Annotated in this window: 58 protein-coding genes, 1 tRNA gene and 1 pseudogene (2 of these 60 running past the window's edge); 43 read left to right on the top strand and 17 right to left on the bottom strand. The window is 72.3% G+C overall.

All coding sequences use genetic code 11. From position 1 onward, the window contains the following. Positions 1-68, top strand: partial view of an ABC transporter ATP-binding protein gene (locus tag AC3EU2_RS04895; RefSeq protein WP_488178598.1) — the 3' portion only. It extends 829 nt beyond the left edge of the window; the window shows 68 of its 897 coding nt (coding positions 830-897); its start codon lies off the left edge, out of view; its stop codon occupies positions 66-68. Continuing rightward, positions 65-886 carry an ABC transporter permease gene (locus AC3EU2_RS04890; protein ID WP_488178597.1) on the top strand — a complete coding sequence of 274 codons (822 nt, stop codon included), beginning with the start codon at positions 65-67 and terminating at the stop codon, positions 884-886. Before AC3EU2_RS04895 ends, AC3EU2_RS04890 begins: the two co-directional genes overlap by 4 nt. Positions 887-976: 90 nt before the next feature. On the opposite strand, the gene AC3EU2_RS04885 is transcribed toward AC3EU2_RS04890, so the two are convergent. The 3 genes from AC3EU2_RS04885 to topA form a co-directional block, all read right to left on the bottom strand. Beyond that, a complete protein-coding gene (locus AC3EU2_RS04885; RefSeq protein ID WP_488178596.1) occupies positions 977-2,554 on the bottom strand; it encodes an AMP-binding protein in 1,578 nt (525 codons plus the stop codon). 3 nt (positions 2,555-2,557) lie between these two features. Beyond that, entirely contained in the window at positions 2,558-3,010 is a 453-nt protein-coding gene (locus tag AC3EU2_RS04880; protein ID WP_488178595.1) for an SCP2 sterol-binding domain-containing protein, read from the bottom strand. Between the two features lie 164 nt (positions 3,011-3,174). Further along, complete coding sequence (gene topA / locus AC3EU2_RS04875; RefSeq protein ID WP_488178594.1) at positions 3,175-5,997, bottom strand: type I DNA topoisomerase; 2,823 nt, start codon at positions 5,995-5,997, stop codon at positions 3,175-3,177. 159 nt (positions 5,998-6,156) lie between these two features. Here topA and AC3EU2_RS04870 point away from each other — a divergent pair, with 159 nt between their 5' ends. From AC3EU2_RS04870 to AC3EU2_RS04850, 5 genes are all read left to right on the top strand, one after another. Beyond that, positions 6,157-6,966, top strand: coding sequence for a MerR family transcriptional regulator (locus AC3EU2_RS04870; RefSeq protein ID WP_488178593.1), 810 nt, complete (start codon positions 6,157-6,159; stop codon positions 6,964-6,966). A gap of 36 nt (positions 6,967-7,002) precedes the next feature. Continuing rightward, positions 7,003-7,632: a dTMP kinase gene (gene tmk / locus AC3EU2_RS04865; protein ID WP_488178592.1), complete on the top strand. Its 630-nt coding sequence runs from the start codon at positions 7,003-7,005 to the stop codon at positions 7,630-7,632. Then, positions 7,629-8,768, top strand: a complete 1,140-nt coding sequence (locus AC3EU2_RS04860; RefSeq protein WP_488178591.1) for a DNA polymerase III subunit delta' — start codon at positions 7,629-7,631, stop codon at positions 8,766-8,768. The genes tmk and AC3EU2_RS04860 overlap by 4 nt, the downstream gene beginning before the upstream one ends. A gap of 47 nt (positions 8,769-8,815) precedes the next feature. After that, on the top strand, positions 8,816-10,360 hold the full coding sequence (locus AC3EU2_RS04855; RefSeq protein WP_488178590.1) for an alpha/beta hydrolase: 1,545 nt from the start codon (positions 8,816-8,818) through the stop codon (positions 10,358-10,360). Positions 10,361-10,454: 94 nt separating this feature from the next. Then, positions 10,455-10,531 (top strand) — tRNA-Thr (locus AC3EU2_RS04850). A 178-nt stretch (positions 10,532-10,709) separates the two neighbouring features. On the opposite strand, the pseudogene AC3EU2_RS04845 reads toward AC3EU2_RS04850, so the two are convergent. Further along, positions 10,710-10,955: pseudogene (locus tag AC3EU2_RS04845) on the bottom strand (tyrosine-type recombinase/integrase); the annotation flags it as partial. Between the two features lie 359 nt (positions 10,956-11,314). Between AC3EU2_RS04845 and AC3EU2_RS04840 the strand changes: the two are divergent. Next, on the top strand, positions 11,315-11,539 hold the full coding sequence (locus tag AC3EU2_RS04840; RefSeq protein WP_488178589.1) for a hypothetical protein: 225 nt from the start codon (positions 11,315-11,317) through the stop codon (positions 11,537-11,539). Between the two features lie 226 nt (positions 11,540-11,765). Here the strand turns inward: AC3EU2_RS04840 and AC3EU2_RS04835 are convergent, their stop codons facing one another. The 5 genes from AC3EU2_RS04835 to AC3EU2_RS04815 all read right to left on the bottom strand — a co-directional run bounded on the left by AC3EU2_RS04835 (position 11,766) and on the right by AC3EU2_RS04815 (position 15,697). Beyond that, the gene (locus AC3EU2_RS04835; RefSeq protein ID WP_488178588.1) at positions 11,766-12,428 is read right to left on the bottom strand and encodes a lysophospholipid acyltransferase family protein; all 663 of its coding nucleotides are present in this window, start codon (positions 12,426-12,428) and stop codon (positions 11,766-11,768) included. Then, a complete protein-coding gene (locus tag AC3EU2_RS04830) occupies positions 12,425-12,841 on the bottom strand; it encodes a thioesterase family protein (RefSeq protein ID WP_488178587.1) in 417 nt (138 codons plus the stop codon). The genes AC3EU2_RS04835 and AC3EU2_RS04830 overlap by 4 nt, the downstream gene beginning before the upstream one ends. Further along, a complete protein-coding gene (locus tag AC3EU2_RS04825) occupies positions 12,838-14,037 on the bottom strand; it encodes a glycoside hydrolase family 15 protein (RefSeq protein ID WP_488178586.1) in 1,200 nt (399 codons plus the stop codon). Before AC3EU2_RS04825 ends, AC3EU2_RS04830 begins: the two co-directional genes overlap by 4 nt. Before the next feature lie 123 nt (positions 14,038-14,160). After that, a complete protein-coding gene (locus tag AC3EU2_RS04820) occupies positions 14,161-15,015 on the bottom strand; it encodes an aldo/keto reductase (RefSeq protein WP_488178585.1) in 855 nt (284 codons plus the stop codon). A 40-nt stretch (positions 15,016-15,055) separates the two neighbouring features. Then, entirely contained in the window at positions 15,056-15,697 is a 642-nt protein-coding gene (locus tag AC3EU2_RS04815; protein ID WP_488178584.1) for an inorganic diphosphatase, read from the bottom strand. 88 nt (positions 15,698-15,785) lie between these two features. On the opposite strand from AC3EU2_RS04815, the gene AC3EU2_RS04810 reads away from it, so the two are divergent. The 10 genes from AC3EU2_RS04810 to AC3EU2_RS04765 all read left to right on the top strand — a co-directional run bounded on the left by AC3EU2_RS04810 (position 15,786) and on the right by AC3EU2_RS04765 (position 26,186). Continuing rightward, on the top strand, positions 15,786-17,234 hold the full coding sequence (locus tag AC3EU2_RS04810) for a D-alanyl-D-alanine carboxypeptidase/D-alanyl-D-alanine-endopeptidase (RefSeq protein WP_488178583.1): 1,449 nt from the start codon (positions 15,786-15,788) through the stop codon (positions 17,232-17,234). A 10-nt stretch (positions 17,235-17,244) separates the two neighbouring features. Continuing rightward, positions 17,245-18,297 (top strand): zinc-dependent metalloprotease, encoded by a 1,053-nt coding sequence (locus tag AC3EU2_RS04805; RefSeq protein WP_488178582.1) that lies wholly within the window; start codon positions 17,245-17,247, stop codon positions 18,295-18,297. A 6-nt stretch (positions 18,298-18,303) separates the two neighbouring features. Then, positions 18,304-19,377, top strand: a complete 1,074-nt coding sequence (gene tilS, locus AC3EU2_RS04800; RefSeq protein ID WP_488178581.1) for a tRNA lysidine(34) synthetase TilS — start codon at positions 18,304-18,306, stop codon at positions 19,375-19,377. Beyond that, entirely contained in the window at positions 19,371-20,336 is a 966-nt protein-coding gene (locus AC3EU2_RS04795) for an ArsR/SmtB family transcription factor (protein ID WP_488178580.1), read from the top strand. Before tilS ends, AC3EU2_RS04795 begins: the two co-directional genes overlap by 7 nt. A 208-nt stretch (positions 20,337-20,544) precedes the next feature. Next, positions 20,545-21,096, top strand: a complete 552-nt coding sequence (hpt, locus tag AC3EU2_RS04790; protein WP_035939538.1) for a hypoxanthine phosphoribosyltransferase — start codon at positions 20,545-20,547, stop codon at positions 21,094-21,096. 160 nt (positions 21,097-21,256) lie between these two features. Continuing rightward, positions 21,257-23,386: an ATP-dependent zinc metalloprotease FtsH gene (gene ftsH, locus AC3EU2_RS04785; RefSeq protein ID WP_488178579.1), complete on the top strand. Its 2,130-nt coding sequence runs from the start codon at positions 21,257-21,259 to the stop codon at positions 23,384-23,386. 4 nt (positions 23,387-23,390) lie between these two features. Continuing rightward, complete coding sequence (gene folE / locus AC3EU2_RS04780; protein ID WP_488178578.1) at positions 23,391-24,011, top strand: GTP cyclohydrolase I FolE; 621 nt, start codon at positions 23,391-23,393, stop codon at positions 24,009-24,011. Then, positions 24,008-24,841 carry a dihydropteroate synthase gene (gene folP, locus AC3EU2_RS04775; protein ID WP_488178577.1) on the top strand — a complete coding sequence of 278 codons (834 nt, stop codon included), beginning with the start codon at positions 24,008-24,010 and terminating at the stop codon, positions 24,839-24,841. The genes folE and folP overlap by 4 nt, the downstream gene beginning before the upstream one ends. Further along, entirely contained in the window at positions 24,838-25,722 is an 885-nt protein-coding gene (gene folK / locus AC3EU2_RS04770; protein WP_488178576.1) for a 2-amino-4-hydroxy-6-hydroxymethyldihydropteridine diphosphokinase, read from the top strand. The genes folP and folK overlap by 4 nt, the downstream gene beginning before the upstream one ends. Beyond that, a complete protein-coding gene (locus tag AC3EU2_RS04765) occupies positions 25,719-26,186 on the top strand; it encodes a DUF3180 domain-containing protein (protein ID WP_488178575.1) in 468 nt (155 codons plus the stop codon). Before folK ends, AC3EU2_RS04765 begins: the two co-directional genes overlap by 4 nt. 76 nt (positions 26,187-26,262) lie before the next feature. Here AC3EU2_RS04765 and AC3EU2_RS04760 read toward each other — a convergent pair whose 3' ends face one another. Together AC3EU2_RS04760 and AC3EU2_RS04755 are read right to left on the bottom strand one after the other, a co-directional pair. Next, positions 26,263-27,432 (bottom strand): NADH-quinone oxidoreductase subunit D, encoded by a 1,170-nt coding sequence (locus tag AC3EU2_RS04760; protein WP_488178574.1) that lies wholly within the window; start codon positions 27,430-27,432, stop codon positions 26,263-26,265. After that, positions 27,425-28,369 carry an SAM-dependent methyltransferase gene (locus tag AC3EU2_RS04755; protein ID WP_488179440.1) on the bottom strand — a complete coding sequence of 315 codons (945 nt, stop codon included), beginning with the start codon at positions 28,367-28,369 and terminating at the stop codon, positions 27,425-27,427. The genes AC3EU2_RS04760 and AC3EU2_RS04755 overlap by 8 nt, the downstream gene beginning before the upstream one ends. Before the next feature lie 118 nt (positions 28,370-28,487). Between AC3EU2_RS04755 and AC3EU2_RS04750 the strand changes: the two genes are divergently transcribed. The 7 genes from AC3EU2_RS04750 (at position 28,488) to nadC (ending at position 35,732) form a co-directional block, all read left to right on the top strand. Next, a complete protein-coding gene (locus AC3EU2_RS04750) occupies positions 28,488-29,432 on the top strand; it encodes a hypothetical protein (protein WP_488178573.1) in 945 nt (314 codons plus the stop codon). A gap of 75 nt (positions 29,433-29,507) precedes the next feature. Then, entirely contained in the window at positions 29,508-30,716 is a 1,209-nt protein-coding gene (locus AC3EU2_RS04745; RefSeq protein WP_488178572.1) for a DDE-type integrase/transposase/recombinase, read from the top strand. 81 nt (positions 30,717-30,797) lie between these two features. Then, positions 30,798-31,685, top strand: coding sequence for a Rossmann-like and DUF2520 domain-containing protein (locus tag AC3EU2_RS04740; RefSeq protein ID WP_488178571.1), 888 nt, complete (start codon positions 30,798-30,800; stop codon positions 31,683-31,685). Positions 31,686-31,702: 17 nt separating this feature from the next. After that, positions 31,703-32,644, top strand: coding sequence for a pantoate--beta-alanine ligase (gene panC / locus AC3EU2_RS04735; RefSeq protein WP_488179439.1), 942 nt, complete (start codon positions 31,703-31,705; stop codon positions 32,642-32,644). Between the two features lie 15 nt (positions 32,645-32,659). Further along, positions 32,660-33,085, top strand: a complete 426-nt coding sequence (gene panD, locus AC3EU2_RS04730; RefSeq protein WP_488178570.1) for an aspartate 1-decarboxylase — start codon at positions 32,660-32,662, stop codon at positions 33,083-33,085. Between the two features lie 32 nt (positions 33,086-33,117). Then, positions 33,118-34,845, top strand: a complete 1,728-nt coding sequence (locus AC3EU2_RS04725; protein WP_488179438.1) for an L-aspartate oxidase — start codon at positions 33,118-33,120, stop codon at positions 34,843-34,845. Next, positions 34,842-35,732 carry a carboxylating nicotinate-nucleotide diphosphorylase gene (gene nadC, locus AC3EU2_RS04720; RefSeq protein WP_488178569.1) on the top strand — a complete coding sequence of 297 codons (891 nt, stop codon included), beginning with the start codon at positions 34,842-34,844 and terminating at the stop codon, positions 35,730-35,732. Before AC3EU2_RS04725 ends, nadC begins: the two co-directional genes overlap by 4 nt. 90 nt (positions 35,733-35,822) lie before the next feature. Here the strand turns inward: nadC and AC3EU2_RS04715 are convergent, their stop codons facing one another. Then, positions 35,823-36,638 (bottom strand): DUF3109 family protein, encoded by an 816-nt coding sequence (locus AC3EU2_RS04715; RefSeq protein ID WP_488178568.1) that lies wholly within the window; start codon positions 36,636-36,638, stop codon positions 35,823-35,825. Between the two features lie 40 nt (positions 36,639-36,678). Between AC3EU2_RS04715 and AC3EU2_RS04710 the strand changes: the two genes are divergently transcribed. The 8 genes from AC3EU2_RS04710 (at position 36,679) to AC3EU2_RS04675 (ending at position 43,106) form a co-directional block, all read left to right on the top strand. Further along, a complete protein-coding gene (locus AC3EU2_RS04710) occupies positions 36,679-37,605 on the top strand; it encodes a Ppx/GppA family phosphatase (RefSeq protein WP_488179437.1) in 927 nt (308 codons plus the stop codon). Beyond that, positions 37,605-38,432, top strand: coding sequence for a sugar phosphate isomerase/epimerase family protein (locus tag AC3EU2_RS04705; protein WP_488178567.1), 828 nt, complete (start codon positions 37,605-37,607; stop codon positions 38,430-38,432). Before AC3EU2_RS04710 ends, AC3EU2_RS04705 begins: the two co-directional genes overlap by 1 nt. Before the next feature lie 158 nt (positions 38,433-38,590). After that, positions 38,591-39,346, top strand: coding sequence for an ABC transporter ATP-binding protein (locus AC3EU2_RS04700; protein WP_488178566.1), 756 nt, complete (start codon positions 38,591-38,593; stop codon positions 39,344-39,346). Beyond that, a complete protein-coding gene (locus tag AC3EU2_RS04695) occupies positions 39,343-40,077 on the top strand; it encodes an ABC transporter permease (protein ID WP_488178565.1) in 735 nt (244 codons plus the stop codon). The genes AC3EU2_RS04700 and AC3EU2_RS04695 overlap by 4 nt, the downstream gene beginning before the upstream one ends. A 63-nt stretch (positions 40,078-40,140) precedes the next feature. Beyond that, on the top strand, positions 40,141-41,091 hold the full coding sequence (locus tag AC3EU2_RS04690; protein ID WP_488178564.1) for a proline dehydrogenase family protein: 951 nt from the start codon (positions 40,141-40,143) through the stop codon (positions 41,089-41,091). 149 nt (positions 41,092-41,240) lie between these two features. Beyond that, positions 41,241-42,041 (top strand): pyrroline-5-carboxylate reductase, encoded by an 801-nt coding sequence (proC, locus tag AC3EU2_RS04685; protein WP_488178563.1) that lies wholly within the window; start codon positions 41,241-41,243, stop codon positions 42,039-42,041. Next, positions 42,034-42,582, top strand: a complete 549-nt coding sequence (locus AC3EU2_RS04680; protein WP_488178562.1) for a GNAT family N-acetyltransferase — start codon at positions 42,034-42,036, stop codon at positions 42,580-42,582. Before proC ends, AC3EU2_RS04680 begins: the two co-directional genes overlap by 8 nt. Continuing rightward, positions 42,579-43,106 carry an N-acetyltransferase family protein gene (locus AC3EU2_RS04675; RefSeq protein ID WP_488178561.1) on the top strand — a complete coding sequence of 176 codons (528 nt, stop codon included), beginning with the start codon at positions 42,579-42,581 and terminating at the stop codon, positions 43,104-43,106. Before AC3EU2_RS04680 ends, AC3EU2_RS04675 begins: the two co-directional genes overlap by 4 nt. 36 nt (positions 43,107-43,142) lie before the next feature. On the opposite strand, the gene AC3EU2_RS04670 is transcribed toward AC3EU2_RS04675, so the two are convergent. The 5 genes from AC3EU2_RS04670 to AC3EU2_RS04650 are packed head-to-tail and all read right to left on the bottom strand — an operon-like array spanning position 43,143 to position 47,286. Beyond that, a complete protein-coding gene (locus AC3EU2_RS04670) occupies positions 43,143-43,535 on the bottom strand; it encodes a universal stress protein (protein ID WP_488178560.1) in 393 nt (130 codons plus the stop codon). Then, a complete protein-coding gene (locus AC3EU2_RS04665) occupies positions 43,532-45,034 on the bottom strand; it encodes a tripartite tricarboxylate transporter permease (protein ID WP_488178559.1) in 1,503 nt (500 codons plus the stop codon). Before AC3EU2_RS04665 ends, AC3EU2_RS04670 begins: the two co-directional genes overlap by 4 nt. Positions 45,035-45,043: 9 nt before the next feature. Further along, positions 45,044-45,598, bottom strand: coding sequence for a tripartite tricarboxylate transporter TctB family protein (locus AC3EU2_RS04660; protein ID WP_488178558.1), 555 nt, complete (start codon positions 45,596-45,598; stop codon positions 45,044-45,046). Further along, positions 45,595-46,578 carry a Bug family tripartite tricarboxylate transporter substrate binding protein gene (locus AC3EU2_RS04655; protein ID WP_488178557.1) on the bottom strand — a complete coding sequence of 328 codons (984 nt, stop codon included), beginning with the start codon at positions 46,576-46,578 and terminating at the stop codon, positions 45,595-45,597. The genes AC3EU2_RS04660 and AC3EU2_RS04655 overlap by 4 nt, the downstream gene beginning before the upstream one ends. A gap of 42 nt (positions 46,579-46,620) precedes the next feature. Continuing rightward, on the bottom strand, positions 46,621-47,286 hold the full coding sequence (locus AC3EU2_RS04650; RefSeq protein WP_488178556.1) for a potassium channel family protein: 666 nt from the start codon (positions 47,284-47,286) through the stop codon (positions 46,621-46,623). A gap of 74 nt (positions 47,287-47,360) precedes the next feature. Between AC3EU2_RS04650 and AC3EU2_RS04645 the strand changes: the two genes are divergently transcribed. The 10 genes from AC3EU2_RS04645 to AC3EU2_RS04600 all read left to right on the top strand — a co-directional run. Continuing rightward, positions 47,361-48,551 carry an acetoin utilization protein AcuC gene (locus tag AC3EU2_RS04645; RefSeq protein WP_488178555.1) on the top strand — a complete coding sequence of 397 codons (1,191 nt, stop codon included), beginning with the start codon at positions 47,361-47,363 and terminating at the stop codon, positions 48,549-48,551. A 167-nt stretch (positions 48,552-48,718) separates the two neighbouring features. Continuing rightward, entirely contained in the window at positions 48,719-48,916 is a 198-nt protein-coding gene (locus AC3EU2_RS04640) for a helix-turn-helix domain-containing protein (RefSeq protein WP_035939493.1), read from the top strand. A 187-nt stretch (positions 48,917-49,103) separates the two neighbouring features. After that, positions 49,104-49,202, top strand: a complete 99-nt coding sequence (locus tag AC3EU2_RS04635; RefSeq protein WP_003792170.1) for a 30S ribosomal protein bS22 — start codon at positions 49,104-49,106, stop codon at positions 49,200-49,202. Positions 49,203-49,488: 286 nt separating this feature from the next. Further along, on the top strand, positions 49,489-50,535 hold the full coding sequence (locus AC3EU2_RS04630) for an NAD-dependent epimerase/dehydratase family protein (protein WP_488178554.1): 1,047 nt from the start codon (positions 49,489-49,491) through the stop codon (positions 50,533-50,535). Further along, positions 50,535-52,184, top strand: coding sequence for a lysophospholipid acyltransferase family protein (locus tag AC3EU2_RS04625; RefSeq protein ID WP_488178553.1), 1,650 nt, complete (start codon positions 50,535-50,537; stop codon positions 52,182-52,184). The genes AC3EU2_RS04630 and AC3EU2_RS04625 overlap by 1 nt, the downstream gene beginning before the upstream one ends. Before the next feature lie 12 nt (positions 52,185-52,196). Continuing rightward, positions 52,197-52,493 carry a glutaredoxin family protein gene (locus tag AC3EU2_RS04620; RefSeq protein ID WP_488178552.1) on the top strand — a complete coding sequence of 99 codons (297 nt, stop codon included), beginning with the start codon at positions 52,197-52,199 and terminating at the stop codon, positions 52,491-52,493. 281 nt (positions 52,494-52,774) lie between these two features. Continuing rightward, positions 52,775-53,467, top strand: a complete 693-nt coding sequence (locus tag AC3EU2_RS04615) for a redox-sensing transcriptional repressor Rex (protein WP_488178551.1) — start codon at positions 52,775-52,777, stop codon at positions 53,465-53,467. Further along, positions 53,464-54,789 carry a glutamyl-tRNA reductase gene (locus tag AC3EU2_RS04610; RefSeq protein ID WP_488178550.1) on the top strand — a complete coding sequence of 442 codons (1,326 nt, stop codon included), beginning with the start codon at positions 53,464-53,466 and terminating at the stop codon, positions 54,787-54,789. The genes AC3EU2_RS04615 and AC3EU2_RS04610 overlap by 4 nt, the downstream gene beginning before the upstream one ends. Continuing rightward, complete coding sequence (gene hemC / locus AC3EU2_RS04605) at positions 54,786-55,736, top strand: hydroxymethylbilane synthase (RefSeq protein ID WP_488178549.1); 951 nt, start codon at positions 54,786-54,788, stop codon at positions 55,734-55,736. Before AC3EU2_RS04610 ends, hemC begins: the two co-directional genes overlap by 4 nt. Then, positions 55,733-55,966, top strand: the beginning of a protein-coding gene (locus AC3EU2_RS04600; protein ID WP_488178548.1) for a bifunctional uroporphyrinogen-III C-methyltransferase/uroporphyrinogen-III synthase. 1,392 nt of this gene lie beyond the right edge of the window; 234 of the gene's 1,626 nt are visible here — the first part of the coding sequence; the start codon lies at positions 55,733-55,735; its stop codon lies off the right edge, out of view. Before hemC ends, AC3EU2_RS04600 begins: the two co-directional genes overlap by 4 nt.

Raw genomic sequence — 55,966 nt, 5'->3', positions numbered from 1 at the left:
CCGAAGGGCTCGAGGAGATGTTCCTGAGCCTCACCGCCTCCACCTCACGCGAAGGGACCGCCGCATGACCGCCACCGAGACCCACACCCCCGCCCACGCGAAGCGACCGGTCGGGCTGCCCGCCCCGGCGCCGGCAGCGGACGGGCGCCCCGGCGTGCCGCTGGCCCGGCTCGTCACCGTCGAGCTGCGCAAGATGGTCGACACCAAGGCCGGGCTCTGGCTGCTCATCATCATGTCGGCGGTCTCGGCGATCGTCGTCACCGTCTTCCTCGTCTGGGGTCCGGCGGTGGAGGCGACGTTCGGGACGCTGCTCGCGCTCGCGTCGTTCCCCCTCCTCGTCCTGCTGCCGATCCTCGGCATCATGGCGGCGACGTCCGAGTGGAGCCAGCGCACCGGGCTCGTGACGTTCACCCTCGAGCCGCGCCGCGGACGGGTCATCACCGCCAAGGTCATCGCCTCCCTCCTCCTCGGGCTCGTGGTCACGGCGTCCGGCTTCGCCGCCGCCGCTCTCGCGAACGTCATCGGGGCCTCGACGAGCGATGCCAGCGGGGCGTGGGACGTCACCTGGCAGAGCGCCCTGGGGGTGACCCTGGCGTTCGCGATCTTCGTGCTCCAAGGCCTCGCGTTCGGCTTCCTCTTCCTCAACACCCCGATCGCCATCGTCGCCTCGCTCGTGCTCCCGACCGTCTGGAGCATCGCGAGCAGCCTCGTGTCGTCGATCGAGACCGCGAGCCGGTGGCTCGACCTCAACCAGGTCACCGAGCCGCTGCTCAACGGCACCATGACCGGTGAGAACTGGGGGCAGCTCGGGACGTCGTTCGGGGTGTGGGTGCTGCTGCCGCTGGCCGTCGGCTCCTGGCGGGTCCTTCACCGCGAGGTGAAGTAGCCCGCCCCTCTACCGACTCATTGCGCATTCCGGTCGCACCGCAGGGCCTTCGGCCCGCGGGGAGCGACCGGAATGCGCAATGAGTCGGGGTCACACGAGGCGGTCGCGCAGCTCCCGGGCGAGGACCTTGCCGGTCTCGTTGCGGGGGAGGGCGTCGACGAAGTGCACCTCACGGGGGACGCAGTGGCGTGCCCGGTTCGCACGCACGTGGTCCCTGACCTCGTCGGCGGTGAGCCGGGCTCCGTCGTGCAGGGCGACGAAGGCCGCCAGTCGCTGGCCGAACTCCGGGTCGGGGACCCCGACGACGGACACCTCGCGCACGTCGGGGTGCTCGACGAGCAGCGACTCCACCTCGACCGGGTAGACGTTCTCGCCGCCGCTGACGATCATGTCGTCGTCGCGCCCGTCGACGAAGTAGAGGCCGTCCCGCTCGTGGCCCATGTCGCCGGTCGAGACCAGGCCGTCGACGAACTCCTTGTTCGCCCCTGACGTGTAGCCCTCGAAGACGAGGGCGTTGCCGCAGAAGATCCGCCCAGTCTCTCCCGATGCGACCTCGTGCCCCTCGCCGTCGAGGATCCGGACCACCGTGCCCAGCGGAGGGGTTCCGGCGGTGTCGGGTTCGCGCGCGAGGTCCTCGGGGGTCGCGATGCAGACCCACGAGGCCTCGGTCGAGCCGTAGAGGTTGTAGAGCACGTCGCCGTACTCGTCCATGAACCTCGTGGTGAAACCGTGGGGGTGGGCGCTGCCCGACGTCGCGACGACCCGCAGGTTCGCGCGCCGGCCCCGACCGCCCGGGTCGGCGGGCAGCTCCATCATCCGCTGGAGCATGACGGGGACGGCGAACATCGCGTGGCAGTCCACCTTCTCCAGCGTGTCCTTGGCGTCCTGCGGGTCGAAGCGTCGTCGCAGGACGATCGTGCCGCGCAGGGCGAAGCCGAGCTGCATCGCGCCGTACCCCCACGTGTGGAAGATCGGGGCGCTGACGAGGATCCGGTCGTGCACCCGCAGGGGGATGCGCTCGATGATCGACACGAGCGGGCCGAAGCCGCTCGGCACGCGACGGGGGGCGCCCTTCGGGACGCCGGTCGTCCCCGAGGTGAGGATGATCGTGCGACCACCCAGGGCGGGTGGGGCGACCCCGTTCGTCGGGGGCGCCGCGGCGAGCGCCGACTCCCAAGCGGCGTGGCCGATGACGGTGACGTCCTCGGACAGTCCGCCGACGACGGCCGCGAACTCGTCGTCGTGGACGAGCCCGACGACCGACTGCTGCTCGACGACGAGTGCGAGCTGGGTGGCGGACAGGCCGGTGTTCAGCAGGACGAGGTCGACGCCGGCGGCGGCGGCGCCGCACATGACCTCGACCGCGCCCACGTGGTTGCGGGCCAGCAGGCCGACCCGCTGGCCAGGCCGGAACCCCCGGTCGCCCAGCAGCGCGGCGACCTGCTCGGAGCGAGCGAGCAGCTCGGCGTAGGTGACCGGGCCGCGGCCCTCGTCGAGGACCGCGACCCGCTGGGGGTCCCGGCTCGCCGCCTGACGGAGCTCACCGGAGAGGCCGAAACCCCACCGGTGCAGGGCCAGCAGCTGGCCGACCTGCCGGTGCGGGAGGCCGGGCCCGAGCAGACCGCGCCGGACCAGCACCGCCCAGACGGTGAGCGGGTTCAACGCCACGGGTCAGCGCTTGGGCGTGTCGAACCAGTTCGGGAACGACATCGCCGCGCTGAGGTCGCCCCGGGCCTTGACCTTGCCCATCATCACCATCATCGTCGGGTTGCCGGAGCCGGTGATGAGCTTCACGAACTCGGCCGGACCGAGCATGATCGAGGTCGTCGGCTCCTCGGTCGGGTCCTTCTCGATGTGGCAGGCGCCGTCCCCGACGACGACGGCGTAGGTGTCGCTCCCGCCGTCCGGTGCGCCCGTGACGCGCCAGTTCACCCGGGCGGCAGCACCCTTGGCCTTGTCGGCGTTGAAGAACGTCGGGAACCCCGAGAAGATCTTGTCGAGGAGGGCCTGGCGGTGCTCGCCCCCCATCAGCGCGTTGCTCTCCTTATCGGAGAGCTTCTTGAGGGTCAGGTGGAAGTCGGCCGGGCTCATCGCCGTCAGCGTCGCGGGGTCGATGTCGGTCATCGTGAGGTTCTCCTCGGTGAGGGGCGGTGGGATCAGAATCGACCCTACTCGCGAGTAGAGGGAGGTGACCCCGTGGCACGGGCGGCGAGGGCGCTGATCGACGCCTCGGGGGTGCCACAGGCGCAGGTCGCGCGTCTGGCACCCTCGAGGGTCGGACCGGGTGCTCAGGCCTTCTTCGCGGCGGCCTTCTTGGCGACGGCCTTCTTCGCGGGCGCCTTCTTCGTCGTCTTCTTGACGGCACGCTTGCGGGTCGTCGGGCCCTTGGCGCGCTTCTCGGCGAGGAGCTCGAAGGCCCGGGCCTCGCTCAGCGTCTCGAGGTCGTCGTCGCGGCGCAGGGTCGCGTTGGTCTCGCCGTCGGTGACGTACTCGCCGAAGCGACCGTCCTTGACGACCACCGGCTTGCCCGACACCGGGTCCGGACCGAACTCCTTGAGCGGCGGCTTCGCGGCGGCCCGCCCACGCTGCTTGGGCTGGGCGTAGATCGCCTCGGCCTGCTCCAGCGTGATCTCGAACAGCTGCTGCTCGGACTCGAGCGAGCGCGAGTCGGTGCCCTTCTTGAGGTAGGGGCCGTAGCGCCCGTTCTGCGCGGTGATCTCGACCGTCTTCGCACTCTCGGTGCCGTCCTCACTCGTGACGGTCTGGGTGACGACACCGACGACGCGGGGGAGCGAGAGCAGCTTGAGGGCGGTGTCGAGCTCGATGGTCGCGATGTCCATGTCGGCGAACAGCGACGCCGTCCGCGGCTTGACCTTGGCCTTGCCCTTGAGGGCGGCGACCTCGTCGGGAAGCACCTCGGTGACGTACGGGCCGTAGCGACCCGCCTTGGCGACGATGTCCCGACCGTTCTCCGGGTCCCGGCCGAGGACGCGACCGTCGTCGGCGGCGGCGTCGAGCAGCTCGCGGGCCTTCGCCGGCGTCATCTCGTCCGGGGCGATGTCGTCGTTGATCGTGGCGCGGCGCGGCGTGGTTTCGCCGTCGCCAGCTGAGCCGGACTCGGAAGCCGAGCTCGCGGCATACGCCTCGGAGACCTCGCCGGTCACGGGGTCGACGCCGGCCGGGGCCACCTCCTCGACGTAGGGGCCGTAGCGACCGACGCGCACGACGATGCCGTCGCCGATCTCGATCGTGGAGATGGCGCGGGCGTCGATGTCGCCGAGGTCCGCGACGAGGTCACGCAGACCCTCGTGCGAGCGGGCCTCGTCGCCGAAGTAGAAGCGCTTGAGCCAGGCGGCACGCTGCTCGTCGCCGGCGGCGATCTGGTCGAGGTCCTCCTCCATCGACGCGGTGAAGTCGTAGTCGACCAGGCGGGTGAAGTGCTCCTCCATGAGCCGCGTGACGGCGAAGGCGAGCCACGACGGGACGAGCGCGTTGCCGCGGTTCGAGACGTAGCCGCGGTCCTGGATCGTGCCGATCGTCGAGGCGTAGGTCGATGGGCGGCCGATGCCCTTCTCCTCCATCGCCTTGACGAGCGTGGCCTCGGTGTAGCGCGCGGGCGGCGAGGTGTCGTGCCCGTCGGCCTCGGCGCGGAGCGTCTCGAGGGCGGTGCCCTCACCCAGGCGGGGCAGGCGGCGCTCCTCGTCGGAGCTTGCGTCGCGCTGCTCGTCCCGGCCCTCCTCGTATGCCGCGAGGAAGCCTCGGAAGGTGATGACCGTCCCGCTCGCGCTGAACTCCACGCGCTCGGCCGGGGCCCCGCTGTCGAGGGTCGCGCCGAGACGGACGGTCGCGGTCGAGCCCTTGGCGTCGGCCATCTGCGAGGCGATGGTGCGCTTCCAGATCAGCTCGTAGAGGGCGAACTCGTCGCCGCGCAGCTCGCCGGCGACCTGTGCCGGGGTGCGGAAGCGGTCGCCGGCGGGGCGGATCGCCTCGTGCGCCTCCTGGGCGTTTTTGACCTTCTTGGCGTAGTTGCGCGGGGCGTCGGGGACGTAGTCGCCGCCGTAGAGGTCGCGGGCCTGCTGGCGCGCGGCGGTGAGCGCGGACTGGGACAGCGCGGTGCTGTCGGTACGCATGTAGGTGATGTAGCCGTTCTCGTACAGGCGCTGCGCGACGCGCATGGCGTTCTTGCTCGAGAGGCGGAGCTTGCGCGAGGCCTCCTGCTGCAGGGTGCTCGTCGTGAACGGCGCGCTCGGGCGGCGGGTGTACGGCTTCTCGCTGACCGAGACGACGCTGACGTCGGCGGCCATGACGGCCTGCGCGATGCCCGTCGCCGCGGCCTCGTCGAGGTGGGCGACCTCACCCTTGAGCCGGCCGTCGTCACCGAAGTCGCGACCGGTCGCGACGCGGCGCCCGTCGACGGAGGAGAGGCGCGCGGTGAAGGCGGACGAGGCGGCGTCGGGCGTGAACTCGCCCTCGACGTCCCAGTAGTTGGCGGAGCGGAAGGCCATCCGCTCGCGCTCGCGCTCGACGACGATGCGGGTCGCGACGGACTGCACGCGCCCGGCGGACAGGCCGGCCTTGACCTTGCGCCACAGGACCGGCGACACCTCGTAGCCGTACAGGCGGTCGAGGATGCGGCGGGTCTCCTGGGCGTCGACGAGGGCCGTGTCGAGGTCGCGCGTGTTGGCGGCGGCGCGCTGGATCGCCTCCTTGGTGATCTCGTGGAAGACCATCCGCTTCACGGGGACCTTGGGCTTGAGGGTCTCGAGCAGGTGCCAGGCGATGGCCTCGCCCTCGCGGTCCTCATCGGTGGCGAGGTAGAGCTCGTCGGCGCCCTTGAGCAGCCGCTTGAGCTCGGCGACCTTCTTCTTCTTGTCGGCGTCGACGACGTAGTAGGGCTCGAAGTCGTTGTCGACATCGACCCCGAAGCGGCCGAACGGGCCCTTCTTGATCTCGGCGGGCATCTCCGAGGGGGTGGGGATGTCGCGGATGTGGCCGACGGACGCCTCGACGTCCCAGTCGGGTCCGAGGTAGCCGGCGATGGTCTTCGCCTTCGCGGGCGACTCGACGATGACGAGCTTGCGGCCCGTCCCTGCTGAGGTGGTGGGGCTCATGGGGCATCGATCCTGTTCTGTCACCTCGTGCAGCGGATTCGTCGCTGCTCCGACGAGGGAACGCCAGTGACGGTACAGGTGGCCCGCCCGCGGGAGGAAACGGCATACGTCGCGGCCCGGGCTTGACCCTCACGCGACGGGAGGCGGCACGGTGGGTCCATGACCGCATCGGGAACGGCGCTCGCGAGGGCGCGGGACACTGTCGACATGGACGAGATGCTCACGGTCGGGCAGGTGTCCCGGACCTACGGCGTCACGGTGCGCACCCTGCACCACTACGACGAGGTCGGCCTGCTCAGCCCGTCGGAGCGCACGCCCGCCGGCTACCGCCTCTACACGCGGAGCGACCTCGAGCGGCTCGCGACGGTCGTCACCTACCGCCGCCTCGGGCTCTCCCTCGACGAGGTCGCCTCGCTGCTGCGCGGCGACGGTTCGGCGGCCGAGCACCTGCACCGCCAGCGGGACGCGGTCATGGAGAAGGTCGACGAGCTGCACCGGCTCGTCGACGCCATCGACGCCAGACTGGAGAGAGAGATGAACGTGACACCCGCCACCTCAGAGGAGCTCAAGCAGATCTTCGGGGACGGCTTCGACGACGGGTACCGCGCCGAGGCGGAGGAGCGCTGGGGCGAGACGGACGCGTGGACGCAGTCCGCCGCCCGCACGAAGCGCTACACCCCGGCCGACTGGGAGCGGATCAAGGCGGAGGGCGACGCCGTGAACGCGGCGTTCGTCACGGCGCTGCAGGCCGGGAGGCCGGCGTCCTCACCCGAGGCGATGGATGCCGCCGAGGCCCATCGGGCCCAGATCCAGACGTGGTTCTACGACCTCACCCACGAGTTCCACCGCGGGCTCGCCGACATGTACGTCGCCGACCCGCGGTTCACGGCGACGTACGAGGACCTCGCACCGGGCCTCGCGGCATACGTCAGGGACGCGATCCACGCGAACGCCGACCGTCACGCGTGAGCGGGCGTGTCCTCGGGCTCGCCTAGGCTCGGGCGCGTGACGGACGGACTCTTCATCGCCTTCGAGGGCGGCGACGGCGCGGGCAAGTCGACCCAGGTGCGCCTGCTCGCCGAGGCCCTCGGGGCGCTGGGGCGCGAGGTCGTCGTCACCCGCCAGCCGGGGGGCACGCCGCTCGGGGCCGCCATCCGCGACCTCGTCCTCCACGGCGACCACGTCTCGCCCCGCGCCGAGGCCCTGCTCTTCGCCGCCGACAAGGCGCACCACGTCGACCAGCTCATCCGTCCGGCGATGGACCGGGGCGCGGTCGTCGTCACCGACCGCTACACCGACTCGTCGGTCGCCTACCAGGGGTCCGGACGCGACCTCGGCGCCGTCGAGGTCCACGATCTCCAGATGTGGGCGGTCGGCTCGCTCGTGCCGGACCTCACCGTCGTCGTCGACGTGCCGAGCGAGGAGGGCCGCCGCCGTCGCGGCGAGGTCCACGACCGGCTCGAGTCGGAGGGTGACACCTTCCACGACACGGTCCGCCAGCACTTCCTCGCGATGGCGCAGGGGTCGCCGGAGCGCTACCTCGTCGTCGACGGGACGGCGTCGCCCGAGGCCATCCACGAGGCGGTCCTCGGACGGCTCGTCGCCTCGGGGCTCGTCGAGGTCGGCTCGCCGTGACGGTCTGGCGTGACGTCATCGGCCAGGACGCGGCGGTCGCGACCCTGTCGCGCGCCGTCTCCGACCCCGCGGCGATGACGCACGCCTGGCTGCTCACCGGCCCGCCCGGGTCCGGCCGATCGGTGGCCGCCCGGGCCTTCGCGGCGGCGCTGCAGTGCCCCAGCGGCGGCTGCGGCGAGTGCCGGGAGTGCCGGACCGCGGCCGACGGGACCCACGCCGACGTCGACGTCATCGCAACCGAGGGCCTGTCGATCAAGGTCGACCAGGCCCGCGACCTCGTCGCCCTCGCGGCCCACCGGCCCTCGGTCGGCCGCTTCCGGGTCATCATCATCGAGGACGCCGACCGGCTCACCGAGCGCGCTGCCGACGCCCTGCTCAAGGCGCTCGAGGAGCCGGTGCCGAGGACGGTCTGGATGCTCTGCGCGCCCTCTGTCGAGGACGTCATCATCACCATCCGCTCGCGCTCGCGGCAGGTGCGCCTGCGCACGCCCTCGGTCGAGGCGGTGGCCGACCTGCTCGTACGGCGCGACGGCGTCGACCCGCCGATGGCGATGTATGCCGCCCGCGCGGCCCAGTCGCACGTCGGCCTCGCCCGCCGGCTGGCTCGCGACGAGCACGCCCGGATCCGCCGTCGCGACGTCATCTCGCTCGCCTCCAAGATCCGGACCGTCGGTGACGCCATCGACGCGGCCTCGGACCTGTCGACGATCGCGACCGAGGAGTCGCAGGCGTCCTCGGCCGAGCGCGACGCCGCCGAGAAGGCCCGCCTCATGGAGATCCTCGGCGCCGACCCGTCGGCGCGCACGCAGCCGCCCCACATCCGCTCCCAGGTGTCCTCGCTCGAGAAGGAGCAGAAGGCCCGGGCCACCCGCTTCTCGCGCGACATGGTCGACCGGGCGCTCGTGGACCTGCTCTCGGTCTACCGCGACGCGCTCGTCCTGCAGATGGGCGTCCCGACGGCCCTGGTCAACGAGGACTCGCGCTCCGTGGTCCAGCAGGTGGCCCAGGTGCTGTCGTCGGAGCGGGTCCTCGTCGCCATGGACGCGATCGGCACGGCGCGGGAGCGGATCGCAGCCAACGTCCAGCCGCTGCTCGCCCTCGAGGCGATGGCACTCGACCTGCGGCTGCCCCGCTGACCTCCGCGTTCGTGATCGCGTCGAGGTCGGGAACGTAGGGTCTCCCCATGCGTCGTGCCTCCTTCACCGCTGCCCTCGTCTCGGTCGCCCTGCTGGCCTCGGGCTGCAGCACCGTCGAGGACCTCTTCGCCCCGGAGGCGCCGGCGCCCTCGTGGTCGCCGCAGAAGCCCCCTGCCGGCATGGAGGGCATGGACGCCTTCTACGAGCAGCAGCTGCAGTGGGAGAAGTGCTCGGGCGGCCAGTGCGCAAAGCTCGAGGTGCCGCTCAACTACGCAGCACCCGAAGGCGACACGATCGAGGTCGAGGTCCTGCGGGTTCCGGCACGCCGCCAGTCCCAGCGGCTGGGGGCCCTTGTCGTCAACCCCGGCGGCCCCGGCGGCTCGGGTGTCGACTACGCCAGCGGCGCGGACTTCATCGTGGGCGCCGGGGTGCGGCAGCGCTACGACATCGTCGGCTTCGACCCGCGCGGCGTGGGCCGGTCCGCGCCCATCGACTGTGTGAGCGACGCCGAGCTCGACTCCTTCCTCGGCTTCGACCCGACGCCGGACGACGCGGGTGAGGAGGAGGCGTTCTCGGCCAACGCCGCGTCCTTCGCTCAGAAGTGCGGCGCCACCGCCGGACCGCTGCTCGGGCACGTGTCGACAGTGGACGCGGCCAAGGACATGGACGTGCTGCGTGCGGCGCTCGGTGAGGACACGCTCAACTACCTCGGCAAGTCCTACGGCACCTACCTCGGAGCGACGTACGCCGACCTGTTCCCCCAGCTCGTCGGGCGTTTCGTCCTCGACGGCGTCGTCGCCCCCGACCTCACCTCGCAGGAGGTCAACCTCGGGCAGGCCAAGGGGTTCGAGACCGCGACCCGGGCGTGGGCGCAGTTCTGCGTCGACAAGGGTGGCTGCCCGCTCGGCGGCTCCGTCGACGACGTCATGTCCGGGCTGCGCGACTTCCTCGGCCGGGTGGACGACCGGCCCCTGTCGGGGACCGACGACCGCGCCGTCCCCCGTCTCACCGAGGGCTGGGCGATCCTCGGGATCGCGTCCGCGATGTACGACGAGGGCATGTGGGACGCGCTCGTCGAGGCGATGCGCGACGCGCTCGACGGCAACGGCGGCGAGCTCATGGGCCTGGCCAACAGGTATGCCGACCGCCAGGCCGGGGGTGGCTACGGCGGCAACATCATGGAGGTCATCTACGCGGTGAACTGCCTCGACAAGCCGGAGTCCGACGACGTCGCGACGCGTGCGGCCGCCGCCGAGGCGTCGACGGCGGAGGCGCCGACGTGGGGGCCGTTCCTCGTGTGGTCCTCCCTCCCCTGCGGCTCGTGGCCGGTGGAGACCGAGCGCTCGTCGCAGCCGCCGGCGAAGGTCACCGCCGAGGGCGCCGACCCGATCGTCGTCGTCGGCACCACGCGCGACCCGGCGACGCCCTACGAGTGGTCGGTCCGGCTGCACGACCAGCTCGCCCAGAGCTCCCTCATCACGTACGAGGGCGACGGGCACACGGCGTACATGCGGTCCAACCAGTGCGTGGACGAGCCGATCGACGAGTTCTACCTCGAGGGCACCGTCCCGAAGGACGGCCTGACCTGCTGAGCCGCGGCCGGCGCGGCCGAGCGCCGGTTTCGCGTTGCGGTGGGGTCTTTCGTATACTCGTGCGGCGTGCTCGACCCACCGGTTCGCGCACCACGCCGCTTTAGCTCAGTCGGCCAGAGCGATTCACTCGTAATGAATAGGTCATCGGTTCGATTCCGATAAGCGGCTCCACGCAACACCGCAGGTCAGGCCCTCGGGACATCGCTCCCGGGGGCCTTCTGCATGTCCCGGTCCGGGTCCGGTGCCCCGGTGTGCCTCCCATCCGGTCGGCGGCGTCCCAGAGGTTCTGGTCGATGAGGTGGCTGTAGAGGTCCATGGTCATCGCAGCGGACGCGTGGCCGAGGACGCGCTGGACGACCTTCGGGTCCGCGCCCGACGCGAGCCACAGCGAGGCCGCCGGGTGGCGCAGGTCGTGGACGCGCAAACCCGGGCGACCGACGGCCTCGGTCGCTGTGACCAAGGCGACGGAGCGCTGTTGGTTCCACTCGCTCAGTGGTCCGCCGGCGGGGGTGGTGAAGATGCAGTCGGCGGCGGTCTTGCCGTCGATGCGATGGGTGATGACCGCGGCGCGCTGGGGGAGCGGGACGGTGCGCACCCGGCCGGTCTTCGAGGTGTCCCTCGCCCAGGCAGCGTGCCCCCACCGGTGAGTGGCTCGCCGCGACGCTCGTGCCGGTCGAGCGGCCAGCTTGTCCCCTGGTTGCCGTCTCGGATGCCAGTTGCCGAACGATCCACAGGGGTGGTTCGGTCAGCCTGGTTGGCTTCGTTCCCGTGACGCTGCTCGTCATCGCCCTGCTGATGTCGCGCGCCGCGGTGAGACGCCTGCTCGACGACACGACCGCCCCGGACGGGTGCTCGGGCTGTTCCCCTGCGCCAACCCCGGTCCGGCCCGGTTCTCTGCGTTCCCCCGCGCGGCGTCCGCCTGCTGCTGCATGCTGGACCGATGGGGCAGCCACGATGACCGACACGCCCCGCCGCCTCGTCCTCGGGGTGCTGTGGCTGGCCGCAGGGTACGGCCTGTTCGGGGCCGTCGTCTGCGTCATCGCCGCCCTGATGACCGGTGAACGCATGTGGTGGCGCGTTGGCGCCGGACTGGTGGTCCTGGGCGCGGCCGGCGCTGCGGGCCTGGCCGTGTCGCGGAACCAGGCGCGTGTGACGCACCCGGACGACGGCGGCGACTGACGTCGCCGCCAAGGTGACGCCGCCCGCACCAGGGTGACGACGCGGCACCGGGAGGTCAGACGAGCCGAGGCGGCGAAACGCCCCCATCGTTGGGAGGTGGGGGCGTCCCGATCCGGCCATCTTCGGCAGGCGCGCTCTCCAGTGCTCCGCCGCGTGACCGATGTCATGGCAGGTACCCCGTCGACGGCACGGGAAACCCGGGCGCCTCATCCCCGGCGCTTTGCGGTCAGCGCGCGTGCCACATCCGCTGGGCCTCGGCGATCTGCTCGCGGATGGCCGCCATGATCACGTCGGTGGCCTCGCGAGCGGCGCTCTCGTCGGTGCGACCAGCCCACGCCGCGAGGTCCACCGGCGGACCCACGGACAGGCAGGCGGAGTGGCGATGCCAGATGTGCTCGGTGCCCTGTTGCGGGCCCCACGTGCCGACGGGGACGACGGGCGCCTCGGGGTGGCGCAGCGCCAGCCGGGCCGCACCGGTGCGTGCCGGCCCGGGCATCTGGTCGGGCTCGGTCGTCAGCCGCCCCTCCGGGTAGAGCGCGACGAGCTGGCCCTTGGCGAGCCGCTCCGAGGCGCGGTCGAGGGCCTGTGCGGCGGATGCCGACCCGCGCGCCACCGGGATCTGCCCGGTCGCCCGGGCCAGCGCCCCGACACCCGGCCACGCGAAGACCTCCTGCATCGCGAGGAAGTGCGGGAAGCGACGGTGCCCGATGACGACTCGCGCCACCGCCAAGGGGTCGGTCATCGTGAGGTGGTTCGCGACGACGATGACCGGTCCGGTCGACGGGACCGACCCCGCGGTCCGGAACCGCACCCGGTGCGCCACCGTGGCCACGACCCACACCAGCGCGAACCCGGCGGCGTTCCGCACGTGCTGCCGTGGGGTGGTCACGCGAGCCTGTCGAGGAAACGGTCGACGTCGACGACGACCCGGGTGATCTCCCCGGTCGCCACGACCTTGCCGTCCGTGTGCCGGCCGCTCACCCGGAAGCGCTGGAGCCGCCCGTCCGCGTACGACGGGTCCGACGTCACGACGACCTCGGCCCCGACCGGGGAGGCGGCGACGTGCTGGAGCTCGACGCGGGTGCCGACGCTCGTGCGACCCTCGCGCAGGAGGGGCTCGACCGAGAGGCAGGTCGCCCGCTCACACCAGGCGAGCAGCCGGGGCGTGGCGAGCACGGGCAGGCTGCCCGAGCCGAGCGCCTGCGCCGTGTCGTCCACGGTCACGGTGAAGCTCAGCTCGACCGGGACCGACCCCGCAGCGCCCGCACCGTCCGAAGCGCCTGCGGCACCCGGGGTGCTCACGCGTCCTCCAGCTCGTCGAGGGTGAGCAGCACCAGGGCCGCGGTCCAGAGCAGGGGAGCGGGGCCGGCGGGTTGCCCGGACCGGTTGACCTTCTCCGGCAGCGACCCCCACGGCGTGCGGTGCGCGTCCAGCCACTCCAGCCAGTGCTCGGCGGTCTCGTCACGGTCCACCGCCGCGGCCGAGTACGCCACGAGAGCCGTCTCGGGCGTCCACGACGTCCCGTCCTGCTTCCACTCGACACCGGGGGCGAGCCCACCGGAGGGCCTCATGGCCTCGCGCTGGTAGGCCAACCACGGCTTCGTCGTCCTGGGGTCGTCGGGCCCGAACGGCGGCATCATCATCGCGATCGCCGCGTCGAGACCGCCGCGGTCGCCGAAGCGCTCCAGCTCCGGACCCATCCTGGCGAAGACCTTGTCGGTGAGCCGCCGGGCCGCCTGCCCCGCCGCCCAGCGCTCGGCGGACGGACCGCGGTCGGCGGTCGCCCGCAGGCCCGCGACCATCGGGGCCACCGTCCCCAGGGAGGTGTCCGACACCCACAGCTCCCAGTAGTCCGGGGAGGGCGGCGGCAGCCGCCAGCCGCTCCACGTGAGCCGCAGCAGGTTCGTCAGGCACCGCGACCTCAGCTCGTCCGCGGACGCCGGCAGCGCCGCGGAGGACAGCGAGCCCAGGGCCCACAGGACCCACCCGCAACCGTCGGACTGTGGGCCGCGGGGGTCGACGACGACGCGGTTCCCGTCGAGGAGGTAGCGCGCGTCGAAACCCTCCTTGGCGTCGAAGGGCAGCCCGGCGATGAAGTCGACGATGGCCCTGGCCTCGCCCGAGTGCCCGGTGCGGTCGAGGGCGAGGGCGATGAACGCCCCGTCGCGGGGCCAGAAGTAGTCCCAGGAGCCGGCCGCACCCGCCGCGGGCGCCCGACCGGCGCTGATGCCGCTCATCGCCTGGTGGAGGTCCATGAGGGCCCATCGGCTCATCGACTCCCACTCCGTGCCGGCACCCGGCACGCTCCCGAGCGCCACCCACTCTCGGGCCGCCCGCACGAGCGACGCACCCCGAGGGTCGCCGTCACTCAGGCGGTACTGCGGCGGGGTCGCGAGCTGCGGCTCGGCCCAGATCCGCTCGCCCGAGGGCCGTGAGCCGCAGGCGACGAGCAGGGTGCAGCACAGCGCCGTCACGAGCACCCGCACCGCACGGCGCACGTCACCACCTCCTCGGCCTGCGGTGAACCTACGCTGCCGGGCGGGCGGTGTCCCGGGAACCGTCGGCGGACGGCATACGAACGGCGTATGCCGTCCGAGCCGGCTCCCGAACCGGCGTGCGGGCTACATCTCCTCGTGCGTGTCCGGGTCGCCGTCGAAGAGCCGGCCGTCGGGGCGGCCGAGCGCGGTGATGGCCGCCATCTCGTCGTCGGTGAGCGCGAATCCGAAGAGGTCGAGGTTCGCCCTCTGACGCGAGGCGGTGCCGGACTTGGGCAGCGGGATCGCCCCGAGCTGCAGCTGCCACCGGAGGATGACCTGAGCCGTTTCGACACGGTGGGCCGAGGCCGCGGCCGCCACCGGGTCGGCGTCGAAGGGGGCCTGGCGCTTGCCCAGCGGGCTCCACGACTCCGTCCGGATGCCGAGGCGCTCGTGCTCGGCGCGCAGCTCCTCCTGCGGGAAGAGCGGGTGCAGCTCGACCTGGTTGACGGCCGGGACGACCCCCGTGTCGTCGATGATCCGGGCGAGGTGGGCGGGGGTGAAGTTCGAGACGCCGACGCTGCGCACGAGCCCGCGCTCGCGGCAGTCGACGAGCGCCCGCCACGCCTCCGTGAAGCGGCCGACCGACGGGTTCGGCCAGTGGATGAGCCCGACGTCCAGTCGCTCGAGCCCCAGCGCCCGCAGGCTCGACTCCACCGACAGGACGGCCTTCTCGTAGGCGTGGTCGCGCCCGGGGATCTTGCTCTGGACGACGAGCTCGTTGCGGGTGACGCCCTCGGTGGCGGCGCGGCGGATGGCCTCGCCGACCTCGGCCTCGTTCTCGTAGTTGACCGCGGTGTCGAGCAGCCGGTAGCCGTTGGTGATCGCCGACGTGATCGCCGCGACACCCTCGTCCCCCCTCAGCGGGTAGGTGCCGAAGCCAATCGCGGGGATCGTCGTGCCGTCGTTGAGCTCGTGCGTCTGGGCGATGTCGGAAGCCATGCTGCCCAACCTACGACGCCCGGACGGCCGAGCGGCAGGGTCAGGAGTCGGGGTTGTCGCTGAGCGGCTTGTCCTTCGTGGCGAGCTCCTCCTTGGCCTTCGCGGCCGCGTGGGCGTGCTCCTCGGCGGTGCGGGCCGCGGACGCCGCGCGGGCGTCGGACTCCTGGGCGGCCGGCATACGCCAGCGGGCCGTCGTCATGCCCGCCTCGCGGGCGCGCTCGATGGCCTCGACGACGCAGCGCTCGGCGTCCTCGCGGCCGGCCCAGTGGGCGCCCTCGACGGACTTGCCGGGCTCGAGGTCCTTGTAGGTCTCGAAGAAGTGCTGGATCTCGAGGCGGTCGAACTCGCTGATGTGCTCGAGCTCGGTGATGTGCGCCTTGCGCGGGTCGCCGGCCGGGATGCAGAGGATCTTGTCGTCGCCGCCGGCCTCGTCGCGCATGTGGAACATGCCGATCGGCCGGGCGCGCACGAGACAGCCTGGCCAGGTCGGCTCGTCGAGCAGGACGAGCGCGTCGAGCGGGTCGCTGTCCTCACCGAGGGTGTCCTCGACGTAGCCGTAGTCCGACGGGTACGCCATCGACGTGAACAGCATGCGGTCGAGGCGGATCCGGCCGGTCTCGTGGTCCACCTCGTACTTGTTGCGGTGTCCCTTGGGGATCTCGATGGTGACGTCGAACTCCACGGTGGTGGCCTCTTTCGGATCGGGGTGAATGACCTACGCTCGGGGCCAGTGTCCCGCATGCAGCGGCGGGCGCGCGGAAAGGGGTCGGATGCGCCGGGCGGTCGTGGCAGGGGTCGCCTGCCTCCTCGTCGGCGGGGTCGGCTACGCCGCGGCGGACGTCGTGGACCTCGCGCCCGGGATCCTCACCTACGACGGCGCCCCCGTGGATCCCCCGACGCCGACCGGGTCGCCCTCCGCCTCGCCCAGGTGGGCCCCGCTCCCCAGCGCCGCGCCCGCGTCCGCGACCCCCGGCGCCTCGCCCTCGTCGTCATCGTCCGCGCCGACCACCGCCGGTCTCACCGCGGCCCTCGCGCGCCTCGCCGCCGACCCGTGGCTGGGTCCCAGCGTCGGCATCAGCGTCCGCGACGGGCTGACCGGCGAGGAGCTGTATGCCGTCGACCCGGCCACCGCGCGCGCTCCCGCCTCGACGCTCAAGGTCCTCAGCGCCTTCGCCGTCACCGAGCACCTCGATTTCGACGCGCGGATGACGACGCGGGTCGTCACCGGCGACGACCCGGGTCAGGTCGTCCTCGTCGCCGGCGGAGACACCCTCCTCGGCGACGGCGCGTCCGACGAGGCGCTCGTCGCCGGCCGGGCCGGCATCGCCACGCTCGCCGACGAGGTCGCGGCGTCCCTCACGCAGCGCAAGGTCGGCGCGGTCACCCTCCGGGTGGACGCGACCTACGCCGCCGGACCCCGCTACCCGCCCACGTGGAAGAAGGAGGACGTCGCGGCCGGCTTCACCCAGTCCGTCTCGATGCTCGACCTCGTCTCGCAGCGCGCCGGGGGAGGGCGGGCCGCTCCCGCCGTCCCGGAGGTGGGTGTGGCCAAGGCGCTCGCGACGGCACTGACCGCCCGCGGGCACGCGACCACCGTCCTGCCGCTCCCCCGCCAGGGCGCCCCCGCACCCGCCGGCGCCACCGAGCTCGGGGCGGTCGAGTCCGCGACCTACGGCCAGCACCTCGGGGTCGCCCTCGAACGCAGTGACAACGCCCTCACCGAGAACCTCGTCCGTCAGGCCATGGTCGCCGAGGGGCAGCCGGCCGCGGACCCGAGCGGCCCGGCCCGGTTCGTCGTCGCCACTCTGGCCGAGGCGGGCGTGCCGACGGCCGGCCTGCGCCTCCTCGACACCAGCGGGCTCTCGCCGGGCCAGACGGTCACCGTCACCGCCCTCGCCGACGTGCTCACCCTCGCGACGACGAACGCCGAGCCGGAGCTGAGGCGGGCCCTGGCCTCCCTCCCCGTTGCCGGGCTGAGCGGAGGCCTCGCCGACCGCTACCGGTCGAAGGAGACCAGGGCCGTGGCCGGCATACCGCGGGCGAAGACCGGGACCCTGAGGGGCATCTCCGGCCTGGCCGGCACCACGGTCGACGCGGACGGGCGCCTGCTCGCCTTCGTCATCCTGGCCGATCGTGTGCCACCCTCGGCAGGAACGCTGGGCGCACGTGCGGCGTTGGATCGCTTCGTGACCGCGCTGACCCTGTGCGGATGCCCCTGAGGAGGAGCGCGTGAGCAACAGCTACGTCGACTGGGAGTTCGCCAAGGCCACGGGTCGGACCCTCGCTCCCGCGGGCCCGGCCGTGTCGGCCGAGGAGGCCGCCGCCGAGGTCGGTGCCATCCGCGAGACCGCCCGTCGCGCCCACGGCCCCGTGGCCGAGACCTCCCGGCTCCAGACCCCGGACGACGCCCCCGAGGCGCTCGTCGTGGACCGCCCGACCTGGATCGCGATGAACGCTGACTCGATGGGCGCGATGCTCGGCCCCGCGTTCGAGCAGATCATGACGCGGCACGGCACCGCGTCCCCGCCGAGCGGCTTCGCCAGCGCGATCGGCGGCAAGGTCACCGGTGCCGAGGCCGGTGCGCTGCTCGCGTTCATGGCGAGCAAGGTGCTCGGGCAGTACGACCTCGCCCCCGGGGGGACCCCGGCGCTGCTGCTCGTCGCGCCCAACCTCGTGCAGGTCCAGCGCGAGCTCGACGTCGACGCCGAGGACTTCCGCGCGTGGGTCTGCATGCACGAGGAGACGCACCGCGTGCAGTTCACCGCCGTGCCGTGGCTGCGCGACCACATGGTCGCTGAGGCCCGCACGCTCGCGACCGAGATGGCGCCGGACCAGGACCGCCTGCAGGAGCTCACGAAGTCGTTGCGCGAGAAGCTCCCCGAGCTCCTCAGCAGCGGCTCCGGCGGCATCACCGACCTCGTCATGACCGCCGAGCAGCGGGCCAAGCTCGCCGACCTCACCGCGGTGATGTCGCTGCTCGAGGGCCACGCCGACGTCGTCATGGACGACGTGGGGCCGGCCCACATCCCGACGGTCGCCGAGATCCGCGCGAAGTTCACCGAGCGCCGCAAGGGCGTCGGCGCCTTCGACAAGCTCCTCCGCCGTCTCCTCGGGCTCGAGGCCAAGATGCGCCAGTACCGCGACGGCGCGGTCTTCGTCCGCGGCGTCCAGGACAAGGTCGGCGTCGAGGGCTTCAACGCCATCTGGACCTCGCCCGAGACCCTCCCGCGCCCCCTCGAGATCACCGACCCGGCCGCCTGGGTCGCCCGCGTCCACGGCTGATCGGACATGTCCGGTCCGCACCCCGCGACCGCGAGGATCCGGCAGGCCGTCCGCTCGGCCCTCACCGACCTCGCCCCCCCACGTCCCGTCCTCAACTCGCCAATTCCCCCGTTGGGGACCGGCGTGTCCGTGCCTCACGGGGGAATGGGCGAGATCGGTCCGCTCGTGCTCGTCGCGTGCAGCGGGGGAGGGGACTCGATGGCGCTCGCGGAGGCGGTGTCGCACGAGCAGCGACACGCCCCGTGGGGGGCGGGTGCGGTCGTCGTGGACCACGGCCTCCAACCCGGGTCCGGCGAGGTCGCCGACCGGGTCGCGGGCTGGCTCGCGGACCTCGGCCTCGACCCGGTGGAGGTGGTCCCGGTGTCGGTGTCACCGGACGGCTCGGGGCTCGAGGCGGCCGCACGTGACGCCCGGTACGGCGCCCTCGCGGAGGCGGCCGAGCGGCTCGGGGCAGCGGCGGTGCTTCTCGGCCACACCCTCGACGACCAGGCCGAGCAGGTGCTCCTCGGCCTCGTCCGCGGGTCCGGTGCGCGCTCGCTGGCGGGTATGCCGTCCGCCCGTGACCTGCTGCGCCGGCCGCTGCTCCGGCTGACCCGGGCGGAGTGCCGCGAGTCGTGCACGGCCGAGGGGGTGCCGTGGTGGGACGACCCGATGAACGAGGACACCGACGTCGCCCGGGTGCGGGCGCGCCGGGCCGTCGCCGACCTCGAGTCCGACCTGGGGCCGGGAGTCGTCGCCGCCCTCGGGCGCACGGCCGACCAGCTCCGGGAGGACGCCGACCACCTCGACGCGCTCGCCGACGAGGCGGTGCGGTCGCTGGGGGCCGGCCCCTGGGGCGTGGAGGACCTTGCCGTCCTGCCACGCGCGGTGCGCACCCGGGCCTGGCGCAGGCTCCTCGTGGCGGCGGGTGCGCCGGCCGGGCAGGTGGGCACCCGGCACACCGAGGCCTGTGACGCCCTGCTGACGAGCTGGCACGGCCAGGGCCCCGTGCACGCGCCCGGGAACGTCCGTGTGCTCCGTCGCGACGGACAGGTCGAGGTGTCGCCGACCACGGACCCGGGTGGGCGCCCACGATGGTGAGCTACCGGATCACCGAGCGCGACCTCACCGGTGCGACGTTCGGCATCTCCGTCCTCAGCGAGACGACCCTGTCGCTGCGCGCCCTCTGGCGGCCCGACGTCTACCCGCACATGGCGCCGTGGCGGCGGGCCATCGAGCCCCGCCTCGCCCGGGTGGACCTCGAGATGCTCCTCGCCCTCGTGGCACCCGACTACTCCACCCCCGAGTTCCTCAACCCCCGGCCGGTGGCCGCCTCGACCGACTTCGATGACGAGCTGAGGACGGTGGCCGGCACCCCCGCGCGCGTCGTCGACCGGGACCTCGACGACCTGTACCCCGCAGGCCGGCCCGCCGCGCTCGTCGGACCGACGGCCCGGGTCCTCGAGCGCGTCGTCGGAGCCCTGGACGGGTACTGGCGGACGTGCGTGCGGCCGTGGTGGTCCCCGATGCACGCCAACCTCGTCGGCGACATCACCGTGCGGGCCGTGACCGGGGCCCGGGTCGGGTTGCGACCCATGCTCGAGGGCCTGAGTCCCGCACTGACCTTCGGCGTCGACGAGATCCGCGCGTGGAACCCCAGCGGACCCCACTTCGAGGCGGACGCCCGGGACCGGGGCCTGGTCTTCGTGCCGACGCACTTCACCCCGCACGCGTCCTACCCCTTCAACGCCGACGCCCCGCCCTACCTCCCCTACCCGGCGCGCGGCCGGGGCCGCCTCCCGCTGCCGGAGCCGGCCCGGAAGAGGGCCGCTCAGCTGCTCGGTCCGACCCGGGCCGCCCTGCTGGCCGAGCTCGGTGAGCCGATGTCGAGCACGATGCTGGCGTCGCGTCGCCGGATCAGCGTCTCCGCGGCCGGCCAGCAGCTCCGGTGGCTGCGCGACGTGGGGCTCGTGACGACGATCCGCGACGGCCGCTCCGTGCTCTACCTCCGGACGTCGGCGGCGGAGGCGCTCGTCGGCGACCTCGACTCGCCGACCTGAGCGCCCCTCTTCGCCCAGGTCGGCGTGAGGAGACGCCCGGCAGCGCAAGGATTGGTGCTGCCGCGGCCGAGGGCCAATGATGAAGTCCCGGACTTCATCGTCGCGGGCGCTGGACGTCACCCGACTCCCGGGTGTCCACCGCCTCGGCCCGTCCGGTTGACTGGACCCCAACGACGGACCGTCGCCGACACGACAGGGAGAGTGCACCGTGGACGCTGCCCACATGGGGGCCGACCTCGAGCGGGTCCTCATCACCGAGGACGAGATCCATGCCAAGCTCGCCGAGCTCGCCGAGGAGATCGCGGCCGAGTACGCCGGCAAGGACGTGCTGCTCGTCGGTGTCCTCAAGGGTGCGGTCATGGTCATGGCCGACCTCATGCGCGCCCTGCCGATGACGGTGCCCGTCGACTGGATGGCCGTCTCGTCCTACGGCTCGGGGACGAAGTCCTCCGGCGTGGTCCGCATCCTCAAGGACCTCGACGCCGACATCTCCGGCAAGCACGTCCTCATCGTCGAGGACATCGTCGACTCGGGCCTGACCCTCTCGTGGATCAGGGCCAACCTCGAGTCGCGCAACCCCGCGTCGGTCGAGATCGTCACGCTGCTCCGCAAGCCGGAGGCCGCCAAGGTCGAGGTCGACGTCAGGTGGGTCGGCTTCGACATCCCCAACGAGTTCGTCGTGGGCTACGGGCTGGACTACGCGGAGCAGTACCGCGGGCTGCGCCAGGTCGGCACGCTGGCCCCGCACGTCTACAGCTGAGCGGAACACGCGGCATACGCCAGTCGTTGTCCGGTCGGACGCGCCCCGTGCCGCCGCCCTGGTGGCGGGTAGCGTGTACCCCTAGACCTGTGGCGCGCGAGCGTGCACGGATGGGCTCGTTGATCAGGAGGACGTGGGGCCACCGGCCCCATTCACATCTATGAATTCCAGTGCCACCAAGCGCGTGTTCAAGGCCCCGATCTTCTGGGTCCTTGCGGTCATCGCCATCACGGTCGTGATGTTCTCCCTCGGGGGTGATGGTGGCTACGCGACGATCGACACCGCCCGGGCCGAGAAGCTCATCGCCGACAAGAAGGTCGACAAGGCCGAGCTGACGAGCGACAACATCCTGCGGCTCGACCTCAAGTCCGACTCCCCGTTCAGCGACGCCGAGGCCAACATCTCGGGCGCCGACAAGGTGCAGGCCGAGTTCGTCGAGGCTCGCGCCGAGTCGCTCGTCGAGCTCGTCAAGGCCAACCCGCCGACCGACGGCTACAACGACAAGCGGGAGACCCAGAACCCGTTCTGGACCCTCTTCATCAGCATCTTCCCGATCCTCCTGCTCGTCGGGCTCTTCTGGTTCATGATGAGCCAGGCCCAGGGCGGTGGCTCGCGGGTCATGCAGTTCGGCAAGTCCAAGGCCAAGCTGCACAGCAAGGACACCCCCAAGGTCACCTTCGACGACGTCGCCGGCGCCGACGAGGCCGTGCAGGAGCTCCACGAGATCAAGGAGTTCCTCGCCGACCCGGCCAAGTTCCTCGCCGTCGGCGCCAAGATCCCCAAGGGCGTCCTCCTCTACGGCCCCCCCGGGACCGGCAAGACCCTGCTCGCGCGCGCCGTGGCCGGTGAGGCCGGGGTGCCGTTCTACTCGATCTCCGGGTCGGACTTCGTCGAGATGTTCGTCGGTGTCGGTGCCTCTCGTGTCCGCGACCTCTTCGAGCAGGCCAAGGCCAACGCCCCCGCCATCGTCTTCGTCGACGAGATCGACGCCGTCGGTCGCCACCGCGGCGCCGGCATGGGCGGCGGTCACGACGAGCGCGAGCAGACGCTCAACCAGCTCCTCGTCGAGATGGACGGCTTCGACGTCAAGACCAACGTCATCCTCATCGCGGCGACCAACCGCCCCGACATCCTCGACCCGGCCCTGCTGCGTCCCGGCCGCTTCGACCGGCAGATCGCCGTCGAGGCCCCCGACATGCTCGGCCGCCACCGCATCCTCGAGGTCCACTCGCAGGGCAAGCCCATGGCTGCTGGCGTCGACCTCCTCGCCGTCGCCCGGCGCACCCCGGGCTTCACCGGCGCCGACCTCGCCAACGTCCTCAACGAGGCCGCCCTGCTGACGGCCCGTTCCGACCAGAAGCTCATCGACGACTCCACCCTCGACGAGGCGATCGACCGTGTCATCGCCGGCCCGCAGAAGAAGACGCGGATCATGTCGGCCAAGGAGCGCAAGATCACCGCGTACCACGAGGGTGGCCACGCGCTCGTCGCCTCGGCGATGAACCACACCGACCCCGTCACCAAGGTGACGATCCTGCCCCGCGGCCGGGCGCTCGGCTACACGATGGTCATGCCGCTCGACGACAAGTACTCGACGAGCCGCAACGAGATCCTCGACCAGCTCGCCTTCGCCCTCGGTGGCCGCGTCGCGGAGGAGATCATCTTCCACGACCCCACCACCGGTGCCGCCAACGACATCGAGAAGGCCACCGCGATGGCCCGCAAGATGGTCACCGAGTACGGCATGAGCGACCGAGTGGGTGCGATCAAGCTCGGCCAGAGCCAGGGTGAGGTCTTCCTCGGGCGGGACCTCGGCCACCAGCGCGACTACTCCGAGAAGGTCGCCGGCATCGTCGACGAGGAGGTGCGAGGCCTCATCGAGGGTGCGCACGACGAGGCGTGGCACGTCATCAACGACAACCGCCACATCCTCGACCGGCTCGTCCTCGACCTGCTCGAGAAGGAGACGCTCAACGCGCAGGAGCTCGCCGTCATCTTCGGCGACATCGTCAAGCGCCCGCTGCGCCCGACGTGGCTGTCGAGCGAGAACCGCGGCATCTCCCACCAGCCGCCCGTGCTGACGCCGGCCGAGAAGGCCGCGCTCAACGGCCACGACCCGTCGGGCGCCCCCGCCGGGGCCCACGTCAACGAGGGCGACCCGTCGACGACGGCGGCCATCGAGAGGGCGGCCAGCGAGGGGGCGCACCCCGCGGCCGAGGCGGCCGAGAACCCGCCGACCAGGGTGATCGAGGTTCCCGAGGGCCAGCGTGTCGATCCCGACGCCCACTGACGGCGTGTCGGGTGACCCCGACCTGAGCGCCGAGATCGACAGCGTCGCCCCCCGGCAGGTCGACCACGAGCGCGCCCGGGCGGCGGTGCGCGAGTTCCTCCTCGCGATCGGCGAGGACCCCGACCGCGCGGGCCTGCTCGACACCCCGGACCGGGTCGCCCGGGCCGCCACCCAGCTGTTCGGCGGTCTGTCCCAGGACCCGGTGGAGGTGCTGTCGGCGCGCTTCTCGATCGACCACGAAGAGCTCATCATCGTGCGCGACATCGAGATCTACTCGACCTGCGAGCACCATCTCCTGCCGTTCCACGGTGTGGCGCACGTTGGTTACATCCCCGCCCCGGACGGCACCGTCACCGGTCTGTCCAAGCTGGCCAGGCTCGTCGACGTGTTCGCCCGGCGCCCCCAGGTGCAGGAGCGGATCACCACCCAGGTCGCCGACGCGCTCGTCGACCACCTCGGCGTGCAGGGCGTCATCGTCGTCATCGAGGCCGAGCACCTCTGCATGTCCATGCGCGGAGTGCACAAGCCCGGGTCGCGGACCATCACCTCAGCCGTGCGCGGCCAGCTGCGCGACCCCGCCACCCGGGCAGAGGCGATGTCGCTCCTGCTCGGCGGCAAGCGGTGATCTCGCTCGAGGTCGGCCCGCGGCCGCTCGTCATGGGCGTCGTCAATGTCACCCCCGACTCGTTCAGCGACGGCGGCGAGTGGTTCGAGCCCGGGGCGGCGATCACCCACGGGCGCGAGCTCCTCGCCGCCGGCGCCGACGTCCTCGACATCGGCGGGGAGTCGACGCGGCCCGGCGCCGAGCGCCCCTCGGTCGAGGAGGAGCTGCGCCGTGTCCTGCCCGTCGTGCGCGAGCTCGCCGCCGACGGCGCCGTCGTCTCGATCGACACGATGCGTGCGGCCGTCGCGGCCGCGGCGATCGAGGCCGGCGCGTCGATCGTCAACGACGTCAGTGGTGGCCTCGCCGACGACGAGATGGCGGGGCTCGTGGCTGCGGCCGGCACCCCCTTCGTCGTCATGCACTGGCGCGGGCACAGCGCCGACATGCAGTCGCGCGCGGTCTACGACGACGTCGTCGCGGACGTCTGCGCCGACCTCGCGGCCCGCGTCGAGGTGCTGCAGGGCCAGGGGATCCGCCGGCAGAACCTCATCGTCGACCCCGGCTTCGGCTTCGCCAAGACCGCCGAGCACAACTGGACGCTGCTGCGGCGGCTCGACGAGGTCGTCGCACTCGGCCTCCCCGTCCTCGTCGGCACGTCCCGCAAGACCTTCCTCGGCCGCCTCGGTGTGCCCGAGGGCTCCGAGTCGCGTCCACCCTCCGAGCGCGACCTCTCGACCGCGGTGACGTCGTTCCACGCGGCGAGTCACGGCGCGTGGGCCGTGCGCGTCCACGACGTCGCGTCGAGTGTCGGGGCGCTCGACGTGGCCGACGCCCTGCGGGAGGCCCGATGAGCGACCGGATCACCCTCAAGGGCGTCTCCGCCACCGGCTTGCACGGCGTCCTGGAGTTCGAGAAGCGCGACGGCCAGACGTTCGTCGTCGACGTCGAGATGGAGGTCGACCTCACCCAGGCCGGCACGAGCGACGACCTCGCCGACACCGTCAACTACGCCGAGGTCGCCACCGACGTCGTCGCGCTCGTCGAGGGGGAGTCGCTCGACCTCATCGAGGCGCTCGCCGACCGCATCGCCGCCAAGGTGCTCACCCGGCCCCTGGTCGAGTCCGTCGTCGTCACCGTCCACAAGCCCCAGGCGCCCGTGGGCCACCCCTTCACCGACGTCGCCGTCACGGTGAAGCGGCTGCGCGAGACGCCGGTCGTCATCGCCATCGGATCCAACATGGGCGAACCCCTCGAGACCATCCAGAACGCGGTGGGTGCGCTCTGGCTGGCCCTCGACCTCAAGGCGGCCTCACGCGTCTACGAGACCGCCCCCGTCGGCGGTCCGGCGCAGTCGCCCTACCTCAACGCCGTGGTCGTCGGCACGACGCAGATGTCACCGCAGCGGCTGCTGCGCACGATGCAGGACATCGAGCTCGAGCACGGCCGGGTCCGCAAGGAGCGGTGGGGCCCGCGCACGCTCGACCTCGACCTCATCCAGTACGGCGACCCGGTCTTCGACACCGACGTCCGACTCTCGACCGAGGCGCTGACCCTGCCCCACCCACGAGCGCACGAGCGGGCCTTCGTCCTCGCGCCCTGGGTCGACGCCGACGCCGAGGCCACACTGCGCGTCGACGGCCAGCCGCGCCGGGTCTCCGAGCTGCTGGCCGAGGTCGGACGCGAGGGTGTGGCGCTCGGGCCGGACGTGGACCTCCTGGAGGACGGGTGGTGACACGCCGGGGCGTCAGTCCCGTGGTCGCGCTGCTCGTGGCGCTCGTGGTCGGAGGGGCATCGTGGCTGCTCTGGCAGCTCACCACCGGACAGGGCGAGCTCGTCCCGCGCCCGTCCTGGCTCGCGGCCCTGCTGCTCGTGGCCATGGCGGCCTTCGTCGTGGGCTTCGCGTGGCCCGTGCGGGCCTACCTCGACGGCCGCTCCACCCGTCGTCTCGACCCGCTGCGCGCGGCGCGTGTCGTCGTGCTCGCGCAGGCGGCGACCCTCACCGGCGCTGCCGCCGTCGGGTGGTATGCCGGTCAGCTGGCCGTCGTCTCAGGCGGACTGTCGCTCGTGGCCAACCAGGAGCGCGTGTGGCGGCTGGCGGTGCTCGTCGGGGCGGCCGGCCTGCTCGCGCTCGCCGGGTTCGTCGCTCAGCACTGGTGCCGGGTCGACCCCCGGGACGACGACGACGAAGAGCACTGAGCTCCTCGGACCTGCCTGCGTCCGCAAAGGTGGCGGGGTTCCCGACCAGGGTTGCGGACGCAGCGGTCGGTGCGGGCTACTTGTCGACGTCGCCGACGACGAAGAACATCGAGCCGAGGATGGCGACCATGTCGGAGACCAGCGCCCCGGGCAGGAGCTCGGTGAGGACCTGCACGTTGTTGAACGACGCCGACCGCAGCTTGAGCCGCCACGGCGTCTTCTCGCCGCGGGAGACGAGGTAGTAGCCGTTGAACCCGAGCGGGTTCTCGGTCGCGACGTAGGTCTCGCCCTCCGGCACCTTGAGCACCTTGGGCAGTCGCTGGTTCACCGGGCCGGCCGCCAGCGATCCGAGCACCGACAGGCAGTGCTCGACGAGGTCGAGGCTGACGTGCACCTGCTCGAGCAGCACCTCGAGGCGCGACAGGCAGTCGCCCGCGGTGCGGGTCACGACCCGGCCGGGGCCGTCCGCGGCGAACAACGCGGCATACGCGAGGTAGGGCTGGTCGCGGCGGAGGTCGACGTCGACCCCTGAGGCGCGGGCGATGGGGCCGGAGACGCCGAAGGCGTGGACCGTCGCGGCGTCGAGGACGCCGACACCGCGGGTGCGCGCGGCCAGGATCTCGTTGCCGACGAGCATCGACTCGAGGTCGGGCAGCCGCCCGCGGACGGCCTGTACAGCGTGGTCGACCCGGCCGAGCCACCCGGCGGGCACGTCCTCCTTGAGGCCCCCGACCCGGTTGAACATGTAGTGCATCCGACCGCCCGAGGCCTCCTCCATGACGGCCTGGAGCTCCTCGCGCTCGCGGAACGCGTAGAAGACCGGGGTGATCGCGCCGAGCTCCAGCGGGTAGGAGCCGAGGAACATCAGGTGGTTGAGCACCCGGTTGAGCTCGGCGAGCATCGTCCGCAGCCAGACGGCGCGCTCGGGCACCTCCATGCCGAGCATCTGCTCGACGGCGAGGACGACGCCGAGCTCGTTGCTGAACGCCGACAGCCAGTCGTGGCGGTTGGCGAGCACGATGATCTGGCGGTAGTCGCGAACCTCGAAGAGCTTCTCGGCGCCCCGGTGCATGTAGCCGATGATCGGCTCGGCCCGGATGATGCGCTCGCCGTCGAGGGTGAGGCGCAGGCGGAGCACGCCGTGGGTGGCGGGGTGCTGCGGCCCGATGTTGAGGACCATGTCGGCCGTCGCGAGCCCGCCGGCGCCGACGGCGACCATGGTCGTCCGCGGCGTCGACTCAGGCATGGCCCCGAGTATGCCGCGTCATCGCCCAGTGGAACCCGCCGAGCCCGTGCGGGTCGCTGAGGGCGGCGATGGTCGACGAGCGGCCGAGCGCCCGGACGTAGCCGAGCGGGTCCGAAGTCGCGGTGGCGTGGTCGGGTGTCGTGGAGGCGAGGCCGAGCCGGTGGAACACCTCGCGCTGGGTGAGGACCTCGTCGGCGCCGAGGCTGTCCGTCGCGACGTGGGCGGTGAGGTCTCGCCGCCCGTCCGGCACCGGCTCGGCCAGCCGACCCTCCCGGTAGGCCGTGAGGCTCCCGTGGGCGGGTCGGGTGGTCCTCGTGTGGCCGTAGTCGACGGCGACCGTGAGGCCGGAGGAGCTGCGCGAGAGGAGCTCGCGCCAGGCGATGTCCCGGCCGAGCCCGACCTCGACGCGCTCACCCGGCTCGCTCGCCGGCCACCACGCGTCCGCCCAGGCGCGGTCGGCCCCGGCGAGCTCGTCCCCGAGGTCCTCGTCGCCGACCGCGTCGACGAGGACCTCGCGCAGCAGCCCGGTGTCGTCCACCTCTGCAATGGTGCACGGCACGACGTCGAGCCACTCGTGGGCGATGACCAGGGCGTCGAGGTCGCGCAGGTCGTCCGGGAGCGCTGCGCCGCCGGGGGAGCGGACCCACTCCACGGCGGGCGGGAGGTCACCCGGCCGCCCCACCACGTCCACCCCGACAAGAGACAGGTCCGGGCGCTGGTCGTGGAGGTGGGCGAGCAGCTCCCCGCGGCCGCACGCGAGGTCGACCACACGGCATACGCCGCTGTCGTCGGCGAGGCGCGCGACGACCTCGGCGAGCACGGCACCCAGGTCACCGTGCGCCGAGGTCGTGAAGTGCCCGGCGGGGCCTTCGGCGCGGCGGTAGAACCCGTCGGGTCCGTACAGCGCGCCCCCCCACGCCTCGCGCCACGGCCGCATCACCCCCACATCCTGCCTCGTGTGCCCCAGCGCGACCCAGGGCTCGCGCTGGGGCACACAAGGCAGGGGCTGTGGATGGAGGTCCGGGCCATCGCGCCATCTGCGGGACGCTCGACACGTGGCACGCGTTCACGAGGTGGTGCGAGAGCTCGCGGACCGGCAGCAGGGTCTGCTCGCTCGCCGGCAGCTGCGCGGCCTCGGTGTGAACCGCGACCACGTGGCTGCGAACCTCCGCGCAGAGAGGTGGGCCGAGCGCAGCCCCGTGGTGGTGAGCACCTTCACCGGCGAGCTCACTCAGGTGCAGCGCGCGTGGCTGGGAGTGCTGCACGCCGGGCCACCCGCTCTCGTCGGGGGCTACACCGCGCTCGAGCTGCACGGCCTCAAGAACTGGCACCGCGACGACATCACGGTCCTCGTCGACGAGCAGGCCCACTCCGACGCGCTGGACGGGATCGACTGGTTCCGGACGCGGCGCCCCCTCGAGCTCTGGAAAGCCAAGAACCCCCAGCCACTCGCCCGGGTGGAGCCGGCAGCACTGCTGTGCGCGGCACACGAGCCGTCGTGGCGCACCGCGCAGGGCCTGCTGGCTGCGGTCGTCCAGCAACGGCTCACGACCGCCGCGGACCTCCGGCGCCAGCTCGAGCGCATGAAGCCTCTCCGACGGTCACCGAGGTTCAGGCTGCTGCTCACCGAGATCGAGGGTGGGGCAGGCTCGCTCGCCGAGGTCGACATCACCCGGATGTGCCGTGACTTCGGGCTGCCGCTGCCCGCCCGGCAGCGGCGACGCAAGGACCGCGCCGGCCGTTGGCGCTACACCGACTGCGAGTGGGACCTGCCCGACGGCACGGTCCTGGTGCTCGAGGTCGATGGCGCGTTCCACATGGAGGTGGAGCACTGGGAGGACGACATCCAGCGCCAGCGTCGCCTCACCGCGCCAGGCCGGATCATCGTCCGGTGCACGTCGCGGGAGGCCCGGGACGAGCCGTTCCAGCTGGCTGCGGACCTCAAGGCCCTCGGTCTCGGCGCCTCGTGTGCCTGGGCGCGAGCCAGGGCTCGCTGTTAAGGCTCAGGACTTCGCGGACAGATTAAGTCTCAGGACTTCGCGGACACTCGGACTGGTCAGGCTCGACGCTGGGGCATGGCCAAGGATGGAGTGGCGGTGGGTCCCGACCTTGCTGCATGGGTGACCAGGTTCGTTGGCGGAGAGCGGTTCAACGTCCGGGCGGTGTGCGCCGATCTGGGTGCGTCGACCACGACGTTCTACAAGTACCGGCAACGCTTCGGCGAGCAGGGCGTCGACGGGTTGTTCCCGAAGTCGCGGGCGCCGTTGTCGTCCCCGACAAGGGTGAGCAGTTCGGTCGAGGAGGTGATTGTCCGGGTTCGCAAGGAGATGACCGGTGACGGCTGGGACGCCGGCGCCGAGCAGATCCGGTTCCGGCTCGAGGCTCTCGTTGAGGCCGTTGATCCACTGTGGCCGGTCGGGGCAGAGATTCCCTCGCGGGCCACGATCAACCGCATCCTGAAGCGGCGCGGACAACTGATCGCGGTCCCGCAACGCAAACCCAAGAGGGCGACCCGCCGGTTCGAAGCGGCTCAACCCAACACCCGCTGGCAAATGGACGGGTTCGCGGTGACACTCGATGACGGCACCGACGTCGTGGTCCTGCACATCGTCGATGACCACTCCCGCTACGACGTTGGCCTGCGAGCAGGGCACAGCGAGAACGCGGCTGACGTGTGGGCCACGGTTGCGGCCGCTGCCACGACCTACGGCCTTCCCCGGGAGTTCCTCACCGACAACGGCACCGCGTTCTCTGGCCGACGACGAGGCTGGGTCAGCGCCCTCGAGGAGAACCTGAGCCTGCTTGGCGTCAAGGCCATCACCAGCTCTGTGGGCCACCCGCAAACCTGCGGCAAGTGCGAACGCGCTCACCAGACGGTGCTGAAATGGCTCGCCGTCCGGTCGATCACCTCCATCGATCACCTCAACCAGCTGCTCGCGACCTACCGACATCACCAGAACAACGACCGTCGTCGCACCCACCTGGGCGGCCTGACGCCGGGACAGCGGTACCGGCTAGGTCCCAAAGACGGGGCAGCCGGCGACTTGCAGCTCCCGATGATCGTGCGCAGCACCGTCGTCGCCGCCAACGGTGCCATCAAGGTCGACAAGACCAGCATCGGGATCGGCCGTCGCTACGCCGGAACGACCGTGACCCTCTTCCGGCAGGGAAGTGCCATCACCATCGTCAACGACCGCGGCCACGTCGCAGACCTGACACTGACGACGCCACGATCCCGCTACCAATCAGCCAACGCGTCCGCCAGACTGACCGAGAAGCCCTGAGACATAAGTGTCCGCGAAGTCCTGAGACACCACAGCGGGCTGGAACTCGCGCTGAGGCACACAAGGCTTAGGTTGGGCGGCATGGACCACCCGGCTCGGCTCTCGATCGGCGTCATCGGCGCCGGCCGCGTCGGTGCGGTGCTCGGCGCCGCCCTCGCGCGGGCCGGCCACCACGTCCAGGCGGCGTATGCCGTGAGCGACGAGAGCCGGGACCGTGCGGCCGCGCTCCTGCCCGGGGTTCCGCTCAAGGACGTCCCCGACGTCATCGACGGCGCCGACCTCGTGCTTCTCGCCGTGCCCGACGACGCGCTCGCCGAGCTCGTCCGCGGCCTCGCCGCCACCGACGCGTGGCAGGCGGGCCAGATCGTCGTCCACACCTCGGGGCGGCACGGCACCGCCATCCTGCGGCCCGCGATGGCCGCGCACATCCTTCCCCTGGCGATCCACCCGGCGATGACCTTCACGGGGACCGCCCTCGACCTGGGCCGGCTCGAGGAGTGCGCGTTCGGCATCACCGGCCCGGACGCGCTGCGCCCCATGGCCGAGGCGCTCGTCGTCGAGATGGGTGGGGACCCGGTGTGGGTCGCGGAGGACCAGCGCAGCGCCTACCACACCGCACTCGCCCACGGCTCGAACCACCTCGTCACCCTCGTCGCCGAGGCGATGGAGGTGCTGCGGGCCGCGGGCGTCGACGACCCGCGGGCCGTGCTGGGGCCGCTCGCCCGGGCGGCGCTCGACAACGCCCTGCGGCTTGGTGACGCGGCGCTCACCGGTCCCGTGGCCCGGGGGGATGTGGGTACCGTTGGCACGCACCTCCGCGAGCTGGACCGGATCTCCCCGGAGATCCGCACGACGTACGTCGCCATGGCCCGGGCCACCGCGGTGCGTGCACTCGAGAGCGGACGGCTCCAGCCGTCGGCCGCCGAGCCGCTGCTCGACATCCTCGCCGACCAGGAGCCCTCCTCGTGACCGAAGCCCCGACGACGATCCCGACTCCGACGGCGCCCCCGACGACCACCCCGCTCGTCGTCAACAGCCGCGCCGAGCTGCGCGACGCGCGGGCCGCCCTCGCCGGTGAGGACGTCGCCGTCGTCATGACGATGGGCGCCCTGCACGAGGGCCATGCGCAGCTCATCCGCGAGGCGCGGCTGGCGGCCGAGCACGTCATCGTGACGATCTTCCTCAACCCGCTGCAGTTCGGTCCCAAGGAGGACCTGTCCCGCTACCCGCGCACGTTCGACGACGACATGAGGATCGCGTCGGACGCGGGTGTCGACATCGTGTTCGCGCCGACGCCCGACGTCGTCTACCCCGACGGCGACCCGGGCGTGCGCGTGTCCGCCGGGCCGCTCGGTGACGTCCTCGAGGGCAAGTCGCGACCCGGCCACTTCGACGGCATGCTCACGGTCGTCGGCAAGCTGCTCCACCTCACCGGCGCCCGCCGGGCGTTCTTCGGGCAGAAGGACGCCCAGCAGCTGCTCCTCATCCGGCGCATGGTCCGCGACCTCGACTTCCCCGTCGACGTCGTCTCCGTCCCGACGGTGCGCGAGAGCGACGGCCTCGCCCTGAGCAGCCGCAACACCTACCTCACCGAGTCCGACCGGGAGGTGGCCCTGTGCCTGAATCGCGCGCTGGCCGCGGGAGCCGAGCAGGCGGCATACGGACCCTCAGCGATCCGGCGTGCGGCCCGTGACGTCGTCGTCGAGGAGCCGCTGGCCCTCGTCGACTACCTCGTCCTCGTCCACCCGAGCACCCTCCAGGACGTGCCCGAGTGGTACCGCGGCGAGGCGCTACTCGCCGTCGCCGCCCGCGTCGGCACGACCCGGCTCATCGACAACACCCCGGTCCTCGTCGGGCCGGGCGGCGGGCGGCTCGACGTCTTCTCGCAGCCCGACCCCGACAGCACGACCGCCCGCCCGGCCACGTAACCAGGAAGCCCCGCCATGTACCGCTACATGCTGCACAGCAAGATCCACCGCGCGACCGTGACGCAGGCCGACCTGCACTACGTCGGCTCGCTGACGATCGACATGGACCTCATGGAGGCGGCGGACCTCCTGCCCGGCCAGCAGGTGGACGTCGTCGACGTCGACAACGGCAACCGGCTCACGACCTACGCCATCGAGGGCGAGCGAGGCACCGGCATCCTCTGCATCAACGGCGCCGCCGCCCGGCTCATCTCGCCCGGCGACACGGTGATCATCATCGCCTACGCCTCCATGGCCGACGAGGACGCGCGCAGCCACGACCCGCACGTCGTCTTCGTCGACAAGGACAACAAGATCGTCGAGGTCGGCGACGACGGCGGCGACGTGCCCGAGGGCTACGGGCTCATGACCTCCGCCGTGACGAAGCGCTCGCACGGGTGAGCCCGGACCCGGCCACCCCCGACGGCCTTCGTATGCCGTCCGCCCCCGCCCCCGACCGCGACCGCGACCGTGTCCACGTCCACGTCCCGCGAGCGCTCAGCGCCCCCGCCCCCGGATGGGCGACGTCGGCCGACGTCATCGTCGTGGGGTCGGGCATCGCCGGGCTGACCTGTGCGCTGCGCCTGCGCGAGCAGGTCGACCGCGTCCTGCTCGTCACCAAGACGGTGCTCGACGAGGGGTCGACGGCGTGGGCGCAGGGGGGGATCGCCGCGGCCCTGCACCCGGAGGACTCCCCGGCCGAGCACCTCGAGGACACCCTCGTCGCCGGCGTCGGGCTCTGCGACCGCGACGCCGTGGAGGCGCTCGTCACCGAGGGTCCGCCGCGCGTCCACGAGCTCGTCGCCCTGGGCGCCGAGTTCGACCTCGACGCCGAGGGCGAGATCAAGCTGACCCGCGAGGGTGGTCACCACCGCGACCGCATCGCCCACGCCGGCGGCGACGCCACGGGACGGGAGATCTCGCGCGCCCTCATCGCCGCCCTCCACCGCGTCATCGACGACCCGGGCATCGAGGTCGTCGAGCACGCGCTCGTCGTCGACCTGCTCCGGGACGATGCGGCCGCCGGGTCGCCGGTGACTGGCGTCACGCTCCACGTCATCGGCGAGGGGCAGCTCGACGGGGTGGGCGCGGCCTACGCCCGAGCCGTCGTCCTTGCGACCGGCGGGCTCGGCCAGATCTACACGTCGACGACGAACCCGCCCGTCGCCACCGGTGACGGGATGGCGGCGGCCCTGCGCGCGGGGGCGCGCATCACCGACCTCGAGTTCATCCAGTTCCACCCGACGGTGCTGTTCCTCGGGGAGGGCTCGACCGGCCAGCAGCCGCTCATCTCGGAGGCGGTGCGTGGCGAGGGGGCCTTCCTCGTGGACGCGGCCGGGCGCCGGATCATGGAGGGGCGCCACCCGCTCGAGGACCTCGCCCCGCGCGACGTCGTGGCGCGGGCGATCCTCGAGACGATGCGCGAGCAGGACACCGACCACGTGTTCCTCGACGCGCGCCACCTCGGCGGCGACTTCCTCGCGACCCGCTTTCCCTCGATCGTCGCGAGCTGCCTCTCGCTCGGCTTCGACCCGGCGCGCGACCTGCTCCCGGTCGCGCCCGCGCAGCACTACGCGTCGGGGGGCATCGAGACCGACCTGCACGGGCGGTCGTCGCTGCCGGGGCTGTACGCCTGCGGCGAGTGCTCGTGCACCGGCGTCCACGGCGCCAACCGGCTCGCCTCCAACAGCCTGCTCGAAGGCCTCGTCTTCGCCAGCCGCATCGCCGCGGACATCCCCGCACGCATCGCGGCGGGCGAGCTCCCCGAGGTCGGGATTCCGTCGTCGCCGACCCGCGCGGGCGACACCTCTCCCGGGGCGCTGCTCGACCACTCGCAACGGCTCGCCGTCCAGCGGGCGATGACGCTCGGGTCCGGACCGGTTCGCTCCGCGACGTCCGGGGCGGCGACCGCGACGACCCTCGCGGACCTCGCCTCGCTGCAGCCGTCGACGGCCGAGCCCGGCCCGAAGTCGTGGGAGACGACCAACCTCCTGCACCTCGGTCTGGCGCTGACCGAGCTCGCCCGCCGACGCGAGGAGACGCGCGGCGGGCACGTCCGCAGCGACTTCCCCGACCGCGACGACGCCCGGTGGCTCGTGCGCCAGAGCATGACCGTCGACCCCGACCGCTCCCTCACCGTGACCGAACGGACCATGCCGTGAGTCCCCTCCCCCAGGACCTCTCCTTCCCCGACGCCGACGCGCGCCGCGTCGTGGCGGGCGCCCTCGACGAGGACCTCGGCGGTCCGGACGGCGTCGACGTCACGACGACCGCGACGATCCCGGAGTCGCAGCTGACCCGGGCCGCGGTCGTCGCCCGCGAGGACGGCGTCGTCGCCGGGGTGGCCGTCATCGCGCTCACCCTCGACGAGGTGGCCCGCCGGCTCGGCGCCGCCCCCGTCGAGGTGGACAGGAGGGTCGCCGACGGTGACCGCGTCGCCCGCGGTGACGTCGTGGCCGAGCTGTCCGGGTCGACCCGGGTCACGCTCGTGGCCGAGCGAACGCTCCTCAACGTCGTCAGCCGGCTGTCCGGCGTCGCGACCCACACCCGGCGGTGGGCCGACGTCCTCGACGGCTCGGGCGCCACCGTGCTCGACACCCGCAAGACGACGCCCGGTCTGCGCGCCCTCGAGAAGTTCGCGGTCCGGGCCGGGGGAGGCACCAACAAGCGGATGGGCCTGCACGACGTGGCCATGATCAAGGACAACCACAAGCTGGCAGCGGGAGGCCTTGGTGCGGCATACGCCGCCGTGCGCGAGCAGTTCCCGCAGGTGCCGGTCCAGGTCGAGGTGACCACCACGGCCGAGGCGCTCGAGTCGGTCGCGGCCGGGGCGCGGTTCTTGTTGTGCGACAACATGTCCACGACCCTCCTGCGCGAGACCGTCGACGCCGTGCGGGCCACGGGCGAGCAGGTCGAGATCGAGGCGACCGGGGGTTTGACGCTCGACGTCGCCGCCGAGTACGCCGCGACGGGGGTCGACTACCTCAGCGTCGGCGCGCTGACCCACTCCTCGCCGATCCTCGACCTCGCCCTCGACCTCGCCCCTTGACCGACTGATGGCGCCTTCCGGCCCGTCGCGCTCGACGTGACGGTCGCGCGGTCTGTCCGGAATGCGCAATAAGTCGGGAGAGGGCGGGGGTCAGCGGCCCTTGCGCAGGGCGGGGGTGCCGGCGGCGACGGTGGCGGGGTGGACGAAGAGCGGCAGCAGCCGACGTGAGGCCGGGGTGCGCAGCGCCTTGACGGCGGCGAGGTGGGCTTCGCACCGCAGGACGAGCTCGAGGTAGGCCGGCTCACCCATGAGCTCGACGAGCTCGGCGCGGTTGCTGCGGTAGACCGGCTCGGCGCCGACGTGGGCGTCGGGGTTGCCGGAGCAGTACCAGTCGAGCTCGTGCCCGCCAGGTCCCCAGCCGCGACGGTCGTACTCGCCGATCGACACCTCGAGGTAGCTCGTCTCGTCGGTTCGCTCGACCGTGCGGAAGGTCCGGCGGATCGGCAGCTGCCAGCAGACGTCCGGCTTCTGCGTGTGGGGGGCCTCGCCGGTGAGCACGGCGTGCTGGTGCAGCGCGCACCCGGCGCCGGCGGGGAAGCCCGGGCGGTTGAGGAAGATGCAGGCGCCGTCGACGACCTTGGTCTTGCGGGAGCCGTCCTCGTCCTCGGTCCACGCCGAGACCTTGGTCGGGTTCTTGCGGTCGGGCCGCAGCTGCCACTCGTCCTCGCCCAGCTCCTTGACGACGGCCGCCACTCGGGCCAGGTCGGCGTCGTCGGAGAAGTGGGCGCCGAGGGTGCAGCAGCCGTCGTCGGGGCGCTCGGCGTAGATGCCCTCGCACCCCGAGCCGAAGATGCACGTCCAGCGCGAGGTCAGCCAAGTGAGGTCGCACCGGAAGCGCTGCGCGGGGTCGGCGGGGTCGGGGAACTCGACCCAGGTCCGGGGGATGTCCAGCGGGGTCTCGGCCACCGGGTCACCCTATGCCGCCGCTGCCGACTACCGTGGACTCATGCGGCTCGGGGTGATCGACGTGGGTTCGAACACCGTGCACCTCCTCGTCGTGGACGCCCACACGGGAGCGCAGCCTCTGCCCGCGAGCTCGCACAAGCGCGAGCTCCGGCTCTCCGAGCACGTCACCGACACGGGCGCGATCGCGGACTCGGGTCGCGACCAGCTCTGCGAGTTCGTCCTCGAGTGCCTGTCCGTCGCCGAGGACCAGGGCGTCGAGGACCTCATGGGGTTCGTCACGAGCGCCATCCGCGAGGCCCCCAACGGCGACGCCGTCTTCGCCGAGGTCAAGGACCGGACCGGCGTCCTCCTCGAGACCCTGGCCGGGGCGGACGAGGCCCGGCTGACCTTCCTCGCGGCCCGACGGTGGCTGGGCTGGTCGGCCGGCACCCTGCTCGTCGCCGACATCGGCGGCGGCTCGCTCGAGATCGCCCAGGGCATGGACGAGGACCCCGACGTCGCCATCTCGCTCCCGCTCGGCGCCGGTCGGGTGACGCGCGACCACCTCGAGGGCGACCCTCCCGGGGTCGCGGCGGTCCGCGCCGCCCGCAAACATGTCCGGGCCACCATCGCCCGTGAGCTGCGGCCCCTCGCCCGGGCCGCGACGCCCGATCGCGTCGTCGGCACGTCGAAGACGATGCGCTCGCTCGCCCGCGTCACCGGCGCGGCACCCAGCTCCGAGGGCATGTATGCCGCCCGCTTCCTCGAGCGCGCCGCTCTCGACACCGTCCTGCCCCAGATCGCCGCGATGACGGCCGCACAGCGCACCGCGCTGCCCGGCGTCTCGACCTCCCGGGCCCGTCAGCTGCTCGCCGGCGGCATCGTCGCCTCGGCCACCATGGACCTCCTCGGGGTGGACCGTCTCGAGATCTGCCCCTGGGCCCTGCGCGAGGGCATCATCCTGCGCAGGCTCGACGGAATGCACTGATGCCGCACGGTGACGCCGTGGCCGTCCCCGACATCCCGGTCGCCCTCTCCACCGCCTCGGTCTACCCCGAGAACTGCGCGGCGGCGTTCCAGTACGCCGACCGCATGGGCTACGACGCCGTCGAGGTCATGGTGTGGACCGACCCGGTGACCCAGGAGGCAGGCGCGCTGCGAGCGCTCTCCGAGCTGCACGGCATACCCATCGTGTCGATCCACGCGCCCACGCTGCTCATCAGCCAGCGGATCTTCGGCGTCGAGCCGTGGGGCAAGGTCGACCGGTCCCTCGACCTCGCGCACGAGGTGGGCGCGACGACCGTCGTGCTCCACCCGCCGTTCCGGTGGCAGAAGGAGTACGCGCGCGACTTCACCGACGGCATCGCGACGCGCGAGCACGACTCGGGCATCACGATCGCCGTCGAGAACATGTACCCGTGGCGGGTCGGCAACCGGGTCATCGAGGCCTACCTGCCGCACTGGGACCCGGTGCCCCAGCCCTACGACCACGTCACTCTCGACCTGTCGCACACCGCGACCGCCGGATCGGACGCGCTGGAGATGGTGGCCGCCCTCGGCCCGCGACTCACGCACCTCCACCTCGCCGACGGGGTAGGCTCGATGAAGGACGAGCACCTCGTCCCGGGTCGTGGCTCCCAGCCGTGCGCCGCGGTGCTGGACGCGTTGGTGCTCGGCGGGTTCGCGGGGTCGGTGGTCGTCGAGATCTCGACCCGGCGGATGGCCGCCGAGCAGCGCGAGATGGCGCTCGTCGAGTCGCTGGCGTTCTGCCGGCTGCACCTGGCCTCGGCGCTGGAGGTCGAGGAGGACGCCTGACCCCCCCGCGACTTATTGCGCATTCCGACCCAGCGCGCCGGACTGATGGCGCGTTGTGGTCGGGGCGGCTGGCCGTGTTGCGCAATCAGTCGCGCGGCGGGGGACGGAATGCGCAATAAGTCGGGGGGAGGGCGGGGGTGCGGGTCTAGGTTCGTCCCATGGCCATGGCCATGGCGAAGGCCGCCGACGCGATCGTCGTGGACCACCTCCGGGTGGTCCGAGGCGACCGCGTCGTGCTCGGGGACCTCAGCGTCCACGTCCCCACGGGCGAGGTCGTGGGCCTGCTCGGCCCGAGCGGGGGCGGCAAGTCCACCCTGATGCGGGCGATCGTCGGCGTCCAGCGGGTCGAGTCGGGGCAGGTCACCGTCCTCGGCGAGCCCGCCGGGTCACCCGGCCTCCGTCGCCGGGTCGGCTACGTCACCCAGTCGCCCAGCGTCTACGCGGACCTGTCCGTGCGCCACAACCTCGCCTACTTCGCCACGGTCCTCGGTGCCGACTGGGACGCCGTGGACCGGGCGATCGAGTCGGTCGACCTCACCAGCCACGCCGACGCGCGCGTCGGGCGCCTGTCCGGCGGCCAGCAGTCGCGGGTCTCGCTCGCCGCGGCCCTCGTCGGCGACCCCGAGGTCCTCGTCCTCGACGAGCCGACCGTCGGGCTCGACCCGGTGCTCCGCCGCGACCTCTGGGGCCTCTTCCGGCGCCTCGCCCACGAGCAGGGCCGCACCCTGCTCGTGTCGAGCCACGTCATGGACGAGGCGACCCGGTGCGACCGGCTGCTCCTGCTGCGCGAGGGCGAGATCCTCAGCGACTCCACCCTCCCGGAGCTGCTCACCCGCACCGGGGCCGCCGACGCCGAGCACGCCTTCCTCAGCCTCGTGGACGACGCCGCACGCTGGGGAGGTGGGCGGCCGTGAGCCCCCGCCTCACCATCGCCACCGCCACGCGCATCCTGCGCCAGCTGCGCGCCGACCACCGCACCATCGCGATGATGCTCGTCGTCCCGTGCGTCCTCCTCGGCCTGCTCGCCTGGATCTTCGACGGCACGCCCGTCTTCGACCGGATCGGGGCGGCCCTGCTCGGCGTCTTCCCGTTCGTCGTGATGTTCATCGTCACGAGCGTGGCGACCCTGCGCGAGCGCGCCTCGGGCACGTTGGAACGGCTCCTCACGACGCCGCTGGGAAAGGGCGACTTCATGCTCGGCTACGCGATGGCGTTCGGCTTCATGGCGATCGTGCAGGCGCTCGTCGCCACCGCCTTCGCCGTCTGGGTCTGCGACCTCGACGTGGCGGGACCGACGTGGCTGCTCGTCGTGGTCGCGCTCTGCGACGCGCTGCTCGGGACCGCGCTGGGGCTGTTCGTCAGCGGGTTCGCGTCGACCGAGTTCCAGGCGGTGCAGTTCATGCCGGCCCTCGTGCTCCCGCAGTTCCTCCTGTGCGGCCTCCTCGTCCCCCGCGACGGCCTGCCGCCCGTGCTCTCGGCCGTCTCGGACTGGCTCCCGCTGTCGTATGCCGTGGACGCGATGCGCACCATCGCTGCGGTCCCGGAGCCGCTGGGTGAGGTCTCTCGTGACCTCGCGGTGATCGTCGGCGCGATCGTCGTCGCCCTGGGGCTGGGCAGCCTCACCCTGCGCCGGCGCACGCCCTGAGCGCCCCGAGCGCGGGGAGCGCCCGCGGCATACGCCGTCCGCGGAGCGGATAGCCTGACGTGCGTGGATGCCTCAGACCTCCTTCGCGGAACCCTCCTGCACCTGTCCGACTCGTCGATGGTCCGCACGACCATCGAGAAGGCGCCGGTGAGCCGGGCCGTCGTCCAGCGCTACGTGCCGGGCACGGGGGTCGCCGACGCCGTCGAGGCGTCCGCTCGGCTGCGGGCCACGAACCGCATGGTGACCATCGACTACCTCGGGGAGGACACCCTCGACGCGGGTCAGGCCGCCCACACCGTCGACACCTACGTCGGCCTGCTGCGTGCCCTCAAGGCCCGCGACCTCTCGCAGTTCGGCGCCGCCGAGGTGAGCGTCAAGCTCAGCGCCGTCGGCCAGTCGCTGCCCCAGGACGGCGAGCAGATCGCCCTCGACAACGCCCGGACCATCTGCGAGGCGGCCGAGGACGCCGGCACGACCGTGACGCTCGACATGGAGGACCACACGACGACGGACTCGACGCTGTCGATCCTCGCCGAGCTCCGCAGCGACTTCCCCGAGACCGGGGCCGTGCTCCAGTCCTACCTGCACCGCACCGAGTCCGACTGCCGCGACCTCGCCACCGCGGGCAGCCGGGTCCGGCTGTGCAAGGGCGCGTACAAGGAGCCCGCCTCGGTCGCGTACCAGGACGCCGAGGACGTCGACCTGTCCTACGTCCGCTGCCTCAAGGTCCTCATGGCCGGCGAGGGCTACCCGATGGTCGCGAGCCACGACCCGCGCCTCATCGACATCGCCCGGGCGCTGGCCAGCCGCCAGGGCCGCGAGCCCGACTCGTACGAGTTCCAGATGCTCTACGGCATCCGCCCGGACGAGCAGACCCGGATCGCCGACCGCGGGCACCAGATGCGCGTCTACGTGCCGTTCGGCGAGGAGTGGTACGGCTACCTCATGCGCCGGATGGCCGAGCGCCCCGCCAACCTCACGTTCTTCCTGCGCAGCCTCGTCTCCAAGGGCTGAGCGTCACCGAGGGCTGACCCCAGGGCGACGGTGAACCCGAGCGCGGTGAAGACGTCGGCCATGGCGTCGATGTCGGCGCACGGCAGCATGGGGACGACCCGGACGGACACGGCCTCACTGTCCCACGCGCGGGGCAATAGGCTCCAGCCATGGGAATGGTCGCGATCTTCGGTGCGGGTGTCATGGGCGAGACGTTGCTCTCGGGGCTGCTGCGAGCCGGCCGGCCGGCGGGCGACCTCCTCATCACCGAGCGCCGGGCCGACCGCGCCGCCGAGCTGACCGAGAAGTACGGCGTGCGCGCGGTGGGCAACGTCGAGGCCGCCACCGAGGCCGACACGCTGGTGCTCGTCGTCAAGCCGCAGGACATGGCCGCGCTCCTCGACGAGATCAGCCCGCACGTCGCCGACGGCAACCTCGTCGTCAGCCTCGCTGCCGGCATCACCACCGAGTTCCTCGAGAGCCGCCTGGCCGAGGGCCGCTCGGTCGTCCGGGTCATGCCCAACACCCCCGCTCTCGTGGACGAGGGCATGGCGGCCGTGAGCGCGGGCCGACACTGCGTGCCCGAGCAGCTCCAGCACGCCATCGAGCTCCTCGCCGCGACCGGCAAGGTCACCGAGGTCCCCGAGAGCCAGCTCGACGCGGTGACGGCGATCTCCGGCAGCGGGCCGGCATACATCTTCTACGTCGTCGAGGCGATGATCGAGGCGGGCGTCGTCCTCGGGATGCCCCGCGCGACGGCCACCGAGCTCGTCACGCAGACCCTCTACGGGGCGGCCACGATGCTGCGCGACACCGGCCAGCACCCGACCGTCCTGCGCGAGCAGGTCACCTCGCCCGGTGGCACGACCGCCGCCGCCCTGCGCGAGCTCGACGACCACAAGGTGCGGGCCGCCTTCATCAGTGCGATGGAGGCTGCCGCGATCCGCTCCAAGGAGCTCTCGGGTGGCTGAGACCACCTCGGCCACCCTGCACGTCGCTCCCGTCACCGAGGACAGCTGGCGCGTCTATCGCGACGTGCGCCTCGCCGCGCTCCTCGACACCCCGCGGGCCTTCGCGAGCACGTATGCCGGTGCCGCGGCTCGCGATGAGAGCGCTTGGCTCGCACTGCTCGGCTCCATGCGGGTCTGGCTCGCCTTCGAGGGGGACCGGCCCGTGGGGGTCATCGCCCTGTCGCGTGACGACGAGCTGCCGAAGGACGAGGCCTACCTCATCCAGATGTGGGTGTCATCCTCCGCGCGTGGCCACGGCGTCGGCGACCTGCTCGTCTCCACCGTGCTCGCCAGTGCAGGCGAGGCCGGGTACTCCCGTGTCCTGCTCGACGTCGGCGAGGAGAACCTGCCGGCCCAGCGCCTCTACGAGCGTCACGGGTTCGAGCGCACCGGCACGACGTGGGACAACCCGCTCTACGGCGGGATCCGCGAGATCGGGTACGCGGTCAGGGTGGACCCGGGTTGCCGCCCCAGCGCGCGGTCGGGGACAGTGGACCCATGAGCGAGATCACCGTGCGCCCGCTGGGCGAAGAGGACTGGAAGCAGTACCGCGAGATCCGGCTGACCGCTCTGCGCGAGTCGCCCGAGGCCTTCGCGGCCACGCTCCAGGAGGAGGAGGCCTTCGACGAGGACTTGTGGCGCCTCCGGATGACGCGCTCCGACCGCCTCGTCGCCGAGCGCGACACGAGCCCGGTCGGCATCGTCAGCGTCGGCGCCTCCTCCGACGACAACCCGCTCACCTCCGAGCTCTTCGGCCTGTGGGTCTCGCCGGAGGCCCGCGGCAGCGGCGTCGCGACGCAGCTGGTGCGCGCGGGAGCGACCCTGGCCCGCGAGCAGGGCCAGCGCCAGCTCACCTACTGGGTGGGCAGCGACAACGGCCGGGCCGTGGCCTTCGCCAGCGGGTTCGGGTTCCGTCCGACGGCCGAGCGCCGCCCGATGCGGGTCAGGAGCGAGGACGACGAGGACGAGGTCGCCATGGTGCTCGCCCTCGTCGGCGACCGGGGTGCGGTCCCGAACGACTTCTGAGCCGGCACTTGCCGCGGCCGGCCCGTCCGAGCCGGCCTACCTCGGCGGCTTGACGGCCAGCACGGGCACGGGTGAGTCCAGCAGCAGCCGCTGCGACGTGCTGCCCATGATGAGCTTGCCGACGGGGCTGCGGCGACGCAGGCCCACGACGAGCAGGTCCGCCCCCACGCGCTCGAGCACGGCGAGCACGGCCTCGGCGGGGTCGACGCCCAGCTCCTGGACGACCTCGTGGTCGACCCCGGCGTAGCGGAGCCGCTCCGCGAGCGGGCCGTCGCCGATGTGGTGGTCGAACTTCGGGTCGAGCAGGGCCTCGCCCTTCGTCGCGTTGACGACGACGAGCCGGGTGCGGCGCAGGGTCGCCTCGGCGACGGCGGCGTCGATGGCGGCCTCGCCGACCGCGTCGGGCGTCCAGGTCACGAGCACGGTCACGGCGACTCCTCGGTCGGGATGCGGCGCCGCAGCGCCTTCTGGATGAGCGGGAGGAAGGCGATGAGGACGATGAGCACGTAGATGACGATCGCGGCCGGCTCGGAGAACAGCGTGCCCCAGTCGCCGGCCGACAGCTGCAGGGCCGTGCGGAGCTGGATCTCGAGCCGTGGGCCGAGGATGACGCCGATGATGAGCGGCAGCACCGGTAGGCCGAAGCGCCGCATCATCAGCCCGATGAGGCCGAAGAAGAGCAGCAGCGCGAGGTCGAACCACTGGAGGTTCACGGCATACGCACCGAGCATCGCGAAGAAGAGGATGCCGGCGTACAGGTAGGGACGCGGGGTGCGCAGCAGCCGGGCCCACACAGGGGCAAGCGGCAGGTTGAGCACGAGGAGCAGCGCGTTGCCGATGAACAGGCTCGCGATGAGCGCCCAGATCAGCTCGGGGTTGTCGTTGAAGAGGTTGGGCCCGGGGTCGAAGCCGAAGTTGATGAACGCTGCGAGCATGACACCGGCGGTGGCGTTGGTCGGCAGTCCCATCGTCAGCAGCGGCACGAGCGTCCCCGCCGCGGAGGCGTTGTTGGCCGCCTCGGGACCGGCGACGCCCTCGATCGCGCCGTTGCCGAACTCCTCGGGGTGCTTCGACAGCTTGCGCTCGGTGACGTACGACAGGAACGTCGGGAGCTCCGCGCCCCCGGCCGGCATCGCCCCGAACGGGAAGCCGTATGCCGTCCCGCGCAGCCAGGGCTTCCACGACCGCTTCCAGTCCTCGCGCCCCATCCACGGCCGGCCGACCGGGATGATCTCGGCCGGACGCCGGCGCAGGTGGGCGGCGACCCAGAGCATCTCGCCGATGGCGAAGATCGCGACCGCGATGACGACGATGTCGACCCCGTCGGCCAGCAGCGGGATGCCCATCGTCATGCGGTTCTGCCCGGTGAGCCCGTCGATGCCGACGAGGCCGATGGCCAGCCCGAGGAAGAGCGAGATGAAGCCGCGCAGTCGGCTCGAGCCGAGCACGGCGGTGACGGCGACGAGCGCGAGCACCATGATCGCGAAGTAGCTCGGGGCGCCGAGCTTGACGGCGAGGTCGGCGACGACCGGGGCGAAGACGACGAGCAGGGCGGTGCCGATGGTGCCGGCGACGAACGATCCGATGGCCGCGGTGGCGAGCGCCTGGGCCGCCCGACCCTTCTTGGCCATGAGGTTGCCCTCGATGGCGGTGATGACCGAGCTGGACTCACCCGGGGTGTTGAGCAGGATCGACGTCGTCGAGCCGCCGTACATGCCGCCGTAGTAGATGCCGGCGAACATGATGAGCGCACCGGCGGGCTCGACGTTGTAGGTGATCGGGAGCAGCAGGGCGATCGACATCGCCGGGCCGATGCCGGGCAGGACGCCGACCGCGGTGCCGAGCAGCACCCCGATGCACGCGAAGAGCAGGTTGATGGGGGTGAGGGCGGTGGAGAACCCGTCGAGGAGCCCGTTGAGCGTGTCCATGGGCGCCCCTCAGAGGATTCCGTCGAGGATGCCGGGCGGGATGGGGACGCCGAGTCCCACGTAGAACGCGTAGAACGACGCGACGCTCAGCACCCCTCCGATGACGAGGTCGCGCACGGGGGTGCGGCTGCCGAGGATGCGGGCGGCTCCCGCGAAGAGGAGCCCGCCGACGATGGCCCAGCCGAGGAGGTCCATGAGGGCGATGGCGGCCGCGACGAGCCCGACGAGCTTGAGCACGGTCACCCAGTCGGGGCGCAGGGTGAGGTCGATGTCCTCGCCCTCCTCCTCGGCTCCCCGGTCGCCGCGCAGGGTCGCGACGGCGAGGAGGCCGGCGAGCACGAGCAGGACGATGCCGACGACGAGCGGGAGGAAGCGGGGGCCGAGCGGGTCGCCGCCGGAGAAGCCGGCCTCGACGTCCCACGTGCTGACCAGCGTGAAGAGCCCGATGGCGGCGAGGACGCCGACGACGACGAACTGGCCGAGGTCGGGACCCCGCTCGGCCCCCCGCTCGGCTCCCGGGGTCGCGCCCGGCTCGGCGACCGGACGGGCGTCGCTGCCGCTCATGAGAGCCCCAGCTCGGCCAGCGTGGTGGCGACGAGCTCGTCCTGCTGCTCGAGGAAGTCGCCGAACTCGGCGCCGGTGACGTAGGCGTCGGTCCACTCGCGGTCCTTGAGCACGGCCTGCCACTCGGGCATGTCGTGCATCGAGCCGATGAGGTCGATGTGCTCCTGCTGGCGGGCCCGGGAGATGCCCGGGGGAGCGATGACGCCGCGCCAGTTGGTGAACTCGAGGTCGACCCCGGACTCCTTGAGGGTGGGTGCGTCGACGAGGTCGAGGCGCTCGGCGCTCGACACCGCGAGGATGCGCAGCTTGCCGGCCTCGACCTCCTGGCTGAACTCGGTCGAGCCGGAGGTGCCGATGTCGACCTTGGAGCCGAGCAGCGCGGACAGGAGGTCACCGCCGCCGTCATACGGCGTGTAGTTCACCCGCGGCGCCGGGATGTCGACGGCTCGCGCGAACTCCATGGGGAAGAGGTGGTCGGGGCCGCCGGGGGACGAGCCACCGCCGACCGTGAGCTTCGAGGGGTCGGCGCTCCAGCGCGCCACGACGTCGTCGATGGTCCGCAGCGGCGAGCTCGCCGGGACGTAGACCGCCTCGGCGTCCTCGATGAGGCGGGCGATCGGCGTGGCCCGGTCGACGGTGGCGTCGGAGCCGTTGGTCCGCACCGCGCCGACGACACCCAGGCCCATCGTCATGAGGAGGTCCTCGGCGGCCTCCTCGTTGAGGAGGCGGGCCATCGCGACGGTGCCGCTCGCGCCCGTGACGTTGAAGACCTCGAAGCGCGAGGTCAGCTCCTTGTCCTCGAGGACCTTGACCGCGGCGCGGCCGGTCTCGTCGTAGCCGCCGCCGGGCCGGTTCGGGATCATCATCCGCAGCCTCGGCGGGCCGCCGGCATCGTTTCTCGTCACGCCACAGGCAGCGAGGAGGGGAAGGGCGAGTGCGGACCCGAGCATGGTCCGTCGAGTCGTCGTGCGGCGCTCCATGGGCACACTCTCCCACGATGTGACCGCCATCACACCCCGGGATCAGGGGCGGGAGGCGAGCCGTTCGAGGAGCTCCGTCGGGCCACTGACGATGAGCGTGTCGTGAGCCGAGACCTTGGTGGAGGGGACGGCATACGTGAAGTCCTCGCCGGGGGCCTTGACCCCGACGATCGTCACCCCGTACTTGCTGCGCAGGGCGCTCTGCGCCAGCGTGAACCCGATCGCCTCGGTGGGCGGGCGCATCTTGACGATCGCGAAGCCGTCGTCGAACTCGATGTAGTCCTGGAGCTTGCCGCCGACGAGGTGGGCGACGCGCCGGCCAGTGTCGGCCTCGGGGCGCACGATGTGCTGGACGCCGATCCGGTCGAGGATGCGGGCGTGCTCCGGCGACGTCGCCTTGGCCCAGATGTCGGGGATGCCGGCGTCGACGAGGTTCGCCGACACGAGCACGGACGCCTCGACCGAGGACCCCACGCCGACGATGGCGATCTTGTAGCGGGAGGCCTTGGCGTCCCGGACCACCTGGGCGTCGGTGGCGTCCGCGTGGATGATCGAGCTGAGCCGTCCGAGAAACCTCTCCGCGAGGAACCCGTCGGTCTCGATGGCGACGACCCGGTGACCGAGGCGGCGCAGCTCGAGGGCCGCGGCCCCACCGAACCGCCCGAGCCCCACGACGAGAACGTCGAGATCGCTGTTCTTGCCTCCCACGCATTCCTCCTGACGACGGACACAACGGGTCGAGGCTAGCCCTCTCCGCACCCTTGCCGGGTAGCGTGCCCGACATGGCTCATCGCACGCGCCTCGTCTGGGACGACGGCTTCACGGCCTACGACTTCGGGCCGACCCATCCGATGGGTCCCGTGCGACTGGCGCTGACGACCCGGCTGGCCGAGGCGCTCGGCGTCCTCGAGGGCGTCGAGGTGGTGAGTCCCGGCATCGCGAGCGACGCTCTGCTGGAGACGGTTCACGACGCGGGCTACGTCGCGGCGGTGCGGGCGGCCTCGGCCGACCCCGACCGGGCCGACGCGCGGCGCGGGCTCGGCACCGAGGACGATCCGGCGTTCGCGGGGATGCACGAGGCGAGCGCGCGGATCGTCCAGGGCACCGTCGACGTCTGCGACGCGGTGTGGCGCGGCGAGGTCGACCACGGCGTCAACTTCTGCGGCGGGCTGCACCACGCGATGGCCACGCACGCCTCCGGCTTCTGCATCTACAACGACATCGCGGTCGGCATCCAGTACCTCCTCGACCACGGTGCGGAGCGGGTGGCCTACGTCGACATCGACGTCCACCACGGCGACGGGGTGGAGCGCATCTTCTGGAACGACCCCCGGGTCCTCACCGTCTCGGTGCACGAGTCCGGTCGCGCGCTCTTCCCGGGGACGGGGTGGCCGGGCGACATCGGCGGTCCGGACGCGCGCGGCACCGCCGTCAACGTCGCACTGCCCCCCGGGACCGGTGACTCCGAGTGGCTGCGGGCCATCGAGTCGGTAGTGCCGCAGGTCGTGGCGGCGTTCGACCCGGACGTGCTCGTCTCCCAGCACGGCTGCGACAGCCACCGCCAGGACCCGCTCGCGCACCTGTCGGTCTCCATCGACGCGCAGCGCCGGGCGCACGAGTGCCTCCACCGGCTCGCCCACGACCACGCGGACGGCAAGTGGGTGGCCCTCGGGGGAGGGGGCTACGAGCTCGTCGACGTCGTGCCCCGGTCGTGGACCCACCTCACGGCCATCGCGGCGCACGCGCCGGTCCCCGTGGCCACGGCCGTGCCGCAGTCCTGGCGCGACCACGTCCTCGAGGTCACGGGCCGCGAGGGCCCCGCGACGATGGGCGACCTCGACCCCGCCGACCTGCCGATCTGGGTGCAGCCGTGGGAGATGGGGCACAACCCCGACCGCCCCGGCGACGCCGCCATCCTCGCCACCCGCCAGGCGGTGTTCCCGCTCCACGGGCTGGACCCGTGGTTCGACTAGTGGCGGATTTCTCCCCACTGCACCGCGTGTCGGCTGGACGTGGGAAAGATTCCGCTCCATCGGCTTCCCCAATGGTCACACCAGCCCCTATGGTTGCTTCTTGCACGCCCGTAGATGACCGCCGGTGGGGAAGCCGGCGATGCGAGTGTGTAGAGATCGAGGTCGCGATGTCGCACGAACGTCTTGCCGAAGTGCGGTTCCTGACCGTCGCCGAGGTGGCCTCGATCATGCGTGTGTCCAAGATGACCGTCTACCGCATGGTGCACGGGGGCGAGCTCCCCGCCGTGCGCGTGGGACGGTCGTTCAGGGTTCCCGAGGACGAGGTGCAGAAGTACCTCCGGGAGTCCTACATGGGCACCGCGTGAGCGAGAAGCTCCACGCGACGAAGGCCGGACCGGCGAGGTCCTTCGTCGCTCCCGGACCCGTTTGGGTGCGCGGCCCGCGCGCCGGTAGGGTTGGCCCCTGACACACGCGCGCCGGTCGGCCGCGCCGGCCGGCCAGCAGCTGCTGGTCCACGTCGTTTCGAACATTTCCAATCAGCAAGGACTGCTCATGGGTTCAGTGATCAAGAAGCGCCGCAAGCGCATGGCGAAGAAGAAGCACCGCAAGTTGCTTCGCAAGACGCGCCACCAGCGTCGCAACAAGAAGTGACGCGTCCCTGACGTGATCGACGGCCCCCGCCATTCGTGGCGGGGGCCGTCGTGTCGGGTCCGGGGCCGCTCGGGCCGGCGTTCTCCGCGGATGCCGTTCTGGGTGTATGCCGGTCCGCACCTTGGGTGCCCGACCGCACCGCGGGTGCCCGACCGCACCGCGGGTGCCCGACCGCGCTGCGGGGTGACCGCGCTCACCACGGGGTGACGCTCCAAGCGTTCCCCGCATCCCGGGACGGCAAGTAGGGTCGGGCACGACACAACCGACGTGAAGAGAGGCAGTGTCCGTGGGCCAGGTGGTGCTCGTGACGGGGGTCTCCCGCTACATCGGGGGCGTGCTCGCCCGCAGGCTCGCGGCCGACCCCTCCGTCGAGAAGGTCATCGGGGTCGACGTCATCCCGCCGCCGCGTGACCTCGGCCGGGCCGAGTTCGTGCGCGCCGACATCCGCAACCCGATGATCGGCAAGGTCATCGCGCAGGGCGACGTCGACACCGTCGTTCACGCCAACGTCATCGCGACGCCGACCTTCGCCGGAGGACGTACTCCGCAGAAGGAGATCAACGTCATCGGCACGATGCAGCTGCTGGCGGCGTGCCAGAAGGCGTCGTCGGTCAAGCGGCTCGTCGTCAAGTCCACCGCTGCGGTCTACGGCTCCACGCCGCGCGACCCCGCGATGTTCACCGAGGAGATGTCGGCCAAGCGGCTGCCCTCCTCGGGCTTCGGCAAGGACTCGATCGAGGTCGAGGGCTACGTGCGCGGCTTCGCCCGGCGTCGCCCGGACGCGGAGATCCTCACGCTGCGCTTCGCCAACATCATCGGTCCGCGCATCCGCACGTCGATCACCGACTACTTCAACCTGCCGGTCATCCCGATCCCGCTCGGCTTCGACGCCCGCCTCCAGTTCTTCCACGAGGACGACGCGATCGCAGCGCTCGTGCGCGGCGTCACCGGGTCGACGACCGGTGTGGTCAACCTCGCCGGCGACGGGGTGCTCACCGTGACGCAGGCCGCGGGTCTCGTCCGCCGCCCGTTCGTCATGGTCCCGATGGCCGCCGCCGGGCCGCTCGGCGGGCTCGGCAAGCGATTCGGCCTCGTCGACTTCAGTCCCGACCAGATGTCCTTCCTCGCGTTCGGGCGGGGCATGGACACGACCGTGATGCGCGAGGGCTTCGGCTTCTCGCCGACGTTCACCACCCGCGCGGCCTTCGAGGACTTCGCCCGCACCGTGACCCCGATCCTGCCCTCGCTCGACGCGGCGACGGCGGCGGTCGGAGGGCTCGTCGGCGCAGCCCAGCAGGTCCTGGGTGTCTCGACGAGGGGGAGGAAGCACTGATGGCGACGACGAGGACGGCGGCAGCGACCGCGACGACGACCAAGGCGAAGGCGGCGAAGGCGTCGCCCGCGAAGACGAGGGCGGCGAAGGCGGCGCCCGCGAAGGCGAAGGCGGCGACCACGCCGGCCAGGGCAGCGAAGGCGGCGAAGGCCCCGGCGAAGCCCAAGGCCCCCAAGGCCTCCCCGACGCCCAAGGCCTCCAAGGCCTCCCCGACGTCCAAGGCCTCCAAGGCCTCCAAGACCTCGACGACGTCCACGGCCCCCGCGGCCACGGCCGCTGTGACGAAGCGTGCCACCTCCGCCCGGCGGACGCCGTCGGTCGCCGCCGGCGCCGCGCGTTCCTCCGGCGAGCGTGCCCGCCGGCGCTCCACCCCGCTGCTGTCCACGTCCTCCACCGATACCTCGCCGGTCGCGACGACGCCCCCGGTGAAGGCCGGGGCGCCTGCGAAGGTGGCACCCGCGCCCCTGGCGGCCGTCACCGACGCACCGGTTCCCGCGGCAACCACCGCGCGCACCGCCCACCGCCCGAGCCCCACGGCGCGCGCGACGGCGACGTCCAAGGCGACCCGGCAGGCCGGCATACGACCGCAGAGCCCCCGCGCAAAGCGCGCCGCGGACGAGGCGGCACGGCGCCACCTGCGCGTGGCCGCCGTCCCGGACCCGACGCCGGCACCGCCCAAGCGGGCACCGTCGCCGGACCCGACCGCAACCCAGACCGACATGGCGCTGCCCGTGCCCGGCATCGAGGAGCTGCTCGGCGCGTCGATCGCCGCGATGCGCATCGCCGCCCTGGGGGCCGGGGTCTCGCCCGAGGAGATCGAGCGCCGGATCGCGTCCGCGCTCGCGTTCCTGCGCCGCCGGATCGAGGGTGACTACTCCGTCGACGAGTTCGGCTACGACGAGCACTTCGCCGAGAACGTCATCTTCCCGCTGCTGCGCCCGATCTACCGGAGCTGGTTCCGGGTCGAGGTCCGCGGGCTCGAGAACATCCCGGCCGAGGGTGGCGCGCTCATCGTCAGCAACCACTCCGGCACCGTCGCGCTCGACTCGCTCATGGTCGCCCAGGCGCTCCACGACGAGCACCCGCAGCACCGGATCATGCGGGCGCTCGGTGCCGACCTCGTCTTCCAGACCCCGTTCATCGGGACGCTCGCCCGCCGGGGTGGCTCGACCCTCGCGGCCGGCTCCGACGTCGAGCGCCTCTTCGCGCAGGGCGAGCTCGTCGGCGTCTTCCCCGAGGGCTTCAAGGGCGTGGGCAAGCCGTTCAGCGAGCGCTACAAGCTGCAGCGCTTCGGTCGGGGCGGGTTCGTCGCGGCCGCGCTCAAGGCCGGCGTGCCGATCATCCCCACGTCCGTCGTCGGTGCCGAGGAGACCTACCCGATCCTCGGGAACATGAAGACCGTCGCCCGGCTGCTCGGCCTGCCCTACGCGCCGATCACGCCGACGTTCCCGCTGCTCGGCCCGCTCGGGCTCATCCCGCTGCCGAGCAAGTGGATCATCGAGTTCGGCGCGCCGATCGAGACCGCGAGCCACGGCTCGGGCGCGGCCGACGACCCGATGCTCGTCTTCGACCTCACCGACCAGGTGCGCGAGACGATCCAGCAGACCCTGTACTCGCTGCTCATGCAGCGCCGCTCCGTCTTCTTCTGACAGGCGACCCGTATGCCGTCCGCCCCCGAACCCCTCGTGCCCGACTCCGTCGAGCCGCGCGTCACCCTCATCGGCAAACCCGGGTGCCACCTGTGCGAGGCCGCGCGGGCGGTCGTCGCCGAGGTCACGGCGGAACTCGGGGAGTCCTTCACCGAGCTGTCGATCCTCGACCGGCCCGACCTCATGGCGCGCTACGCCGAGGAGGTCCCGGTGACGCTCGTCGACGGCCGGCAGCACGACTACTGGCGGGTCGACGCCGCCCGCCTGCGCGCCGCCCTCTCCCGCCCCCGACCACCCTCACGCCCCTGACCCCCCTGCGTCCGCAACCCTGGTCGAGAAGCCGACCACCGTTGCGGACGCTGGCCCGCCCCTGCGTCCGCAACCCTGGTCGAGAAGCCCACCACCTTTGCGTACGCTGGCAGGTCGGGGCAGGTCGGGGCAGGTCGAGCGGGGAAAACGGTTGTGCACGGCGCTTGTACCAGAACGGTGCGGCCACCCCGTCCCGGGGTCGGCTTGTGACTTTGTGCATGGCTTCACAAGTGCGTACGCTGGCCGGGTACCACCACTTCCAGACAGGAGCCGAAGGCCACGTGTCCGCCGACGTCGCAGCCCGCCGGGGCATCCCGGATGCGTCCGTGGCTCGACTTCCCGGCTACCTGCAGGCCCTGACGAACCTCGCCGAGCGCGGCATCAGCTCGGTCAGCTCCGAGGAGCTCGCGGCCGCGGCCGGAGTGAGCTCGGCGAAGCTGCGCAAGGACCTCTCCCACCTCGGCTCCTACGGGGTCCGAGGCGTCGGCTACGAGGTGGACCGCCTCGCCTACGAGATCTCGACCGCCCTCGGCCTCACCCAAGACTGGCCCGTCGCCATCGTGGGGATGGGCAACCTCGGTCGGGCGCTCGCGGCATACAGCGGGTTCGCGACGCGCGGCTTCAACGTCATCGCCCTGCTGGACCGTGACGACAGCCTCGTCGGCACGCCCGTCGGAGACCTGGAGGTCCGGCGCATGGGCGACCTCGACGCCCTCGTGCGCGACGACCGGCTCGCCATCGGGGTCATCGCGACGCCGGCCGACTCCGCCCAGGACGTCGCCGATCGCCTCGTGGGCGCCGGCGTCCGTTCCATCCTCAACTTCGCCCCCTGCGTGCTCGACGTGCCGTCCGACGTCATGGTGCGCAAGGTCGACATGTCCACCGAGCTGCAGATCCTCGCCTTCCACGAGCAGCGCCGCACCGGCGAGCTCGACCTGGCGGCGCAGTCCGGAGTGGAGGGGGTGGCCCTGTGAGCCTCCTCGTCCTGGGCCTGTCCCACCACGGCACCCCGATCGAGCTCCTCGAGGCAGCAGCCCTCGACCAGCAGTCCCGGGGCCGGCTCGAGAACGCCATCGTCGGCTCGGAGCACGTCGTCGAGGCCGTCGTCGTGTCGACCTGCAACCGGACCGAGGTCTACGCCGAGGGAGTGACGTTCCACGGCTCCCTCACGGCGGTCTCCGAGTCGCTCGCCGCCGCCACGGGCGTGCCGCTCACCGAGCTCCAGCCCCACCTCTACGTCCACTACGAGGACCGGGGCATCGCCCACGCGTTCTCCGTCGCCGCCGGCCTCGACTCCATGGCCGTCGGTGAGTCCCAGATCCTCGGCCAGCTGCGCGATGCGCTGAGTCGCGCGCAACGCCGCGGCCACGTCGGGCCGGCGCTCAACACCCTTCTCCAGCAGGCACTCCGGGTCGGCAAGCGCGTCCACACCGAGACCGGGATCGACGACGTGAGCCGGTCCCTCGTCAGCGCCGGCCTGGCCCTCGCCGACGTCGTCGTCGGCCCCGTCGCCGGTGCCCACGTCCTCGTCGTCGGTGCCGGTGGCATGGGCGCACTCGCGGCGACGACCGTGACCCAGGCAGGTGCCGGGTCGGTGACCGTCGTCAACCGGGGTCTCGCGCGCGCCGAGCGCCTCGCCGAGCGCGTCGACGGTGTCGCCATCCCGTGGGGCGAGCGCGCGGACGCTCTCAGCGACGCCGACATCGTCATCTCCAGCACCGGCGCGACGGGCGTGGTCGTCACCGCGCGCGACGTCGAGGACGCCCGCCTCGAGCGCGACGGTCGCCCGCAGCTCTTCATCGACCTCGCCCTGCCGCACGACGTCGACATCGCCGTGGCCGACATCGACGGGGTCACCCGGATCGGGCTGGCCGAGCTCGGGGAGATCCTCGGCCAGGCCGGGGACGTTCCGCACGTGCGCGAGGCGCGCGACATCGTCACCGGCGAGGTCGCTGCCTACCTCACCGAACGGTCCGCCGAGGCCGTCGCACCGACGGTTGCCGCCCTGCGCTCCCGCGCCAAGGAGGTCGTCGACGACGAGATGACCCGGCTCGAGCGACGCACGCCCGGACTCGCCGACACCGACCGGGCCGAGGTGCAGCGCGCCGTGCACCGCATCGTCGAGAAGCTGCTCCATGCCCCCACCGTGCGGGTCAAGGAGATGGCCCAGAACGGCCAGGGCGGCAGCTACGCCCGGGCGCTCAGCGAGCTGTTCGACCTGCACCCCCACGACGTCTCGGTCGTCTCGACCCCGCCCGTCCTGCGGTCCGTCGACGACGAGGAGGGGGCCCGGTGACACTGCGCCTCGGCACCCGCCGCTCCGCCCTCGCCACGACGCAGTCGACCTGGGTCGCTGACCGCCTGCGCGCCCTCGGCCACGAGGTCGAGCTCGTCGAGATCACGACGGCCGGCGACCGCGACCGCACGACTCCGCTCGCGACGCTCGGCGGGACAGGAGTCTTCGTCTCGGCGCTGCGCGACGCGCTGCGCGACGGCACCGTCGACCTCGCCGTCCACTCGCTCAAGGACCTCCCCACGACGCCCCAGGACGACCTCGTCGTCGCCGGCATCCCGCAGCGCGAGGACCCCCGCGACGCGCTCGTCGCCCGTGACGGGCTCACTCTCGGCGAGCTGCCCGCCGGGTCGACCGTCGGCACCGGCTCGCCCCGGCGCCGCGCCCAGCTCGAAGCCCTCGGGCTGGGGCTGGAGCTGCGGGAGCTGCGCGGCAACGTCGACACCCGGCTCGCCAAGGTGGCCGACGGCGAGCTCGACGCGGTCGTGCTCGCGCAGGCCGGGCTCTCGCGCCTGTCGCGCACCTCCGTCGTCACCGAGGTGCTCGACCCCATCCAGATGCTGCCCGCGCCCGGCCAGGGCGCCCTCGCCGTCGAGGTCCGCACCGCGGACACCGCCACCCGCGCCGCGGTCGCCGCCCTCGACGACGCCGACACCCGTGCCTGCGTCGTCGCCGAGCGTGCCGTCCTCGCAGAGCTCGAGGCCGGCTGCTCGGCGCCCATCGGCGCCCTCGCCGAGATCGTCCTCGGCGACGACGGCGACGAGTTGTCCCTGCGCGTCGTCGTCGCCAGCATCGACGGCACCGGCGAGCTGCGTCGTTCCGCCACCGGGCTGCCCGCCGACGCCGAGCGCGTCGGCCGTGCGCTCGCCCGACTCCTCATCGAGGACGGCGCTGCCGACCTCGCGCCCTTGACACCGTCCACACCGAACGCCACGGAGCGTGACCAGTGAGCACCACCCGTTCCAGCCGACCCACCACCCCCGCCCGCACCCCCGCCCGAGTCGCCTTCGTCGGCGCCGGCCCCGGGGACGCCGGGCTGATGACGGTGCGCGCCCTCGAGTACCTCGCGGAGGCCGACGCCGTCGTCATCGACCAGATCGCCCGCGAGGAGGTCGTCGAACGCCACGCGCGCGCCGACGTCGAGGTCGTGGACGCCGGTCATGGTGAGCACGGACAACCA

This window comes from Knoellia sp. B-D-2, from assembly GCF_057714695.1.
The sequence above is the reverse complement of the archived record's forward strand: the minus strand, read 5'-3'. Positions and strand labels throughout refer to the sequence as shown.

What these genes read in the sequence shown, in the direction of transcription:
- AC3EU2_RS04760 (WP_488178574.1), bottom strand. Translation starts at nt 27,432, where the DNA reads ATGCCTGAGTCGACGCCGCGGACGACCATGGTCGCCGTCGGCGCCGGC.
- AC3EU2_RS04710 (WP_488179437.1), top strand. Translation starts at nt 36,679, where the DNA reads ATGCGGCTCGGGGTGATCGACGTGGGTTCGAACACCGTGCACCTCCTC.
- AC3EU2_RS04870 (WP_488178593.1), top strand. Translation starts at nt 6,157, where the DNA reads ATGACCGCATCGGGAACGGCGCTCGCGAGGGCGCGGGACACTGTCGAC.
- AC3EU2_RS04640 (WP_035939493.1), top strand. Translation starts at nt 48,719, where the DNA reads ATGTCGCACGAACGTCTTGCCGAAGTGCGGTTCCTGACCGTCGCCGAG.
- AC3EU2_RS04665 (WP_488178559.1), bottom strand. Translation starts at nt 45,034, where the DNA reads ATGGACACGCTCAACGGGCTCCTCGACGGGTTCTCCACCGCCCTCACC.
- panD (WP_488178570.1), top strand. Translation starts at nt 32,660, where the DNA reads ATGTACCGCTACATGCTGCACAGCAAGATCCACCGCGCGACCGTGACG.
- AC3EU2_RS04795 (WP_488178580.1), top strand. Translation starts at nt 19,371, where the DNA reads ATGGTGAGCTACCGGATCACCGAGCGCGACCTCACCGGTGCGACGTTC.
- proC (WP_488178563.1), top strand. Translation starts at nt 41,241, where the DNA reads ATGGGAATGGTCGCGATCTTCGGTGCGGGTGTCATGGGCGAGACGTTG.
- tilS (WP_488178581.1), top strand. Translation starts at nt 18,304, where the DNA reads ATGTCCGGTCCGCACCCCGCGACCGCGAGGATCCGGCAGGCCGTCCGC.
- folK (WP_488178576.1), top strand. Translation starts at nt 24,838, where the DNA reads ATGAGCGACCGGATCACCCTCAAGGGCGTCTCCGCCACCGGCTTGCAC.
- AC3EU2_RS04645 (WP_488178555.1), top strand. Translation starts at nt 47,361, where the DNA reads ATGGCTCATCGCACGCGCCTCGTCTGGGACGACGGCTTCACGGCCTAC.
- AC3EU2_RS04655 (WP_488178557.1), bottom strand. Translation starts at nt 46,578, where the DNA reads ATGGAGCGCCGCACGACGACTCGACGGACCATGCTCGGGTCCGCACTC.
- AC3EU2_RS04725 (WP_488179438.1), top strand. Translation starts at nt 33,118, where the DNA reads ATGCCGTCCGCCCCCGCCCCCGACCGCGACCGCGACCGTGTCCACGTC.
- AC3EU2_RS04700 (WP_488178566.1), top strand. Translation starts at nt 38,591, where the DNA reads ATGGCCATGGCCATGGCGAAGGCCGCCGACGCGATCGTCGTGGACCAC.
- AC3EU2_RS04705 (WP_488178567.1), top strand. Translation starts at nt 37,605, where the DNA reads ATGCCGCACGGTGACGCCGTGGCCGTCCCCGACATCCCGGTCGCCCTC.
- AC3EU2_RS04660 (WP_488178558.1), bottom strand. Translation starts at nt 45,598, where the DNA reads ATGAGCGGCAGCGACGCCCGTCCGGTCGCCGAGCCGGGCGCGACCCCG.
- AC3EU2_RS04635 (WP_003792170.1), top strand. Translation starts at nt 49,104, where the DNA reads ATGGGTTCAGTGATCAAGAAGCGCCGCAAGCGCATGGCGAAGAAGAAG.
- AC3EU2_RS04675 (WP_488178561.1), top strand. Translation starts at nt 42,579, where the DNA reads ATGAGCGAGATCACCGTGCGCCCGCTGGGCGAAGAGGACTGGAAGCAG.
- AC3EU2_RS04755 (WP_488179440.1), bottom strand. Translation starts at nt 28,369, where the DNA reads ATGCGGCCGTGGCGCGAGGCGTGGGGGGGCGCGCTGTACGGACCCGAC.
- AC3EU2_RS04745 (WP_488178572.1), top strand. Translation starts at nt 29,508, where the DNA reads ATGGCCAAGGATGGAGTGGCGGTGGGTCCCGACCTTGCTGCATGGGTG.
- AC3EU2_RS04855 (WP_488178590.1), top strand. Translation starts at nt 8,816, where the DNA reads ATGCGTCGTGCCTCCTTCACCGCTGCCCTCGTCTCGGTCGCCCTGCTG.
- AC3EU2_RS04890 (WP_488178597.1), top strand. Translation starts at nt 65, where the DNA reads ATGACCGCCACCGAGACCCACACCCCCGCCCACGCGAAGCGACCGGTC.
- AC3EU2_RS04740 (WP_488178571.1), top strand. Translation starts at nt 30,798, where the DNA reads ATGGACCACCCGGCTCGGCTCTCGATCGGCGTCATCGGCGCCGGCCGC.
- AC3EU2_RS04810 (WP_488178583.1), top strand. Translation starts at nt 15,786, where the DNA reads ATGCGCCGGGCGGTCGTGGCAGGGGTCGCCTGCCTCCTCGTCGGCGGG.
- AC3EU2_RS04880 (WP_488178595.1), bottom strand. Translation starts at nt 3,010, where the DNA reads ATGACCGACATCGACCCCGCGACGCTGACGGCGATGAGCCCGGCCGAC.
- AC3EU2_RS04840 (WP_488178589.1), top strand. Translation starts at nt 11,315, where the DNA reads ATGACCGACACGCCCCGCCGCCTCGTCCTCGGGGTGCTGTGGCTGGCC.
- AC3EU2_RS04820 (WP_488178585.1), bottom strand. Translation starts at nt 15,015, where the DNA reads ATGGCTTCCGACATCGCCCAGACGCACGAGCTCAACGACGGCACGACG.
- AC3EU2_RS04625 (WP_488178553.1), top strand. Translation starts at nt 50,535, where the DNA reads ATGGCGACGACGAGGACGGCGGCAGCGACCGCGACGACGACCAAGGCG.
- ftsH (WP_488178579.1), top strand. Translation starts at nt 21,257, where the DNA reads ATGAATTCCAGTGCCACCAAGCGCGTGTTCAAGGCCCCGATCTTCTGG.
- AC3EU2_RS04620 (WP_488178552.1), top strand. Translation starts at nt 52,197, where the DNA reads ATGCCGTCCGCCCCCGAACCCCTCGTGCCCGACTCCGTCGAGCCGCGC.
- topA (WP_488178594.1), bottom strand. Translation starts at nt 5,997, where the DNA reads ATGAGCCCCACCACCTCAGCAGGGACGGGCCGCAAGCTCGTCATCGTC.